This window comes from Pseudomonas sp. 14A (assembly GCF_018132745.1).
In the GTDB taxonomy this organism is placed as follows: Bacteria; Pseudomonadota; Gammaproteobacteria; order Pseudomonadales; family Pseudomonadaceae; genus Aquipseudomonas; species Aquipseudomonas mercuritolerans.
Window position 1 is genome coordinate 459140 of record NZ_JAGRQJ010000010.1, and the last position, 46916, is coordinate 506055.

Annotated in this window: 43 protein-coding genes; 18 read left to right on the top strand and 25 right to left on the bottom strand. The window is 59.1% G+C overall.

Translation table 11 applies throughout. From position 1 onward, the window contains the following. Positions 1-261: 261 nt before the first annotated feature. Positions 262-450, top strand: a complete 189-nt coding sequence (locus PS14A_RS12105; protein ID WP_016770563.1) for a hypothetical protein — start codon at positions 262-264, stop codon at positions 448-450. Positions 451-468: 18 nt separating this feature from the next. Here the strand turns inward: PS14A_RS12105 and PS14A_RS12110 are convergent, their stop codons facing one another. Continuing rightward, positions 469-846, bottom strand: coding sequence for a fe2+ zn2+ uptake regulation protein (locus PS14A_RS12110; RefSeq protein ID WP_130912919.1), 378 nt, complete (start codon positions 844-846; stop codon positions 469-471). A gap of 243 nt (positions 847-1089) precedes the next feature. Here PS14A_RS12110 and PS14A_RS12115 point away from each other — a divergent pair, with 243 nt between their 5' ends. Then, positions 1090-3429 (top strand): acylase, encoded by a 2340-nt coding sequence (locus PS14A_RS12115; protein WP_212616273.1) that lies wholly within the window; start codon positions 1090-1092, stop codon positions 3427-3429. Between the two features lie 52 nt (positions 3430-3481). Here the strand turns inward: PS14A_RS12115 and PS14A_RS12120 are convergent, their stop codons facing one another. Next, positions 3482-4483: a FecR family protein gene (locus PS14A_RS12120; protein ID WP_130912917.1), complete on the bottom strand. Its 1002-nt coding sequence runs from the start codon at positions 4481-4483 to the stop codon at positions 3482-3484. Positions 4484-4636: 153 nt separating this feature from the next. On the opposite strand from PS14A_RS12120, the gene PS14A_RS12125 reads away from it, so the two are divergent. After that, a complete protein-coding gene (locus PS14A_RS12125; protein ID WP_071172382.1) occupies positions 4637-4906 on the top strand; it encodes a PepSY domain-containing protein in 270 nt (89 codons plus the stop codon). Between the two features lie 60 nt (positions 4907-4966). On the opposite strand, the gene PS14A_RS12130 is transcribed toward PS14A_RS12125, so the two are convergent. Then, entirely contained in the window at positions 4967-8878 is a 3912-nt protein-coding gene (locus PS14A_RS12130; protein WP_249121256.1) for a DUF6543 domain-containing protein, read from the bottom strand. Between the two features lie 357 nt (positions 8879-9235). On the opposite strand from PS14A_RS12130, the gene PS14A_RS26615 reads away from it, so the two are divergent. Together PS14A_RS26615 and PS14A_RS12135 are read left to right on the top strand one after the other, a co-directional pair. Further along, positions 9236-9898, top strand: coding sequence for a hypothetical protein (locus PS14A_RS26615; RefSeq protein WP_249121257.1), 663 nt, complete (start codon positions 9236-9238; stop codon positions 9896-9898). 144 nt (positions 9899-10042) lie between these two features. Further along, positions 10043-11071 carry an Ldh family oxidoreductase gene (locus PS14A_RS12135; RefSeq protein ID WP_137213542.1) on the top strand — a complete coding sequence of 343 codons (1029 nt, stop codon included), beginning with the start codon at positions 10043-10045 and terminating at the stop codon, positions 11069-11071. A 202-nt stretch (positions 11072-11273) separates the two neighbouring features. Here PS14A_RS12135 and PS14A_RS12140 read toward each other — a convergent pair whose 3' ends face one another. After that, entirely contained in the window at positions 11274-11591 is a 318-nt protein-coding gene (locus PS14A_RS12140) for a DUF883 family protein (protein WP_130912447.1), read from the bottom strand. A 154-nt stretch (positions 11592-11745) separates the two neighbouring features. Here PS14A_RS12140 and PS14A_RS12145 point away from each other — a divergent pair, with 154 nt between their 5' ends. Next, entirely contained in the window at positions 11746-12000 is a 255-nt protein-coding gene (locus PS14A_RS12145) for a hypothetical protein (protein ID WP_003224595.1), read from the top strand. Between the two features lie 6 nt (positions 12001-12006). On the opposite strand, the gene PS14A_RS12150 is transcribed toward PS14A_RS12145, so the two are convergent. Next, positions 12007-12921, bottom strand: coding sequence for a LysR family transcriptional regulator (locus tag PS14A_RS12150; protein WP_212616275.1), 915 nt, complete (start codon positions 12919-12921; stop codon positions 12007-12009). An 84-nt stretch (positions 12922-13005) separates the two neighbouring features. Between PS14A_RS12150 and PS14A_RS12155 the strand changes: the two genes are divergently transcribed. Then, positions 13006-13929, top strand: coding sequence for a carbon-nitrogen hydrolase family protein (locus PS14A_RS12155; RefSeq protein WP_212616276.1), 924 nt, complete (start codon positions 13006-13008; stop codon positions 13927-13929). 147 nt (positions 13930-14076) lie between these two features. Here PS14A_RS12155 and PS14A_RS12160 read toward each other — a convergent pair whose 3' ends face one another. Continuing rightward, entirely contained in the window at positions 14077-14550 is a 474-nt protein-coding gene (locus PS14A_RS12160) for an LEA type 2 family protein (protein WP_073474543.1), read from the bottom strand. A gap of 65 nt (positions 14551-14615) precedes the next feature. Continuing rightward, positions 14616-16082 carry a nucleobase:cation symporter-2 family protein gene (locus PS14A_RS12165; RefSeq protein ID WP_110603344.1) on the bottom strand — a complete coding sequence of 489 codons (1467 nt, stop codon included), beginning with the start codon at positions 16080-16082 and terminating at the stop codon, positions 14616-14618. A 263-nt stretch (positions 16083-16345) separates the two neighbouring features. Between PS14A_RS12165 and zapE the strand changes: the two genes are divergently transcribed. The 3 genes from zapE to PS14A_RS12180 all read left to right on the top strand — a co-directional run bounded on the left by zapE (position 16346) and on the right by PS14A_RS12180 (position 18762). Further along, entirely contained in the window at positions 16346-17464 is a 1119-nt protein-coding gene (gene zapE / locus PS14A_RS12170; RefSeq protein WP_212616305.1) for a cell division protein ZapE, read from the top strand. A gap of 17 nt (positions 17465-17481) precedes the next feature. Beyond that, on the top strand, positions 17482-18063 hold the full coding sequence (locus PS14A_RS12175) for a DinB family protein (RefSeq protein ID WP_212616277.1): 582 nt from the start codon (positions 17482-17484) through the stop codon (positions 18061-18063). A 201-nt stretch (positions 18064-18264) separates the two neighbouring features. Further along, a complete protein-coding gene (locus PS14A_RS12180) occupies positions 18265-18762 on the top strand; it encodes a GNAT family N-acetyltransferase (RefSeq protein ID WP_024012903.1) in 498 nt (165 codons plus the stop codon). Between the two features lie 287 nt (positions 18763-19049). Here the strand turns inward: PS14A_RS12180 and PS14A_RS12185 are convergent, their stop codons facing one another. The 3 genes from PS14A_RS12185 to PS14A_RS12195 form a co-directional block, all read right to left on the bottom strand. Beyond that, complete coding sequence (locus PS14A_RS12185; RefSeq protein WP_212616278.1) at positions 19050-19259, bottom strand: hypothetical protein; 210 nt, start codon at positions 19257-19259, stop codon at positions 19050-19052. Between the two features lie 176 nt (positions 19260-19435). Continuing rightward, on the bottom strand, positions 19436-21178 hold the full coding sequence (locus PS14A_RS12190) for a phosphoethanolamine transferase CptA (protein WP_212616279.1): 1743 nt from the start codon (positions 21176-21178) through the stop codon (positions 19436-19438). Positions 21179-21389: 211 nt separating this feature from the next. Continuing rightward, a complete protein-coding gene (locus tag PS14A_RS12195) occupies positions 21390-21572 on the bottom strand; it encodes a DUF6026 family protein (protein ID WP_016774671.1) in 183 nt (60 codons plus the stop codon). A 275-nt stretch (positions 21573-21847) separates the two neighbouring features. Here PS14A_RS12195 and gnd point away from each other — a divergent pair, with 275 nt between their 5' ends. The 3 genes from gnd to PS14A_RS12210 are packed head-to-tail and all read left to right on the top strand — an operon-like array spanning position 21848 to position 25166. Continuing rightward, a complete protein-coding gene (gene gnd / locus PS14A_RS12200; RefSeq protein ID WP_212616280.1) occupies positions 21848-22828 on the top strand; it encodes a phosphogluconate dehydrogenase (NAD(+)-dependent, decarboxylating) in 981 nt (326 codons plus the stop codon). Next, the gene (zwf, locus tag PS14A_RS12205) at positions 22825-24348 is read left to right on the top strand and encodes a glucose-6-phosphate dehydrogenase (RefSeq protein ID WP_212616281.1); all 1524 of its coding nucleotides are present in this window, start codon (positions 22825-22827) and stop codon (positions 24346-24348) included. Before gnd ends, zwf begins: the two co-directional genes overlap by 4 nt. Then, entirely contained in the window at positions 24345-25166 is an 822-nt protein-coding gene (locus PS14A_RS12210) for an HAD family hydrolase (protein ID WP_212616282.1), read from the top strand. Before zwf ends, PS14A_RS12210 begins: the two co-directional genes overlap by 4 nt. Before the next feature lie 124 nt (positions 25167-25290). Here the strand turns inward: PS14A_RS12210 and nhaB are convergent, their stop codons facing one another. The 3 genes from nhaB to PS14A_RS12225 all read right to left on the bottom strand — a co-directional run bounded on the left by nhaB (position 25291) and on the right by PS14A_RS12225 (position 28699). Continuing rightward, positions 25291-26793 carry a sodium/proton antiporter NhaB gene (gene nhaB, locus PS14A_RS12215; RefSeq protein WP_212616283.1) on the bottom strand — a complete coding sequence of 501 codons (1503 nt, stop codon included), beginning with the start codon at positions 26791-26793 and terminating at the stop codon, positions 25291-25293. Positions 26794-26879: 86 nt separating this feature from the next. Continuing rightward, positions 26880-28169, bottom strand: a complete 1290-nt coding sequence (locus PS14A_RS12220) for a hypothetical protein (protein WP_212616284.1) — start codon at positions 28167-28169, stop codon at positions 26880-26882. Positions 28170-28432: 263 nt separating this feature from the next. Continuing rightward, positions 28433-28699 (bottom strand): hypothetical protein, encoded by a 267-nt coding sequence (locus PS14A_RS12225; protein ID WP_137213554.1) that lies wholly within the window; start codon positions 28697-28699, stop codon positions 28433-28435. A gap of 624 nt (positions 28700-29323) precedes the next feature. Here PS14A_RS12225 and PS14A_RS12230 point away from each other — a divergent pair. Further along, a complete protein-coding gene (locus PS14A_RS12230) occupies positions 29324-30649 on the top strand; it encodes a sigma-54 dependent transcriptional regulator (protein WP_137213555.1) in 1326 nt (441 codons plus the stop codon). A gap of 61 nt (positions 30650-30710) precedes the next feature. Here PS14A_RS12230 and PS14A_RS12235 read toward each other — a convergent pair whose 3' ends face one another. The 10 genes from PS14A_RS12235 to PS14A_RS12280 form a co-directional block, all read right to left on the bottom strand. Then, positions 30711-32918: a hypothetical protein gene (locus PS14A_RS12235; protein WP_212616285.1), complete on the bottom strand. Its 2208-nt coding sequence runs from the start codon at positions 32916-32918 to the stop codon at positions 30711-30713. Between the two features lie 230 nt (positions 32919-33148). Continuing rightward, complete coding sequence (locus PS14A_RS12240; protein ID WP_212616286.1) at positions 33149-34465, bottom strand: hypothetical protein; 1317 nt, start codon at positions 34463-34465, stop codon at positions 33149-33151. 45 nt (positions 34466-34510) lie between these two features. Further along, on the bottom strand, positions 34511-35257 hold the full coding sequence (locus tag PS14A_RS12245; RefSeq protein WP_130910541.1) for a hypothetical protein: 747 nt from the start codon (positions 35255-35257) through the stop codon (positions 34511-34513). Between the two features lie 43 nt (positions 35258-35300). Then, positions 35301-35981, bottom strand: a complete 681-nt coding sequence (locus PS14A_RS12250) for a C39 family peptidase (RefSeq protein WP_212616287.1) — start codon at positions 35979-35981, stop codon at positions 35301-35303. Positions 35982-36047: 66 nt separating this feature from the next. Continuing rightward, positions 36048-37049, bottom strand: a complete 1002-nt coding sequence (locus PS14A_RS12255; RefSeq protein ID WP_212616288.1) for a heme utilization protein — start codon at positions 37047-37049, stop codon at positions 36048-36050. 68 nt (positions 37050-37117) lie between these two features. Beyond that, on the bottom strand, positions 37118-37690 hold the full coding sequence (locus PS14A_RS12260) for an adhesin (protein WP_130910538.1): 573 nt from the start codon (positions 37688-37690) through the stop codon (positions 37118-37120). A gap of 1 nt (position 37691) precedes the next feature. Beyond that, the gene (locus PS14A_RS12265; RefSeq protein WP_024012918.1) at positions 37692-38141 is read right to left on the bottom strand and encodes a hypothetical protein; all 450 of its coding nucleotides are present in this window, start codon (positions 38139-38141) and stop codon (positions 37692-37694) included. 332 nt (positions 38142-38473) lie between these two features. Further along, positions 38474-38998, bottom strand: a complete 525-nt coding sequence (locus PS14A_RS12270; protein ID WP_212616289.1) for an AAA family ATPase — start codon at positions 38996-38998, stop codon at positions 38474-38476. Then, the gene (pnuC, locus tag PS14A_RS12275) at positions 38995-39558 is read right to left on the bottom strand and encodes a nicotinamide riboside transporter PnuC (protein ID WP_130910536.1); all 564 of its coding nucleotides are present in this window, start codon (positions 39556-39558) and stop codon (positions 38995-38997) included. The genes PS14A_RS12270 and pnuC overlap by 4 nt, the downstream gene beginning before the upstream one ends. A 700-nt stretch (positions 39559-40258) precedes the next feature. Continuing rightward, the gene (locus PS14A_RS12280) at positions 40259-41893 is read right to left on the bottom strand and encodes a methyl-accepting chemotaxis protein (protein ID WP_130910535.1); all 1635 of its coding nucleotides are present in this window, start codon (positions 41891-41893) and stop codon (positions 40259-40261) included. A gap of 306 nt (positions 41894-42199) precedes the next feature. On the opposite strand from PS14A_RS12280, the gene PS14A_RS12285 reads away from it, so the two are divergent. After that, positions 42200-43030 (top strand): undecaprenyl-diphosphate phosphatase, encoded by an 831-nt coding sequence (locus tag PS14A_RS12285; RefSeq protein ID WP_016774688.1) that lies wholly within the window; start codon positions 42200-42202, stop codon positions 43028-43030. Next, positions 43027-43455 carry a DUF1294 domain-containing protein gene (locus PS14A_RS12290; RefSeq protein WP_137213559.1) on the top strand — a complete coding sequence of 143 codons (429 nt, stop codon included), beginning with the start codon at positions 43027-43029 and terminating at the stop codon, positions 43453-43455. Before PS14A_RS12285 ends, PS14A_RS12290 begins: the two co-directional genes overlap by 4 nt. 138 nt (positions 43456-43593) lie before the next feature. Here the strand turns inward: PS14A_RS12290 and PS14A_RS12295 are convergent, their stop codons facing one another. Together PS14A_RS12295 and PS14A_RS12300 are read right to left on the bottom strand one after the other, a co-directional pair. Then, entirely contained in the window at positions 43594-43953 is a 360-nt protein-coding gene (locus PS14A_RS12295) for an MmcQ/YjbR family DNA-binding protein (RefSeq protein WP_130910532.1), read from the bottom strand. Then, positions 43950-44858 (bottom strand): LysR substrate-binding domain-containing protein, encoded by a 909-nt coding sequence (locus tag PS14A_RS12300; RefSeq protein ID WP_130910531.1) that lies wholly within the window; start codon positions 44856-44858, stop codon positions 43950-43952. The genes PS14A_RS12295 and PS14A_RS12300 overlap by 4 nt, the downstream gene beginning before the upstream one ends. A 126-nt stretch (positions 44859-44984) precedes the next feature. Between PS14A_RS12300 and PS14A_RS12305 the strand changes: the two genes are divergently transcribed. Together PS14A_RS12305 and PS14A_RS12310 are read left to right on the top strand one after the other, a co-directional pair. After that, the gene (locus tag PS14A_RS12305) at positions 44985-45596 is read left to right on the top strand and encodes an FMN-dependent NADH-azoreductase (protein WP_137213561.1); all 612 of its coding nucleotides are present in this window, start codon (positions 44985-44987) and stop codon (positions 45594-45596) included. Between the two features lie 167 nt (positions 45597-45763). After that, on the top strand, positions 45764-46801 hold the full coding sequence (locus PS14A_RS12310; protein WP_212616290.1) for a dienelactone hydrolase: 1038 nt from the start codon (positions 45764-45766) through the stop codon (positions 46799-46801). Positions 46802-46916 lie beyond the last annotated feature (115 nt).

Genomic DNA, 46916 nt, shown 5'->3' on the forward strand with positions numbered 1-46916 from the left:
CCTAGGTGCAGACACGCGGCTCACCTAGCCGTTTGCTGCGTCAGCAGATTTCAAAAACTCTCGGCATGTTTACAGGGTCGGCGCAGCGCAAGAGGTGTTTGCAGTGGAGCGAGTGGTGGTGCCGTGCCTTGCGGTTGAGCCGCATGCAGCCAAAACGCTTCGGCGGCTGTAACATGACAGCCCGTTTGCAGCGACGCGTCCGCGCATCGGCAAGCGCATGAACATGCGCGCAGATCTATTCCAACGTTTCAGGAAACCGCAATGACCCAGAAGCAACGCTTGATTTATTCGATTCTGATCGCCCTGTCCGTGTTGGCGATCATGCTGGGCCTGTCCTGGCTGCAAAATGCCGGGATGATCACCGAGAAGACCTTCCAGTACGTCGCCATCGGTGTCGCCGTGGTTGTGGTGGTGATCAATGGTGTGATGCGCCGCAAGGTCAAGCCGTAACGGCGGGCACCCAGGGCCTCATTCGTTGTTGAGGACTGCTGCAGCCTGTGGGTGCAGGCTGTAACTCTTGTCGGCGTTGAAGGTGATCACGCCTTCGGCGCACAAGCGTTTAAGCACTTCGCGCACGCTCAGAAAGGACAGCGGCACATCGAGATCGAGCAATTGACCATGCACACCGCGCACGCCCAGGCGACGATTGCTCTGTGCCGCCACCAGCAGGGCATCGATGACTTTCAGCCGAATCAGGCTGGTGCGCAGGCCGAAACTCTTCAATAACACGCGAATACGCTCATTGCCCGGACGCTCGCCGCGCTGAGGGAAACTGCCGGTGTGCGAACTCATGGATACGCCCTGTGGCGTCTGGCTACCGTCCGATGGTAGTTGCGAGTTGTACATGCGATTACTCCTTTTCAGAGCCAGATCGGGAAAGGTTTTGTTGCGCTCTCTAAACAAGACGTTTCAGCACGACAAATCATGAAAGAAAAGATGTAGAAATTTCGTCGCTAATTCGTCTCGGCCGTGTGATGACGGCTTTGCCTGGATGGAATGCTCGCTAAATTTTTTTCATCAGTTTCGTTTCTTCGACAGGCTCATTGCGCGTGGACGCGTGGGCAATTGACCTTTCGAGCAGGAGCGAGCGTGATCATTTCCAGGCAACTCACCGGGCTGGCCCTCGCCGGCACCCTATTCGGACTGAGCCTGTCGGCCCATGCACTGAGTCCGGCTGCACAAACGAGCGCGGACATTCGCCGCACCAGCTTCGGCGTGCCGCACATTCGCGCCGAAAACGAACGCGGGCTGGGTTTCGGCATCGGTTACGCCTACGCCCAGGACAACCTGTGTTTGCTGGCCAACGAAATTGTGACGGTCAACGGCGAGCGCTCACGCTACTTCGGCCCGGAGCAGTTCACTGTCGAACAGCGGGAAAACCGCGTCAGTGATGTCTTCTTCACCTGGCTCAATACCCCTGAAGCGGTCGAGACCTTCTGGCAGGCGCAACCGGTGCAGGTCCGCGACCTGGTCGAAGGTTATGCCGCCGGGTACAACCGCTATCTGGGCGAACGTCGTCAGAAGGGGCTGCCGCAGCAATGTCAGGGTGAGTGGGTGCGTGATATCAGTGCCCGCGATCTGGTCAAACTGACGCGGCGCCTGTTGGTAGAAGGTGGGGTGGGACAGTTCGCTGAGGCTCTGGCCGGCGCCACGCCGCCGCGAGCCACCGCGCAAGTCGAGCGCAACGCCCAGGCGTTTCAACTGGCCGACGCACGTCAGCAACGTTTCGCCCTGGATCGCGGCAGTAATGCCGTGGCGGTCGGCAGCGAGCGTTCATTCAATGGCCGTGGCATGTTGCTGGCCAACCCGCATTTCCCATGGGTCGGCGGCATGCGTTTCTATCAGATGCACCTGACCATCCCCGGCAAGCTCGATGTGATGGGCGCTGCGTTGCCGGGCCTGCCGATGATCAACATCGGTTTCAACCAGCACCTGGCCTGGACCCATACCGTCGATTCGTCGAAACACTTCACGCTGTATCGCCTGCAACTCGATCCGCAGGATCCGACCCGGTATCTGCTTGACGGCAAGTCGCTGCCGCTGAACAAACAGACGGTCACCGTGCAGGTCAAGCAGGCTGACGGCCAGATCGTACCGGTGGCGCGCGACATTTATAGCTCGCAGTTCGGTCCGATCGTGCGATGGCCGGGCAAACTCGACTGGGACAAGCAGTACGCCTACAGCTTGCGCGATGCCAACCTAGACAACGATCGCGTACTCAAACAGTGGTATGCGATGAACCAGGCCCGCAATCTCAACGACTTGCAAGACGCGGTGCAGAAGATTCAGGGCATCCCATGGGTCAACACCCTGGCAGCGGATGACAAGGGCCAGACGCTGTACATGAACCTGTCGGTGGTGCCGAACGTCAGCGCGGAAAAACTGGCCAAGTGCAGCGACCCGCGTCTTGGTCTGCGCATGATTGTGCTGGACGGCTCCAACAGCGGCTGTGCCTGGGATATCGATCCGCAAGCGGCGCAGAAGGGCATTTTCGCCTCCAGCGAGTTGCCGCAACTGTTGCGCAAGGATTTCGTTCAGCATTCCAACGACTCGGCGTGGCTGGCCAACCCGGCGCAACCGCTCACCGGCTATTCGCCGCTGATCAGCCAGGAAGGACAGCCGCTGGGCCTGCGCTCGCGATTCGCGCTTGATCGTTTGGCTGAGCTGAGCAAAAAAGGCCCGTTGGCGGTCGGGGATCTGCAGCACATGGTGATGGACGATCAGGTGTACCTGGCGGCGCAGATCATGCCGGACCTGTTGAAGTTCTGCGCCTCCGATCTGGGCAGCGATGCGGCGACACTGAAACCTGCCTGTGCCAGCCTCAAAGCCTGGGATGGTCGCGCCAACCTGGATTCCGGACTCGGTCTGGTGCATTTCCAGAACATCATGCAGGCGCTGCTCGAGTCGCCGGACATCTGGCGCGTCGCGTTCAACCCGGCTGATGCGCAACACACTCCGCGCGGCCTTGCGGTCGAACAACCGGCCGTGGCCAAGGCGCTGCGTGAAGCGATGCTGGCTTCAGTCGCGCTGGCCGGCAAAATGGGCCTGGAGCCGGACATGCGCTGGGGTGACATCCAGGTGGTCAGCAGCGGCGGGCAACAAACGCCGATTCACGGTGGGCCGGGTACGCTGGGCATTTACAACGCGATGCAGAGCATTCCCCGCGAGGACGGCAAGCTCGAGGTGGTCAGCGGCACCAGCTACCTGCAAGTGGTGAGCTTCGACGAAAAAGGCCCTTACGCCCAAGGGCTGTTGGCATTTTCGTTATCCAGTGATCCGGCGTCGCAATATTCGCGTGACCAGACCGAGGCGTTTTCGAAGAAACAGTGGAGTGTCCTGCCATTCACTGAGCAGCAGATCAAGGCGGATCCGCAATATCAGGTGCAGACGATCAAGCTGGATCAGGCAGGGAAGGTGGCAGCGCAGTAAACAGTCGTCGCCTGAAACAAACGAAGGCCGCCTCCCGCAAGGGACGCGGCCTTCAGCTTTTCGGCGGACGCTGCGGCATCGAGTTGATCACCGGATTGCCTTCCTTGTTGCGGGTCAGGTAGACCGGCAGCACTTTCGGCAGGGTGTTGGCGAGGTTGTTCATCTCTTTGATGTTGTAGACGCCGCCCACGCGGATCGCGCCGGTGCTGGTGTCGGCGAGCATCAACGGCTTGTCGAGGTAACGATTGATCAGCGGCAGGGCGTCGTGAAGCGCAAGGTTGTCGAGCACCAGTCTGCCGCTGCGCCACGCCAGTGAAGTGTCGCCTGGGTAGGTCTGGCTGATCTGCGGGGCGTAATCGCCATGTCGGTAGCGTGCCTGCATCGAGGGGCTCAGGCGCAGGCCGTCGCCCGGCAGATCGCGATTGCTGCTGACCAGCACCGAACCTTCGACCAGATTGACCCGCACCTGATCCTCATACATCCATACGTTGAACCGGGTGCCGGTCACGCGGATCTTGCCGTCGCCGGCACGCACTACGAATGGATGCCCGGTGTCGTGACTGACGTTGAAAAACGCTTCACCCTTGTTCAGGGTAACGCGACGTTCATGTTTGTAATTGCTGAAGGTCAGGTCGGTGTTGAGGTTGAGTTCCAGCTGGCTGCCGTCACCCAGCGTGACCCGACGCACACTGTCGGTGGCGGCGTAATGCTGATAACTGTTGGGCAGCCAGCCCAGACTCCAGCCGCTGTAAGCCGCCAGCGGCAGGGCGAGGGCGCATGCTGCGGCAATGACCGCGAACTTGCGCCACGGTCGCGAAGGCTTGCGTTGTGCGGCCAGCTCACCCGGCTCGGTTCGAGGCAGATCCCCGGCCACTTCCCAGATTTCCTGCATCGCTTCGTATTCAAAGGCATGCAACGGATGGGCTTCGTGCCAGGCTTCAAATGCGCGACGCTCCTCGTCCGTGCAGTCAGCGGCGTGCAGACGCATGCACCAATGCGCGGCGGCATCGGTGATCGCATCGTATTCGGCTTCCGAGAGAGTGTCTTGGGTCATTGACTCGTCCTGATTTCGCTCATTCTAACCTCGCCGGCAGGCTGCCGAGAACATCCGTCATGGCATTTACCCATCAACGTGGAACTTATTTTTCCCTGTGGCGCCCAAAAAAACAGGAAGCAACTGCCTACTATCCATAAATGGAGTGAAAAAATGATCAAAAAGACATTCGCAGCCCTGATTGCCACCGCCGGTTTGCTCAGCGCCGGTGCCGCCCTGGCCGACAAACCGGGCGCGGGCTGGATAACCATCGAGAAAGCCATCGAGGTCGCCAAGACCAAGGCCGGCTATGTCGAGGTCTATGAGATCGGCGCTGACAATGACGGTTACTGGGAAGGCGAAGGGCGCAAGGCCGATGGCAGCGTCTATGAGTTCCGTATCGATGGCGCTTCCGGCAATGTGCTGCGTGACCAGAAGGATTAAGCCTCCCATACAGGTTGTTGGAAAAGGTGCGCCGGCGTTGAGCCGGCGCACCTTTTTTGTTTACGGCTCAGGTTGCGAGGATGCCGGTTGGCTTGGGACCGGTGCAGGGAGCGGGATGGGTGTCGGAAGGGGATCCAGATCCTTGCCCATTTCGCTGATGAGCAACGCGATCGAGTCGGCGTTGGCCAGATGGACGTCGATGCGTGCCTCGCCCGAGAGAGGATTGCGAAACGCTTTGCGCGCGTCTGCGAGATTGGTGGTTTTGGTAAGGCTGAGTATTTTTTTGTATTCATCGGCGCGCGACGGAATCTGGTCCAGGTCAGTCCACACCGTGTCGCTGGTTTTCTCTGCGAAAAGGTGCGGGGCAGAACGCGACAATGAATTTCGCTGACGCTCAAGACTTTCCAAGGCAAGTTGACCCATGTCGGTTGTGGTGTCGATAAGGCTGGGAAATGGCCCGATTGCCTGTACCCAGACAAGATCTTCGCTGGCGCAGACCAGATGCGAAAGTTCGTGGATGAGCGTCACCGCGCGGGCGTGAGAATCGACGCCGAATCTGAAAGGTAAATGGGCGGTGTAACCATCCATCCCGGGATTAAAAAAAACTTCAGTAAGATGGATGATTCGCTTTTTGTCGTTTTTGAAAACAAAGGCGAGGATATTGCTGTCAACGTAGCCATTGAGTCCCGCGTAGAAACGTTCGGTAGAGAGCAAATCATCTCTGGGATCCATCAATTCGCGGCAAATAGGGATGGCTACGTCCTCGAATTTCCTCAGCAGTTCAGGCGTAACCTGAGTCACCTCAAAAAAGCTTTTCAGCAGCGTTTCCACCCTTGTGCCGCCCAGATTGTCGCGACTTATGACGAAGTTATGCAGGCACTTCAATGCGTACTCTCTCGCCCGAACCACCGCTTGTTGTATCACGTAGGCCCTCGCGGGGTAACGACGATTGATCTGAGCCATTCCTCTCGCCTGGATAAGCAATTCTATGCGTCGGTTTTTCTCGACATCCTGCTGCACGGGGTCACGGTGCGTGGACCTGGAGCAATGGGCCGGGTGGTCCGCGCTGGCGACTACCAGTCGCGAGTTTTTTACCTCGAGTGCTGGCCCCTGGCTGCCGTCTTTTTTGCGCAAATGCCAGGTTTTCTCGGCCTGGGCCACCGCATAGACCTTGCCGGCAATAGCCGCATACTTGTCAGTTGTCGAAGGGGCACTGTAGACCAGCTTTTGCGCGTCAAGCTTGAGGGTTTCCAGTGCGGTGCTGGTTTCATACGGCTGCAAATTGACGCGAGCGGCCGCAGTCGGCGGCATTTTCGCCCAGCGCGGGGCTGCTTTGACCGTTGTGGCGACACCGGATGAGGGCTGCGCGTGGGCGGCAAATTCAGTGGTCGCCGTTTCTGCTTCGTCTTCCCAGGACAAGCGTCCCAGACTGAACAGAGAGATGGCCCCTGCGATGAAACTCTTCACACCATTGGCCCAATGGTGGTCCTGAAGGTCTTCAGCGGATTGCTTGAAGTCCTCAAAGCTTTTCCAAAGGAACAGCAACGAGGCGAGTTTGCCTGGCAGCACGTGCGGAACCAGACGAACACCGTGACTGAAGAGAAACTTTGCCGCTTCCCAATCCGCCTGGGCATTGATCTGCGGCTGACTGCCGAGCATTTTCGGCAGAAGTCCGAGGGTGTCCTTGTGCAGCCGTTCAAGCACGTTGCCGCTGATAGCTTGACTTCCAACAGTGATCTCGCTGGATTTGCCAATCGTCGTTTTCAGCAGGTTTCTGAATACGGCCTGCTGCCCCTCCGGCAGACGCCGAATGATCAGATCCTGGAAATGCCCCGGAGTGTTCAGCGCATCAATCAATTGCGCTTGGTTTTCAAACTCGCGAAACACGAATCTGGAGTAGGGTGCATAGAGCACCCGTGGGCCGGTGTGCCCCGATCCTGGCCCGAAGACATACAGCCCGAGTGTGTCGACGGGATCAGCGCCACCGGTCTTGATCAATGACAGCGGGCAGACAATTGCCTGGGCGCCCTCGACCATGGCCCGAGCCATCCCGTCAGGCATGTCGAGCACTTGGCAAATGTAGTCGTAACCGTTCTCGGAGAGTTGCTGTTGCAGCTTCAACGCGTGTGCGTGTTGCATCAGTTGCCAAGGCACCTGACGGAGAAACCGCTGTTTGCTGATGCGTGCCGACTCACTGTCGCCGGACAGTGCGGCGGTCACTTTCCCTGCATAGGTCGTGGATACTTCCAGAGACTGCAGCAGCTGCTGCACCGCGGATTGACCAAAGTTTTTCGGTAGCGCCGTAGCTGTCTTCGCGGTCACTTTGAAACCGGTACCCTGCACGATGTTGTAGTGATGCAGGGCAAACTCCACAAGGTCGCAGGCTGTACCGGCCAGCGTCAGGTTCGGGGTGATCTGGATGTCCTGCGGTTTGAGGCGGTTGTTGGGGAATCTGGCGTCGAGCAGTGTCTTCAGTGTCTGCTCGACATGAGTGGCGAGTGCCGGAACGCCCTCGAGAAAATCCTTGCCTTCAAAAAATGCGTGGCGCAATTCATCCAGCAGTGCGAGTTGCGTGTGTTGCTCTTTCGCCGGGGCCATGCGCAACCAGTCCGGGTAGTCCAGATGGCCGGCAACGGCGCGAGCGAAATCAATGGCTCGGCGCAGATTGGTATCGATGACGGTGGCTTTCATGTGGCCGAGGAACTTCGCCAGCGTGGCTTCGTCCTTGATGCACGTGCGGAACAGATCACACTCGTCCATGTAGTGCTCGATAGCCGATTGCATGCGATTGCTCGACACACTTTCTTCTATCAATTGGAACGTGCCGAGCGTGTACTGCTGGCCCATGCGCCGTTGCTTGGATGGCAGATTTTCCAGCAGGGCCTGGCTCCGGTTGTTGTTATTCAACCGACCTTGCAGTTGTTTGCGCGCGGTTTCGATATCGTCGAACGATTCCAGGCCATCGGCTGGCGTCCACATAAGGGCGCGTCCGGAATGCGCGACGTCCATGCCACCGCGCTCGGTCAACAGCACGCAATGAGCAAGCGGCAACGCGTCATTCTGGCCATCGCATCTCACCGTCATTGACCAGGCATCCGGACGAAAACCATTGAGCGATTTGCGCTCGGCGCGCGTCGCGTTGCCTGTGTCGAACACGGTATCGACGATCTGTCGTTCGGCTTCCAGCCACGTACCACCGAGGTTTCTCAGCTGGGCTTCGCCGCGTATGGCCGCTTCGAAAGCCTGGGCCAGTTTCCAGCCAAGGCTCTCGACAAAGCCGCGCTGCTCACGACTGCTGGCAGTCGGCTGGTTCTTGAACTCAGCGCTGAGGTTGTCCAGCGTTCGTTGCAGTTTTGTCAGCAATTGCGCAGCCTTGTCCGCCTGCACCACTGACGATGGCGGAGCGCTGGCAAACAACGGTCGGGTGCTCCAGCGCTGATTGACGTCAAGCTTGAGCAGGCGCTGATGGAGCATTGAACGGATATCCAGCGCCTTGTCGAACAGCGCGTGAATATCGCTGGTGCGTTCGCTCTGGCGAAACCGCTGCAGGACAAATTCGATGTTTTGCCGCTGCTTGGTGAGGATTGCCTCAAACAGGGTCGTCATGATATCGCCGCCGATGTTTTCGCCTGACACCTGAGCATTGGCAAAACCCAGGTAGCGATTGCGCTCTTCGAGGTTCATCAGCCCGTACAGCTCGTCTTCGTGCCCCGCAGCACCGAGCTTGGCGGTCAGCGTTTGTTTGAGGTCGGCGTAGTTTGTGAGCACTTGCACGCCCTCGCTCGGAGTGTAGAGATAAGCCTTGTCGTGGTTGATCATCAGCGAGCCGGCCAACTCGACTTGAGCAGTGCCCTCGCGCAGGCACACGGTTTCGTACGCAGGCCGCCGCACGGCCACGTTTGGCTCGCGGATCAGGCTGTGCAGGGCGTCGAACTCACTGGCTGAAAGAATCTCCGTTTCGCGCTTGATCATCAGGTCCGCGCGCGCCTGATCCTTCAGCGTCTGGGCGAAGAAGGTGCGTCGCGGCGAACCCTCGAATGAAGCGGCATTCCAGTAGCCCTCGAGCTGCCGAAACAACAGCATGGTGAGTTTGCCAGAGGCCAGGATGATTGCAGCTGCCCACGCTGATTGATCGCCAGCGCTGGATAGACGGGCCGGATGTGAAAATTCGACAGTCTGACCGTGTGCCCAGCCCTGACGGCGAAAATGCAGCAACAGCGCCTCAGGCAGTGAGCGCGAGTCGACCCACTGCTTGCCTGCGCCGGAAGAGGCAGGCGGCGCAGCGGCGTAAAAACCGACCTGGGTGAGCGACTGCTGCAAATCGCCAAAGTGAGGCTGGAGCTGTTCGTCGAGGATTTTCTCCAGCAGGGTGGTGAGCGACGGCAGGCGTTTCAGTTCGTCCAGCAAGTCACCGGCGCAACGCTCCTGAGAGCGTGTAATCGCGGTTTGTTGATCGTCGAATACATCTCCCTCGATGGTCTCGCGGGTGATGGTGATACCGCGTTTTTCCACCAGCTCCTTGCGCTGCGAAACGCGGAGAAACGCCAACAGGTCATCCTCTTCAGTGGCGTTGTCGAGCCGCGTTTGCAGGGCCAGCGTCAGCGCTTTGTCATCGCTGTATTTCTTCAGCCCATCGTAGGGGGTATAGAGAAAAACACCGTTGTCATCCGGCCCGGCACCGAGGATGAAACTGCCGGCCAGAGCAACGGCCGGTTGTTTGTCGGCGTTGAGCAGAATTCGCTCGGCGCGCATTGGCGGGGTTTGCGCGTTGCGCAGTTCGTGGCTCGCCAGCTGTACGTGCGCGAGCCAGGCGAAATCTTTGCTGTTGAAACCGTGAGCTGTCGCCAGCGCACGATGCAAACCGGGGAAATTCAGAATGTCGGGGAACAGGAGTGGTGCGGTCGAACTGGACATCATCAAAGCTCTGATCGGGGCGCCCTTGGGCCGGGACTCAACAGTAGAGGCGCGGCCCGCAGCACTTGCGGTAGATAGTTACCGCATGTGCCGATGCGAAATGTGCGGCAGGACGGCCGCGATCAATCGAAGGGTTGACAGCCGACAGCTTCGACGGGGTTAATCGGTGGGCAAACCGACCGTACGCTGTTGTTCCCTCCAATAATCATTCTGGAGCTTCAGATGTCTGCGCCACACGATCATGGCTCGTCCACAGTGCCCCTCGAAGCACTGACGCAACTGCTTGAAACGATTTTTCTGCGCCACGGCACCTCCACGGAAGTCGCCCGGGTGCTGGCCGCCAACTGCGCCAACGCCGAACGCGATGGCGCCCATAGCCACGGCGTCTTTCGCATTCCCGGCTATGTCTCGACGTTGAAAAGCGGCTGGGTCAATGGTCACGCCGTGCCTCAGGTCGAAGACGTCGCGCCCGGTTTTGTCCGTGTCGACGCTGGCAACGGTTTCGCTCAACCGGCGCTGGCCGCTGCACGATCACTGTTGGTGGAAAAGGCGCGCAATGCCGGGATCGCGGTGTTGGCGATTCGCAACTCGCATCATTTCGCCGCGTTGTGGCCGGATGTCGAGCCGTTTGCCGATGAAGGTCTGGTAGCCCTGAGCGTGGTCAACAGCATGACCTGCGTGGTGCCCCATGGCGCGGATCGGCCGTTGTTCGGCACCAATCCGATTGCCTTCGCCGCGCCAAGGGCCAACGCCGCGCCGATCGTTTTCGACCTCGCCACCAGCGCCATTGCCCATGGCGATGTGCAAATTGCCGCGCGCAAAGGTGAAAAACTCCCGGCCGGCATGGGCGTCGACAGCCTCGGCCAACCGACACAGGATCCCAAGGCGATTCTTGAAGGTGGCGCCTTGTTGCCGTTTGGCGGGCACAAAGGCTCAGCGTTGTCGATGATGGTCGAGTTGCTCGCGGCGGCGTTGACCGGCGGCAATTTCTCTTTCGAGTTCGACTGGTCCAACCATCCTGGCGCGAAGACTCCATGGACTGGCCAGCTATTGATCGTGATCGACCCGAGCAAAGCGGCGGGGCAGAGTTTCGCCCAGCGCAGTGAGGAACTGGTGCGGCAGATGCACGGGGTCGGTCTCAAGCGCTTGCCGGGGGATCGACGGCATTTGCAGCGCAGTCGGTCGATGGCGCAAGGGATTGCGCTGGATGAACAGACGTTGGGGCAGTTGCGGGAGTTGGCGGGGGAGTGAGTCTTTTGTTGTTCTGACGATTGCAGTGACAAGGTCAAAAGCCCCTCACCCTGGCCCTCTCCCAGGGGGAGAGGGGACTGACCGCGTGGTTTGGGCGAGATACGCGGACTTGGGATACCGAGGTGAATTCAGTAATGGAAAAGCAAAGCGGTGGGCATAAAAAAGGCGAACCCTGAGGTTCGCCTTTTTTTATGCGCCTGACTCAGCGACGGCCGAGCAGCAGGCCCACCACCAGGCCGAAACCGGCGGAGATCGCTACGGTTTGCCATGGGTGGCCACCGATATAGTTCTCCGTGGCTTCAACGGCGGGTTTGGTGCGCTCGCGCACGCTCGACACTGAATCCAGTGCCTGCTGCAGTTTGAGGGCGATTTGTGCGCGCAGGGTTTCCGCTTCTTCGCCTACCAGTGAAGCGCTGCTCTTGAGCAGTTTGTCCGATTCCTCGATCAGCGACTGAAGCTCGCTGAAGGCCTGATCCTTGATTTGCTCTTCGGCGGCTTGCACCGCGGTTTTACGGGCCATTGGGTGACTCCTTGCAGGTGAATGGACAGTGACCAATGGAGTGTAGCGGCAGACGAAAAGTTGCATGTCATTCGCGGACAAGGGAAAAACCTGCACCGGAGATTTGTACCGAGCGTGTAAGATGTCGCCATTTTACGCAGCAGGATAAATCCCCATGAGTTTCAATCTGGCCGACAAATCCCTCGCAGAGCGCGCAGCGCTGGAAGACGAGAAATCCCGTCTGTTCGAACTCTGGCAGAACAATCTGGGCAAAGCCAAAGGCGAAGCCGCGCGTCTGTTTGGCGAACGCTCCAAGCGCAAGGGCAAATGGGCCGAGTGGGTCCGCGCCGAACTGGACGGCATGTCGCCGCCGGAGTTCGCCAACATGGTGCGCAGTGAAGTCAATCGCCTGATGGCGGCGAACAAATAATCTGTTTCACACCTGGCTGAACGTGGCGGCAATCGCCTCGCGAACCTTGACCAGCACCGGATCGATCTGTGTGCTGGTGCGCCAGCCCAGTTCCACCGGATAGCGCGGTAAAGCCAGAGGGCAGGGCAGCAGCGCCAGCCCGCTTAGCGCCGCGATACTTTCAGCGGCGTGGGCCGGAATGGTCGCCACTGCCTGACTGCCCTTGAGCAAAAAGGGCAGCGCGGCAAAATGCGTAGTCGACGCGCAGACCCGGCGGCTCAATCCCAGTGCCGCCAATCCCTCATCGGTAATGCCGATAAAGCCTCCCGACGACACCAGAATGTGCTCGCGTTCAACGAACTCTCGCAATTCGATCTGCTGTTGGCCTGGCGCAAGACTGGCCAGGTCGACCAGACACGCATACCCGCCTTCTCCCAACACCTGACGGCTGAGCAAGCGCTCGGCAAATCCGCCGGCGGTGATCGCCAGGTCGATGCTGCGCTCCATCAACGCGCGGGCGACGATCTGGCTGTGGGTCTGGCGGAATATCAGCCGCAGCTTCGGCGCACGGCGGGCGATTTCCTCGATCAAGCGGCGACCGTAGGCAATTTCAAAATCATCTGACAGACCAATCGCTACCGAGCGACCCTCGTACTGATTGGCCGCAGGATCAAGCATGGCCAGACTTTGCCGGCATTTGTTCAGGGCATCGCTGATCACCGGTTTCAGCTGATTGGCTTGCAGCGTCGGTGCCAGACCGCGCCCGGTGCGCACGAACAACTGATCGCCATACACCTCGCGCAAACGACGCAACGCCGCGCTGACCGCCGACTGCGTTACGCCGAGGCGCAGGGCTGCGCGGCTGGCACTGGATTCCTCGTGCAGTGCTTCGAAGACTTTCAGCAGGTTCAGGTCGATGTCGGCGATATTCATTTGACTCATATCATTCAGCAGTGGGCAGGGCTTTATTCATGATCGCGTGACGCTGGAGAATCAGCAACACCTGAACCTGATGGAGTAAACACGATGGCCAAATCAATAGTTGCGGCGTTGCAAATCGGTGCCTTGCCCGGTGGCAAGGGCGAAACCCTTGAGCAGATTCTTGGCTGGGAAGACGCAATCCGCGAATCCGGCGCTGCGTTGGTGGTGATGCCGGAAGCCTTGCTCGGTGGTTATCCGAAAGGCGAGGGTTTCGGCACCCAATTGGGCTATCGACTGCCCGAGGGTCGAGAAGCTTTCGCCCGGTATTTCGCCAATGCCATCGATGTGCCGGGAGCGGAAACCGAAGCGCTGGCGGGACTGTCCGCGCGCACCGGGGCCAATCTGGTGATCGGCGTGATCGAACGCGCCGGCAGCACCTTGTATTGCACGGTGCTGTATTTCGACCCGCAGGCCGGGTTGATCGGCAAGCACCGTAAGCTCATGCCCACCGGCACCGAGCGCCTGATCTGGGGCAAGGGTGACGGCTCGACGCTGCCGGTGTTCGACACCCAGGTTGGCAAGCTTGGCGCGGTGGTCTGCTGGGAAAACATGATGCCGCTGCTGCGCACGGCGATGTATGCCAAGGGCGTTGAGGTCTGGTGCGCGCCGACCGTTGACGAGCGCGAAATGTGGCAGGTCAGCATGCGCCACATCGCCCATGAAGGCCGCTGCTTTGTGGTCAGCGCCTGTCAGGTACAGGCCTCGCCGAATGCGTTGGGGGTGGAGATTGCCAATTGGCCGAGTGATCGACCGTTGATTGCCGGTGGCAGCGTGATCGTCGGGCCGATGGGCGATGTGCTGGCGGGGCCGTTGCGCGGGGAAGCGGGGTTGCTCACGGCGCAAATCGACACTGATGAACTGATCCGCGCGCGGTACGACTACGATGTGGTCGGCCACTATGCGCGGCCGGATGTGTTCGAGTTGACCGTTGATGAGCGCGCGAAGCCGGGAGTGCGGTTCAATACCTGACATTGAAACATGTAGAGAACCTGTGGGAGCGAGCCTGCTCGCGAAGACGTAGGCACCTGCAATATTGGAATTGCCTGAACTACCGCTTTCGCGAGCAGGCTCGCTCCCACAGGGGTTGTGTGTTGTTCTGCCGATTGCGACCGCTGACTACCAGGTCGCCGCGCTCGCCTTGGGCAGGCTCAACTTGCCGCTGTCGGTGAAGCGCATCGTGCCAAACAACCCGCCCGCCAGTTTGCCGCGCAGCACGTAGGGCAGGTTGTCGAGGCTTTGCGTCTGGCTCAGGCCCAAGGTCTGGCGCAGGAACGAGAACGCCGAGACGCTGACCGGTACCGTGACAATGGCTTCAGAGAAACGCGGGATCGAGCCGCTCTGATCGCTCACGCCCGACGCCAGCGAATGACCATTGACCTCCAGATCCAGGGCGATGCCGTTGTAATCGATCGCCGTTTCGTTGGGATTCTGCACGCGCAGCTTGATCGCGAAGCGCACTTCCAGTTCCTGACTCGGCAACGGTTCGAGGCCGACCACGTTGATATTCACCGGGTCGCGGTTGGGAAACAGCGCGCAGGCGCTGAGCGACAACAGCAGAAGCGACAGGATGACGGCATGGACGCGGCGCATAAAAATCTCTCGACAAAAAAGGGCTGAACCGTCGCCGGTGCAGCCCTTTTTGCCAAGGCGCGACGTCAGCGATTCAACTGTGCGACAGCCGCCGCTTGGCCGGGTTCACCTTTGCCGGTGACGTCGGGGTTTTCCATGACCTGCAGAATCGAAGCTTCCGGGTCGAAATCGTCTTCTTCCAGCTCGATGAATTCCTCGGGCAGGAAGATGTTCAGCACGATAGCGCACAACGCGCCAACGGTGATCGGCGATTCGAAGATGTTGCGCAGCGCCTGCGGCAGTTCGCGCAACACTTCCGGCACCGCCGCGATGCCCAGGCCCATGCCCAGGGAAATCGCCACGATCAGCATGTTGCGCCGATGCAGGCCGGCTTCGGCGAGGATCTTGATTCCGGCCACGGCGACGGTGCCGAACATCACCAGCTCGGCGCCGCCCAGCACCGGTTTCGGCATCAGTTGCAGCACCGCGCCGATCATCGGGAACAAACCGAGCAACACCAGCAGGCCGGCAATGAAAAACGCCACGTAGCGGCTGGCCACGCCGGTCAGCTGGATCACGCCGTTGTTCTGCGCGAAGGTCACCATCGGCATGCTGTTGAACACCGCCGCCATGGCCGAGTTGAGACCATCGGCGAGCAGGCCGGATTTGATTCGGCGGATGTACAGCGGGCCTTTCACCGGTTGCCGCGAGATCATCGAGTTGGCGGTCAGGTCACCGGCCGCTTCCAGCGGCGAAACCAGGAAAATCACCGCCACCGGCACGAACGCCACCCAATCGAAGTTGAAACCGTACTTGAACGGCACCGGCACGCTGACCAGCGGCACCTCGGGCATCGACGCGAAATCCACTGTGCCCATCAGCCAGGCCACCACATAACCAAGAGTCAGGCCAATGACGATCGCGCCCAGGCGCAGGAACGGCACGTCGACGCGATTCAGCACGACGATAGTGCCGATCACCAGTGCCGCCAGAAATACATGGCTGGCGGCGCCGAGATCAGGCGCACCGAAGCCGCCAGCAATGTCGGTCATCGCCACTTTGATCAGCGACAGGCCCATCAGCGTAATGATGGTGCCGGTCACCACCGGGGTGATCAGCATGCGCAGTTTGCCGATGAACTGGCTGAGCACCACTTCGATGAACGCCGCGAAGAAGCACACGCCGAAGATCGTCGAGAGTATTTCATCAGTGCCGCCGCCACGCGCCTTGACCATGAACCCGGCGCTGAGAATCACGCTGATAAAGGAAAAACTGGTGCCTTGCAGACACAGCAGGCCGGAACCCACCGGGCCGAATCGCTTGGCCTGGACAAACGTGCCGAGGCCGGAGACGAACAGCGCCATGCTGATCAGGTAAGGAATTTCGCTGTGCAGACCGAGGGCGCCGCCCATGATCAGGGTCGGGGTGATGATGCCGACGAAACTCGCCAGCACGTGTTGCAGCGCGGCGAACACCGTGGCGGTCAGGTGCGGACGGTCGTTGAGGCCGTAGATCAGGTCGTTGTTGCGCGGGGTTTTGTCAGAGGCGGTCATGGTGAGGTGCGCGCCGCAAGGCGGGGCCGGGTCAGAAAATGGGTGCGCAGAATGCCGGAAGAGGGCGGCGAGGGCAACGAGCAATAACTGCCTGAAAGGTCAGGTTTTACTGCCTATGTGGGAGCGAGCCTGCTCGCGAAAGCGGTGGCTCAGTCTGCATCTTGGTGACTGACGAGCCGCCTTCGCGAGCAGGCTCGCTCCCACAATGATCGTCCATGCCCGTTAATCAGCAATGGCCAATCGCCCGTGGCATACTCCCGCGCATGACTTTCGACTCCCCCCTCAGTGCATGGCAATACGCAGTCGACCACAAGGGTTTCATCCAGGATGAAGCCCAGGAGCACGCGGTCTGGGCCTTGCAAAAATGCCATGAAGCCTTGCACGCCGGCGCCCGCTCGGTCGGCGGCGTGTACCTGTGGGGGCCGGTCGGGCGCGGCAAGACCTGGCTGATGGATCAGTTCTATCAGAGCCTGCGGGTGCCAGCGCGGCGTCAACACTTTCATCACTTCATGGGCTGGGTGCATCAGCGTTCGTTCCAACTCAGTGGCATCGCCGATCCCTTGCGCGCCTTGGCCAAAGAGCTGGCCGGCGAAGTGCGGGTGCTGTGTTTCGATGAGCTGTTCGTCAATGACATCGGCGACGCGATCATTCTCGGCCGGCTGTTTCAGGTGATGTTCGAGGAAGGTGTGGTGATCGTCTGCACCTCCAATCTGCCGCCCGATAATCTGTACGCCGACGGCTTCAACCGCGACCGTTTCACGCCGGCGATTGCGGCGATCAAGGCGCACATGACCGTGGTCGCGGTGAATGGCGCCGAGGATCATCGCTTGCATCCGGGGACGATCGAGCAGCGTTATTTTGTTCGCGCGGATGATTTACCGAGCGCACTGGAGGCCGTGTTCAAGTCGCTGGCTGCAGATGAGACTGTCAGCGAAGAGCCAGTCGCCGTGGGCCATCGAATGCTCAACGTGGTGCAGGCCAGTGAATCCGTGCTGTGGTGCCGCTACAGCGATCTGTGCGAACAACCTTTCGCCGCCATGGACTTCATCGCCCTGTGTGATCGCTACCGGGCTATTCTGTTGAGCGAAGTGCCGAACCTCAGCGCACAGAAACGCGAAGGGCGCATCGCACGCGGCACCGAAGACGGCGCCGAGCGCGTAGTGGCCGGTGATCGCGAGTTGCCGCAGTTGTCGGTGCATGACGACGGCGTTCGCCGCTTTATCGCGCTGGTCGACGAATGCTACGACCGCAAGGTGCCGCTGTACGTCGAGGCGGCTGTACCGATGGAGGCCTTGTACACCGAGGGCTATCTGGAATTCCCGTTCCGCCGCACCCTCAGCCGTTTGCAGGAGATGCAGTTGCAGCGTTTCGCCGAAGCTTGAAAGAAGAGGGCGCCGACATGACTCAACCGCTGTCCCATCATTTGCTGACCATGGCCTACCAGAATGCCTGGGCCAATCATCGTCTGGCCAAGGCCTGGAGCCAGCTCGACGCCGCCGAATTGGCCGCACCGAGAGTGAGCTTTTTCCCGAGCATCCGCCTCACGCTTAATCACATCCTCACCTGCGACTGGTTCTACGTCGACGCGCTGGAGCGCGAATTGCGCGGTGACGAGCCGCACCCGGATTGTTACCTGTTCTTCAATCAGGACGAGCCGTTTACCGATGCCGCAACGCTGCGTGCAGAACAGGCACGCGTCGATCGCCGGCTGATCGCTTATTGCGAGCAACTGCGCGACGCCGATCTGGCGAGAATCGTCACCATCGCCCGCGACACACCGCAACATGAAAGTCGACTGCGCATGCTCTCGCACCTGTTCGAGCACCAGCTCCATCATCGTGGCCAGGTGCACGCCATGCTCAGCGGCACGGCGGTAAAGCCACCGCAACTGGATGAATTCTTCTGTGTCGGCGAAAGCGCATTGCGTGCCGAAGACTTCGCGGAATTGGGCTGGACGGAAGAACTTGTATGGGGCCACTGACGCGAAAGATCGCAGCCTCGTTGCACTCGTCAACTCCTACACGTTTTGGGCTGTAGGAGCTGACGAGTGCAACGACGCTGCGATCTTTTGATCTTGCTCTTCTGTTTTCCAGTTGCCCACCCATTCAAACCCAAGCTAATGTCCCCCTCAGCCTTCCAGCAAGCACCTTGCGCGCCGGGGCTTATGTATTTGGGGATGGAAATGGATTCCGCAGAAATACTCGTACTTCAGGCCAGTTACAGCAACCCGGTGCACGCCGAAGCCATCGGCATCGTGCTCAACCATTATGCCGAGGACCCCATGGGCGGCGGTCATCCGATCGCGCCCGAACTGCTGCAACGCCTGCCCGAAGAACTCGCCCGCCGCCCGCATGCTTTCAGCGTGCTGGCTTTCGTCGGCGGCGAACCGGCCGGGCTGGTCAACTGTTTCGAAGGCTTCTCGACTTTCGCCTGCAAACCGCTGGTCAACGTTCACGACGTCGCCGTGGTCGGCAAATTTCGTGGCCTTGGGCTTAGTCAGAAAATGCTGCAGAAAGTTGAAGAAATCGCCCGTCAGCGTGGCTGCTGCAAGATCACCCTGGAAGTGCTGGAAGGCAATGCTGTGGCGCAGGGTTCATATCGCAAATTCGGTTTTGCACCGGGGATGTTCAATCCGGATCACGGGCGGATGCTGTTCTGGATAAAGGATTTACAAGCCTGAAAAGCCCCTCACCCTAACCCTCTCCCGGAGGGAGAGGGGACTGACCGCAGTGACTGATCCAGATACGCCGACCTGAAATATCGAGCCGAACTCAGGTTCTGAGAAGCCCACAAATCGGCTCCCTCTCCTCGGGGAGAGGGCTGGGGTGAGGGGGGAATTCACCGCTAATGAAAAGCCGGTCCTAATTAGCCCGGCCATAAAAAAAGGCGCCCCAATCAGGGCGCCTCAACTGTCATCTCCCGGGCCAGAGCGGAGCCACGGAAGGTCCATCGGTTGCTCGGTAAAACTCAGTCGCGATAAGACTCGGTGACCTGCGCCGTTTGGTCAGCAGGGACGCGGATTTCTTTCGCGCCGGCGTCGGCCTTCTGCTCGCCTTGGGCGTGCTGGACCGGGAAATTGTCGTAGTAATAACGCATGCGTTCGGCGCCGCCTTCGGCGAAGGCGCTGGCGGAGCCAAGGGTGAGCAGGGTGGTGAGGATGAGAGTGGTGGTTTTCATGGTGCCTCCTACTGAACAAGTGGGAGTCGGTTCGTCCGTGAAGCAGACCGCGAAAGAAGTCTGCGTCGCGGCCATTAACAATGGGTTAACGCTGGTTCAGCGCAAATATTGCGGCGTATTACAGAAACAACGCGGTCGATAGGCACAAAAAAGGGCCTTCTCGGCCCTTTGTCGTTTTACTTCTGCGCTACTTCCGCAGGATCGGGATGCTTGGGTTTCATCAAACTGAAGTCAATCAACGCCCGCCGCGGTGCCTGATACGGATCGCCAATCAGCAGCTTGCGCGGTACGAAGTTGTCGCTGACCAGGCTTTTGCTGCGATCCAGTTCATCGGAGCTCAACCCGGCCAGGTCCGCCCAGGTGTGAATGAGCTGCGAGCTGCTGTATGGACGGCTGAGGTCGCCGGCGAAGTTCCAGTCGTGATTTTCCTTCCACTTCGGTGAAGCCCAGGCCATGAACGGGATGGTGTACATCGGCGCGGTCGGTTTGTTTTCGTTGCGGCCCAGGGTGCTGTGGCCGGCGGAGTCGAAGACGTCTTCGCCGTGGTCGGAGAGGTACAGCAGGAAACCGTTCGGGTCGGTTTTGGCGTAGTCCTTGATCAGGCTCGACACCACGAAGTCGTTGTACAGCACGGCATTGTCATAGCTGTTGTAGGTCGGTACCTGATCGTCACGCACACCGGCCGGTACGCCTTGGCGATCCTTGAACTTGTCGAACGTTGGCGGATAACGGTACTGGTAGCTCATGTGCGTGCCGAGCAGGTGCACGACGATAAGTTTGCGTTCAGCCGGATCAGTCAGAGCCTTGTTGAACGGCTCGATGACGTCGCCATCGTATTGCGCCGAGTTCTGGTTGCGGTTGTTGTTCAGGTACACCTGCTCGTCAGCCTGTTCGGAGAAGGTCGTGAGCATGGTGTTGCGCTTGGTCATGGTCTGCTGGTTGGTGATCCAGAAGGTCTTGTAACCGGCCTGTTTCATCACGCTGACCAGCGATGGCGTCGACAGGTACAGATCCGGGTTCTGCTCATCGGCGAAGGTCAGCACTTGCTGCAGCGCTTCGATGGTGTAAGGGCGCGGGGTGATGACGTTGTCGAAAACCGCCAGTTGATCCTTGAGCTTGTCCAGTTCCGGCGTGGTGTTGCGCGGATAACCGTAGAGGCTCATGCGCTGACGGTTGGTCGACTCGCCAATCACCAGCACCAAAGTCGCCGGTTGCCCGGCCGAGGCGTCCTTGAGGTTTTTCAGCGGCGCGATCTTGCTGGCACTGTCGAGCATGCCTTGCATGTCCCCCAACGTTTCCAGATAGCGGTGATAGGCCACAGCCATCTGCCACGGCACGGCAGGCTCGATGCGGGTTTCGAATTTCTCGAAGCCTTCGGCGAAATTGCCCATGCGCATGGTTTGTTTGATCAGCGGATAACCGGCCACGGCGATGACGATCGCGGTCGCGGCAACCATTGCGCGTCCACGGGGCATGTACACCGGGCGCAGGCGCGTCCACAGAAAGTAGGCGAACGCGGTATGGGCGAGGAACGCCGGGATCATCCACCAGGCGAAATACTGGGTCATGTACTCGCCGGCTTCCGACACGTTCGACTCGAACATGATGAAGATGACGCTCTGCGAGAATTCCTGCTGATAGATAAAGAAGTAACCCAGGCTGGCCATCGAGCAGGCCCACAGCACCACACCGATGATCGCCGCAAGCAGGCGCGTCTGTTTGGGGAACAGCAGCATCGGCGCCAGCCACAGCGCGCTCATCACGAATGCCTGACGAAATCCGGTGAAGCCGGACGTGCCAGTCAGCTGGATCAGCAGTTGGGTAATACCCGAGAAGTACCAGAAGAAGACGAACAGCCAGATGAATCCGGCCCAGTCGAACCCGGTCGCAGTCGTTTTGCTGCGTTTGAACAATGCCATTCAGCGCTCCAGCTCAATCATCAGACCCACGCCGGAAACGCTTCCATGACACCGACGAACAGAGGCCGTACGCGCAGGCACGGCCAGAATGGGGCGGAGTATCCCCAAGGGCTTGTGAAAGATTTGTTAAGCGCCGCGTTTGTTGAGTATCAAGCGGTCAGAGGTGCAACGTGTCGGGAACGACGGGGGCCGTTCCCGATGCAGGCGGGGATCAGGCGTGGGGTGCGCGCTGGACAACCGGACGCGGTTGCGGCTGCGAGCCCTGGGTCAATGCGCGCAATTGCGCCAATTCGTGCTTCAACTGGTCGCGCTCGTCTTTCAACTGGCGCAATTCATCGCGACGGATCGTAACGTAGAGGGTTTGTGGCGGCATTGCTGTGTGTACTGTGCCCATTGCTCACCTCGCAAATGGCGTGCATCAACTGTAAGTCACTCCTCGTTTTGAGGCGCTTGACTTACTATCGGCGCCAATTTTGATTTCTTTTGCCCTGGAAGGGAACTTTTTTATTTTTCATGGTCGGTGTGTCTTCGGCAGGATTCGGGGCGTTATCACTCTGGATCGGGCACAATGCCCGGAAACTTCATCGCAACGCTCTGGACTAACCTCCATCAGTCGCGTTGGGCTATAACCAATGACACACATTTATTTGTAGTAAGGAGCATCAGCACATGCAACTCGGGATTATTGGACTGGGCCGCATGGGCGGCAATATTGCGCGACGTCTGATGCTCAACGGGCACACCACCGTTGTTTACGACCGCAATACCGCTTTCATCGATAACCTGGTCGCCGAGGGCTCCACTGGCGTCGCTGACTTGCCAGCGCTGATCGCCGGCCTCGACAAGCCGCGCGCGGTCTGGGTCATGCTGCCGGCCGGCGCACCGACCGAAGACACCATCAACACCCTGAGCGAACTGCTCGAACCCGGCGATACCATCATCGACGGCGGCAACACCAACTACAAGGACGACATTCGTCGCGCCAAGACGCTGAACGAGAAGGGCCTGCACTACATCGACGTCGGTACCTCCGGCGGCGTCTGGGGCCTGGAACGCGGTTATTGCATGATGATTGGCGGCGACGCCGAGACGGTCAAACGTCTGGATCCGCTGTTCGCCGCACTGGCGCCGGGCATGGGCGACATTCCGCGCACCAAGGATCGCAAGTCCGATGACCACCGCGCCGAGCATGGCTACATCCACGCCGGTCCCGCAGGCGCCGGGCACTTCGTGAAGATGATCCACAACGGCATCGAGTACGGCATGATGGCCGCGTTCGCCGAGGGCTTCGACATCCTCAAGACCAAATCCAGCGAACGCCTGCCGGAAGATCAGCGTTTTGATCTCAACGTGGCGGACATCGCGGAAGTCTGGCGTCGTGGCAGCGTGGTTTCGTCGTGGCTGCTCGACCTGACTGCCGATGCGCTGGCCAGCGATCCGAAGCTCGACGGTTTCTCCGGCTCGGTAGCCGACAGCGGCGAAGGTCAATGGACCATCGAGGCGGCCATGGAGCAAGCCGTGCCGGTGCCAGTGCTGTCAAACTCGCTGTTCTCCCGTTACCGCTCGCGCGGGCAGGGCACCTTCGGTGACAAGATCCTGTCGGCACAACGCTTCGGCTTCGGCGGCCACGTGGAGACCGCGAAAAAATGACCCATACGATCCGCAGAAAATCCAAGGCAGAACCCGCACCACCGACGACGCTTTTTTTGTTCGGTGCCCACGGCGACCTGGTCAAGCGCTTGCTCATGCCGGCGCTGTACAACCTCAGTCGCGACGGCCTGCTCGATGAGAATCTGCGGATCGTCGGCGTTGATCACAACGCCATTACCGATGAAGCCTTCGCGCAAAAGCTTGAAGACTTCATCCGTACCGAAGTGGCGGCGAAGGTCGGCAAGGGCGATCAGATGCTTGATCCGGCCTTGTGGGCCAAGCTCGCCAAAGGTATCAGCTACGTCCAGGGCGATTTCCTCGACGACAGCACTTATTCAGCCCTGGCGGCGAAAATCGCCGACAGCGGCACTGGCAATGCGGTGTTCTACCTGGCCACCGCGCCGCGTTTCTTCAGTGAAGTGGTGCGCCGCCTCGGCAGCGCCGGTTTGCTCGAAGAAACTCCCGAAGCGTTCAGAAGGGTGGTGATCGAGAAGCCGTTCGGCTCCGACCTGCACACCGCCGAAGCCTTGAACGCCTGCCTGCTCAAGGTCATGAGCGAAAAGCAGATCTACCGGATCGACCACTATCTGGGCAAGGAAACCGTGCAGAACATCCTGGTCAGCCGGTTCTCCAACAGCCTGTTCGAAGCGTTCTGGAACAACCATTACATCGACCACGTGCAAATCACCGCGGCGGAAACCGTCGGTGTGGAAACCCGTGGCAGTTTTTACGAACACACCGGCGCACTGCGCGACATGGTGCCCAATCACCTGTTCCAGCTGCTGGCCATGGTCGCGATGGAGCCGCCGGCTGCTTTCGGCGCTGACGCGGTGCGCGGCGAAAAGGCCAAAGTGGTCGGGGCGATTCGTCCCTGGTCCACCGAAGAAGCCCGGGCCAACTCGGTGCGCGGGCAGTACAGCGCTGGCGAGCGCGATGGCCAGCCATTGAAGGGTTATCGCGAAGAAGCCAACGTGTCTCCCGACAGCACCACGGAAACCTATGTGGCGCTGAAGGTGATGATCGATAACTGGCGCTGGGTCGGCGTGCCGTTCTATCTGCGCACCGGCAAGCGCATGAGCGTGCGCGACACCGAGATCGTCATCTGCTTCAAACCGGCGCCGTATGCGCAATTCCGCGACACCGAAGTCGACGAGTTGCAGCCGACTTACCTGCGTATCCAGATCCAGCCAAACGAAGGCATGTGGTTCGACCTGCTGGCCAAGCGGCCCGGGCCGGCGCTGAACATGGCCAATATCGAGCTGGGTTTTGCATATAAGGATTTCTTCGAGATGCAGCCTTCGACTGGCTACGAAACCTTGATCTACGACTGCCTGACCGGTGATCAGACGCTGTTCCAGCGTGCCGACAACATCGAGAACGGTTGGAGAGCGGTGCAGCCTTTCCTTGATGCGTGGCAGCAGGATGCCAGCGTCGAGTTGTATGCCGCTGGCGACGATGGCCCGCAGGCCGCCGAAGATCTGCTGACTCGCGATGGTCGCGTCTGGCACGGCCTGGGATGAGTGATTTGTCGAAACAACCGATACGTTTTCTGCTCAGCGACATGGACGGCACGCTGTTGTTGCCGGATCACACACTGAATCAACGCACCATTGACGCCGTGCGCTCGTTGCGCGAGGCCGGCGTGCTGTTCAGCCTCGCCAGCGGCCGCCCGCCGAAAGCCATGTTGCAGCAGATCGAGGCGCTGGGCGTTGATCTGCCGACAGCGGCGTTCAATGGCGGGACCATCGTCAAATCGGACGGCACACTGTTGGCTGCGCATTATTTGCCAGCGACGACCGCGCTGATTGCTTTGGCGCAGTTTGCCGATCAACCGGAGGTGGAAATCTGGGTGTTCAGCGGCGGTGACTGGCTGCTCAAGGACCCGCACGGGCCGATGGTGCCGCGTGAACAGAGCGGCTTGGGCTATCCGCCGGTGGTGGTGGAAAGTTTTGAACCGTATCTGGAGCACATCGACAAGATCGTCGCCACCAGCAACAACACTGAGTTGTTGATCGAACTGGAGGCGCAGCTGTTGCCGAAGGTCAACGGCATGGCGCAAGTGTCGCGTTCACAGCCGGTGTATCTCGACGTCACTGCCCTGGAGGCCAACAAAGGCACGGCATTGACGACCATCGCCGAATACCTCGGCGTGCCGTTGGAACAGACTGCCGTCATCGGCGACGGTGGCAACGACCCGGCAATGTTCAAATGCGCCGGTTTGTCGATAGCCATGGGCCAGGCGGAAGAGGCGGTGAAGCGTCAGGCTGATGTCGTTACAGCGTCAAACACCGAAGACGGCGTGGTCCTGGCGATAGAGAAATACATCCTCCCGCACTGACCCAACACAAAAACCAATGTGGGAGCGAGCCTGCTCGCGAAGGCGTCGGCACATTCAACACCTTCATTGCCTGACCCAACGCGTTCGCGAGCAGGCTCGCTCCCACAGCTTTATTCAGTGTTGCTTAGAGCCAGTAGCTCACCGCATACCAGCCCAGCAGTCCCATTACCACGGTATACGGCACCGCCATCCACACCATGCGCCCGTACGACAAACGTACCAGCGGCGCGATCGCCGAGGTCAGCAGGAACAGAAACGCTGCCTGACCATTCGGTGTCGCCACACTCGGCAGGTTGGTGCCGGTGTTGATCGCAATCGCCAAGGTTTCGAAGTGCTCGCGAGTCATGTGCCCGGCAAGAAAAGCCTGTTTCACCTCAGTGATGTAAATGGTCGCGACAAACACGTTGTCGCTGATCGCCGAGAGCAGACCATTGGCGATGAACAACATGCCCGGCTGCTGATCCATCGGCAATGCCAGAACCCACTGGATCAGCGGGGCGAACAGTTGCTGATCATGGATCACCGCCACGACGGCAAAAAACACCACCAGCAGCGCAGTAAACGGCATGGCGTCCTTGAACGCACTGCCGAGGCGATGCTCGTCGGTGATGCCGGTAAACGCAGTGATCAACACAATCACCATCAAACCGATCAGGCCGACTTCGGCCAGGTGAAACGCCAGGCAACCAATCAGAATCAGCGCCGCCGCACCTTGCACCAGCAGCGCCGCCGTCTGACGAGGCGTGCGTTTGGCGTTGTCCTCGGCGGCGTAGTCAGCCAACACAGCGCGGACGTTGTCCGGCAGCAGCGTGCCGTATCCGAACCAGCGCAACTTCTCCAGCAGCACGCACGTCACCAGACCCGCCACCAGCACCGGCAGCGACACCGGGGCGACCTTCTGGAAGAACTCGCCGAAATGCCAGCCCATCTCATGGCCGATCAACAGGTTCTGCGGCTCACCGACCAAGGTGCAGACCCCGCCCAGCGCCGTACCGACCGCGCCGTGCATCAGCAGGCTGCGCAGGAACGCGCGGAACTGATTCAAGTCCTCATGATGCAGTGACGTCAAATGCTGATCGTCACTGAATTCGCTGTCCTGACGCGGATCGTTGCCCGATGCGACACGGTGATACACCGAGTAAAAGCCGACAGCCGCACTGATGATCACCGCCGTCACGGTCAACGCATCAAGAAATGCCGAAAGAAATGCCGACAAGAAGCAGAACATCAGCGCGAGAATGGCTTTCGAACGCACGCCCAACAGCAGCCGCGAGAAGAGAAACAGCAACAGATCCTTCATGAAGTAAATGCCGGCCACCATGAACATCAGCAGCAGGATCACCGGAAAGTTGTGCAGCAACTCATCGTAAAGCGCTTGCGGCGTGGTCATCTTCAACAGCAACGCTTCAATCAACAACAAGCCGCCCGGCATCAACGGATAACACTTGAGCGCCATGGCCAGGGTGAAGATGAACTCGATCACCAGTAACCAGCCTGCGGCGACCGGGCCGATAGTGAACAGCACCACGGCATTGAGAATGAGAAAACCGACGATGGTCGCCTTGTACCAGCGCGGCGATTGCCCGAGGAAGTTGTGCGCGAACGCCTGGGCCATTGAACCGGACATCGGCTGCTCCTTTTATTTAGAAGCGCGAAAGTTGCCGGATGTTTCAGGGAAGATCAAGTCGCTTAACCTCGATCCTGTTCAATGCTCTATGGATTCAGATAACGCGCAACCATCGCCCGGTAGTTGCCATCCAGTGAATAGCCCCCCACCACGATAGCCCCGTCAGTTTGTACGGCCAGAGAACTGGCTGTATCGAGACTTCGCCCCAGTCGCGTGCGCAACCAACCTTGGCCCTGGCCGAACGCTGGATCGAGACTGCCGTCAGCTTGATAACGGGCGACCATGAAGTCGGCTTCAACCCCGCCGATGGTGGCGCCTACGGCGACGATGCGGCCGTCGCTCATTGGCTGGGCGGCATTCCATTGGCAACCGCTGGGGCCGATGTCCAACACCTGTGGCTGGCCACGATGACAGTGCAGGTCCGGTCGACCGTTGGCGTGCAGGACAAATGTCAGGCAGCGGATCGGATCGCGGCTGCTGCCGAAGCAATAGAGCCTGTCGTCGGACTCGATGATCTGGCTGACCTGAGTGCTGTTGCCATGGGCCTTGAAGGCCATGAAACCGTCCACGGCGAAGCGCTCATCCAGGCTGCCATCGGGGCGATAGACTGCCAACAGGCCTTGCTGCGGAAAGTCGATCGAGCCTGCGACGACGATGCGCCCGTCCTGCTTCAACAGCAGGGTGCTCAGCCAGGTATTGAGCAGCAGGTGGCGGACCATCACGAATCCGCGTCCGTTGAAGGATTCGTCCAGTTGGCCGTCGGGCAGCAGACGAATCAGCATCCCGGCGTGGTCGGCGAGGCTGAAATGATGATTGGCGATCAGCAGAATGCGGCCGTCTTGCTGCACCGCAAAATCACAGGCTTCGACACCCGGCACGCCCGGCGGCAACCAGTTGTCGCGGGTTCCCATGGACAACTCGCCGGGCAGTTGCACGACCTGGAAGCCGTCATCCCCGAAGGTGCGGTCTGGCTGGCCGTTGGTATCGAACAGGGCGAGGGCGGGGAGGGTGCGATGGGTGCCCTCATAATGCAGGCCACCCAGCAGAATCCTCCCGTCAGGCAGCACCTGGACCTTGCCGGCCCTGGCTTCGCAACCTTCGATGAAGCTGCCGATCACGCTGCCCTGAATGGCAAAGGACAAATCCGCCGAACCATCCGCCAGCAGTCGCGCCAGGCCAAATCGGCTTCCCTTTGGCGTACCGACTTTCGCGGCAACCAGAATCCGCCCCTGTGCATCGAGCGCTACATGCTGAGTCTGGCTCGATAGACTGCCGGCAAAGTAAACCTGCGCAACACCGCCAATGGCGAATGCCGAGTCGAGCGAACCGGGGTTGTTCCATGCAGTAGGCAGCGCAAAAGTGTTCAGGGTGGACATGCACGCATCTCCTTGCGAGTGAACCGATACCCAGTGATTGGGCGGCTGACTGCACGAGCGAAACATTCAATCCCTGAACCGCGTGAAGCACAACTGGACGGATTAACAGAACGACGGTCGCACTGTGCCAGAACAGTGTCTTGTTGAACCAGTCGCAAGCGAGCCAAGTACTTTGGGTAAAACTGCGCTGAAAGTACCTGCTTGTTCGACTACGCATACAACAAGGGCGGATGACTTCAACGTCATCCGCCCTTGTGCGGTTATCAGTGTGGCATCGACCAGGATTGCAACTTGTGGCCGTCTTCGCTCAGTTCGGCGCGGGCCTGCTGCAGCAGTTGTTCAAGTTGCGCCGGGTCAGAGTAGGCGCTGCTCGGGATCTGTTTGCGACCGATGTGCGAGTTGGTGCGGTCGATGACGGTCAGGCTAAGTTCACCGTTACCGTCTTGTGGCGCCCAGGCCACGCATTGGAAAGGCTTGAACGCGTGGTTGGCAATCAAAAGTGCTTCGTTGATACGCAGCGGGGCAGTCATGGGGTCTTCTCTCTATTGGCGCCCAATCAAATGATGTGCCGTCGGTTGGGCTTACCGTGCGGCGGGTTACTTGTACTGATGCACGCAACCGGGGGGTGGGTCACACTTGAAACAAAGAAATTTCAAGTTCTTTACATAACGGCCGTTCGCTTCGGTAGTCCTGCACATGTCAGGACACCGCGCTGAATTCACCCCTCACCCCAGCCCTCTCCCCGAGGAGAGGGAGCCGACTTGTGGGCTTTTCAAACTTGGGTTTGGCTTGATAATTCAGGTCGGTGCAACTCGAACAAACACCACGGTCAGTTCCCTCTCCCCGAGGAGAGGGAGCCGACTTGTGGGCTTTTCAAACTTGGGTTCGGCTCGATAATTCAGGTCGGTGTAACTCGAACAAACACCACGGTCAGTTCCCTCTCCCTGGGGAGAGGGCTAGGGTGAGGGGCCGCTCTCTGACACAACACAAATAGTCGATAGCTAACTAACAACCAGTTTTCTTATAACTCTTTCATCAAGCTTGATATAAGCAATCGATACAAGCCCCCGTCAAAATCTTGCTAGTGTTACAACCGGGTCTGCCAAATGACTGTTTTTACAATCATTTATAAAATTTGGCGCCAAGGAGCAGTCATGAGCGAAGCGCCCGCGTCGAGACGTTTACTGGTGGTCGATCCCTGTGACGACTGCCATCGCCTGTTGCCCGGATTGCGCGCCGTGGGTTGGGATGTCGACAGTTGTAATCTTGAAAACGCCGCCTCCCGCGCCTGTGACGTCGGCCTGCTGCGTTTGCAGCCGTTCCATCTGGAACGTCCCGAAGCCGTCAAAGAGCTGATCAGCCGCAGCGGCACCGAGTGGATTGCGGTGCTCAATCAGGAAGTCCTGCGCTTGCAGAACGTCGGCGACTTCGTCTGTGAATGGTTTTTCGATTTCCACACCTTGCCCTTCGACGTCTCCCGCGTGCAGGTCACCCTGGGCCGCGCCTTCGGTATGGCACGCCTGCGCGGGCAGGGCACGATTCATGTCGATCAGCCGGAGCACGAACTGCTCGGCGACAGCAAACCGATCCGCGAACTGCGCAAACTGCTGAGCAAACTCGCACCGACCGAATCGCCGGTACTGATTCGCGGCGAAAGCGGCACCGGCAAGGAACTGGTCGCCCGCACTTTGCACCGTCAATCGCAGCGGCACAGCAAACCGTTTGTGGCGATCAACTGCGGGGCGATACCCGAGCATTTGATTCAGTCCGAATTGTTTGGTCACGAGAAGGGTGCGTTCACTGGGGCACATCAGCGCAAGGTCGGCCGTATCGAAGCGGCTAATGGCGGCACCCTGTTCCTTGATGAAATCGGCGACCTGCCGCTGGAATTGCAGGCCAATCTGCTGCGCTTTCTTCAGGAAAAGCACATTGAGCGGGTAGGGGGTAGTCAGCCGATCCCCGTAGACGTGCGCGTGCTCGCGGCAACTCACGTTGACCTAGAAGCCGCGATCGAGAAGAAGCGCTTTCGTGAAGACCTGTATTACCGGCTCAACGTTCTGCAAGTGGTAACCGCACCACTGCGTGAACGCCATGGCGATCTATCGATGCTGGCCAACCACTTTTCCCACTTCTATAGCCATGAAACCGGCCGCCGGCCACGCAGCTTCAGCGAAGATGCGTTGATCGCCATGGGCAAGCATGACTGGCCGGGGAATGTGCGCGAGCTGGCCAACCGGGTGCGGCGCGGGTTGGTGCTGGCGGAGGGCCGGCAGATCGAGGCGCGGGATCTCGGCTTGATAAGCCAGCACTCCATTGCCACGCCGATGGGTACCCTGGAGGATTACAAGACTCGCGCGGAACGGCAGGCGTTGTGTGATGTGTTGAATCGGCATAGCGATAATTTGAGCGTGGCCGCGAAAGTCCTTGGGGTTTCGCGGCCTACTTTTTATCGGTTGTTGCATAAGCATCAGATTAGATAATCTCCTAACCTTTAATTTAAACTGATCCCAAACCAAACAGTTTAAATGCAGTTGCGAGGTCTTAACGATGTATTTTTACGGAGATATTTTTTACAAAGGCCGGTTGGAATTGCCCTAGGATAAAGAAGGTTAGTTTTATTGACGTAGGTGTTGCTAAGGTATCTATGTAAAAGCTTGCGCCCCCCTCTTTCCACGTATCTGAAGCGGGCAGTTTTGTATTGATATGCAAAACTTCATCGTGAGCGATCTGAAAGAAATTACCCTCCCCTGCTATATACTCGAATTTAATGGAAATGCTGGTTCCTTTTGAAATTCCTTGAAATGTTTTTGCTATCACGATTCCGTGCTGCCCTGAGGTTATCACTGTTTCGAGAAAATACTCTTCGTTGAGTTTGGCGATTATTGCTCTATAGCTTAATGTCACCCAGTGGTTCCAGTCGTATTCTATGAATGTAGTTAAATCTTCATTATCTGTCTTCAGGCAATATAACCTTTTTTCACATTCTACTGTATCGTCGACGACTGCTTCTCTGAATAGACCAACCATAAGTGAGATTACAATGTTCGAACCTCCCTCACACCCCCGCAACCACTCCACCTCCGCCAAATAACTAAGCCCCACCCCCTGATCATGCACCGCCCCCACAAACTGCTCCTTAACCCGCTCCCCACCACCCGCAAACGTCTCCACATACTTCAACCAAATCGGACATCCTTTCGCGCACTGCAACGGCCAAGCCTCACACAACACCTTCGTATCATCCTTGATCAACCCAACATCCAGCACATCCCCATCAAACCCCTCAAGTTTCGGCATCGGCATGCTCGACTGCAGCAACTCGCCAATCTTCAATTCCACACTCTGAACCGGTGTTCCCTGTCCGCTGCTGATAACCGAGTATTTCAAAACCACTGGAAGTTGCAGGTTCGCTCCGGTAATCGAGTAAGGGATCTTGAATTCAGTTTTCGTTTGCCCAGCCACTATGACCTTCTTCTGGGGCGGCACCGAACCATCTCCAGGTCGCCCGACCACCTCCAGTTCAATTTCGTCATTGGCATTCAACTTCAAGTTATCGAACACCACTGTGAAGCCGTTTTGATGCACATTCGGATCAAGCACCAGATTCGGCGCTTCGGTGACAGTCGGTGGCTCCAACTGGCTGACTTCACCGGTCACCTTGATGTCGACTTCACGGGATTGACGGGCAGGCAAGTCGCCTCGGATCAAGTCATAGCTGACCTTGGCCGAACCATTGCGGATGAGCAGGATCGCAGCGTTCGGGATCGTAAGATCGAGGATATTGGGCAGGCTAAGAAGCTTCTTTTTCGCCGGTCCCACAATTACGGGCTGCCCCTGCGGCGGAATACCCGTCCAGGTCAGGCTCAGCTCGTCATTGATCTGGAAATGCTGGTCTGTGAAGAATGCGCGGGCAACGGCATCGTGCCTGCCCAATTGCTTTAGATCGATCGCCGAGACGATTTGTTCATCGACCATAACTAATGGCGCTGGCAAACGGTCGGTAAGGTCCACCGACACATTAGTGATTTTCGACCAAGGCGCCTCTGGATCCGGAAAATTGCCAACGCGGTCGACCACTTGAAAGGACACTTCGACAAGGGGTTTGCTGCCTTCTTTTTTGATGACTTCTTCAGTGAAGGTGACGATGATCGGATTGTTTGCCGGATCAGCGACTTGTGCTTCAGTCACCGGGTAGTACGAAACCAGTTCGTCACCCCAGCGACAAAACATCCGATCATGAGTGGCGATATTCTTGTAAGGCTTCACCAGCATTTTGATCCCACCCCTGGCCATATCGGCATCCACACCCTTCGAAGGGTCGGGATCAAGGGTGTAGAGAAGGCCGGAATGTCCCGGTTCGCTGTCGGTGTCAACGTCGCCAGGGCGGGTGAGTTTGACCCATAACAGCAAGCTATCCGACTCGACCGGACCCTGATTCAATCGGGTAACTATGTAGAAGGCGTTGGCGCTGCCATTGGTGATCTGGCCTGCCGGGATATCGAACGTGAGCTGTTTATTAATGTTGTTTTCATCGATCTCTATGGTACGAACCGGGAAAACCGGGTTATCAAAGTAAAAAGCACACTTGTCCTTCAGAGCCATGTTGAGCCAAGGATCAACGACCCCGGTCAGGTAGCCACTTTTCACTGCTTCCAACGATATGCCACCATGATATTCCTCCGGCGTTTCCAGCTCGGTAGCCAAGGGAATTCGAGGACGAAACAAGTCTGCGGCGCTAAGTACAGTCACGGCTAAATGCTCCTGAACATGCTGATCACGGCGACCAGACACTGCAAGTATCAGAAGTTAATTACGTGAAAAGCACACCTGTCATACCTGACAGGTGCGGGCATGTTTCCGATGAATGGTCGATGAGCAAAAAACCTGAGAATCAAAAGATCGCAGCCTTCGGCGGTTCCTACGTTTGGATTGCGTAATCCCTGTAGGAGCTGCCGGAGGCTGCGATCTTTTGCTTTTGCTTAGAAGTAATACGGGAATTTCAGGCTGAACGAAAAGTCCGGCGCGTCATCGGTCATGCCGATCGACAAGTTCGGCACGATCGTCAGGTTGTCGGTTGCCGCAATCGTCATGCCGACGTTGAAGTAACCGGCGTTGGCATCACTGGAAACCACCGATTCCCAATCGCCGCCGTCCTGTTTCAGCTTGCTCTTGCGTTGCACCAGGTCGGAGACCGAGAACGACATACTCATCTTCTCGTTCAGCGCGAAGGCGATACCGGCGCCGATCTGGAAGCTGTCGCCAATCTTCACCTTGCCCGGGGTTTTCTGGTTGACCGTGGAACTGATGTCGTCGAATGACTCCTCGAGGTTGTGGGTGTAGGAGAGGCTGCCGAACAGCACGGCCGGGTCAAACGTCTTGACCAGCGAGATGCCCGGGGTGACCGACCAGACGCCGTTGCCGGTGGGCAGGGTGTCGGGGACGAACAGGTTGGAGTTGGCGTCGGTCTGGCGCAGTTTGATGCCGAACGGGTCTTTGCCGGTCGGCGCCTTGACGCGCAGGGTGACCACGGCGTCCGGGGTGTTGACCGACTCGTCGAGGAACTTGTAGGCGATCCCGAAGTTGACATCGCCAATGGTTGGATCCTTGGTCACGGTTTCTTCAGTCGTCACACCGGCCGCGCCCTGATTGCCGCCGCCGGACTGATATGTCGACTCGCGATACACCACCGGCACGTTCAGGTCGAACTGCCAGCGGTTGTCGAAGTTGTAGCGCCCGGTGAGGTCGAGGGTCCAGGTGTCGGCCTTGATCCGGTCGAGGTTGATGTTGCCGAGAAAGATCGAATCCAGCGCAAGGAAACCGTTGAGGATCAACTGGCGGGTGTCGTAGCGCGAATAGGTCAGGCCGGTTTCGACGCTGAACTTGCCGCCGCCAAAGAAACCGCTGGCTTCGTCATACAGATTGGAAACGCTCTGCGCCGGTTGCGAATCATCGGCCAGCGATTGACCGTAGGAAGCGCCACTGCCCCCGGCGGCGCCTCCCGATGCAGCGGCCGCACCGGTGCCCGTGGCGGCTCCGGTAGCGACGCGATTGCCTTTCATGTCGGACGGCGATTTGGCCAGCCGTTTTGGCGCTGGGGCGGCGGGTGTTTCTTCTACCTGGCGGACCCGTTGTTCAAGTACCGCCAGCGCTTGTTGTTGTTGTTCGTATCGTTGTTTCAGTTCCAGAAGTTCCCGTTTCAGGGCTTCTACATCGGCGTCGGGTGCTGCTTGCAGCATTGCCGCCGGGAGAAGGGTACTCAAACACACTGCGGCGCGCAGTGATACTGATCGATACATGAATAAGCCGTCCCTTTAAGCCCAATGATCGAGACTCAGCGTAGTTCAATATCCGATATTGCGTAGGGCGCCGAGTTGGGTCAGGTTGCAATCCAGTGCACCGGCGCTTCTGCCGTTATTGTTAAGTACGACGTTGAGTTGCGTAAGGTTGTTGACCACGTTGGCGCTGCCCAGCAAACGGGTGTTCTGCAGCAGCCCGCCCTGGGCGACCTGTTGCAGCGCGGTGCCCTGATTGCCGCTGGCCTGAATCGCCATTTGCACGCCACCACCATTGGCCGAAACCGCGACGCTGCCGGCGCCGTTGCTGCCGGTGATGGTCTGCCCGGCGACAAGGGCCTGGCCTTGCGAAGGCACCAGAGCCGGGGCCTGACTGGCCTCGCTGACGTTGATCGCGACGTTGTTGTTGGCGGTGTTGCCATCGCCGGCGGCGCGCACGCTTTGCGTCACGCCCTGGCTGCTGTTGAGGCCGGCGCCACCGATGACAGTGCCGGTACCCAATGTGGGAGCACTGCCATTGCCCGACTCCTTGATGGTCGAGACATAGAATTCCGGTTTGACCGTTGCGGCCTGGACCTGCATCGAGGTCGCAGCCCCGATCAAATCGCCGCTGGCGTTGCGCCAGGTGCTGCTCATGACAATGCCGAAGCTGATGATCCGCCCCGGCATGACGTAACGACCGCGCAGCTCGGCGAGCTCCTGGTCCTTGATTTCGATGGGTTTGAATCCGGCATGGGCTAAACCTGACGCACTCGCTGCCAGGCAGGCGGCGGCCAGCCAGTATGAGCTTTTCATCTGCTGCTCCCGGGACATCCAGTCCCATTTTCTAACTCGGCGATTAAAAGAAGTCGCTCTGAATGAACCCGAAATCCATCAGTTCCGCATCTTTGACCGGGTTGAAACTGTCCAGCGAGTTCTTCGCCGTCAGCGGCACGGGAGGGCTGCGCAAGGCGTTGGCCTTGTCGTAACCGGGGCCGACGATGGCAAAGACAATGCCGTTCCAACCTTTGACAAAGTCGTCGTGCTTGTAGCGCTTGTGGCCGAGAACCGGGTCACCGATGTAGACCCAATTCTTGTCCGAGCGCTGCAGGACGACGAAATGCTTGTAGCGACGAATGTCCATCAGGACCACCACCGGAATGGTCACCGCTTCGAGTTTCTCGGGCGGGATCCGGTAGCCACGGGCACGCATGCCGATGCTTTCTACGTAGCGCTTCATGTCGAGCATGGAGAAACCCTGGGTTCGCACCAGGTCCTGGTCAGCGTTGACCAGCATGCCTTTGATGATGTGCTCCTCATCGACGTCGAGCCAATAGGCCTGGCGCAGGACCGTTGCCAGTGCGGCAGCGCCGCAGCTGAAATCGGTTTTCTGTTCGACGATGTCGGCAAACTTGCGCTCACGAATGCTTTGCACGTCCTTGTAGACCAGCACGCCACCCGGCAGGGCAGCCACGGGCATCTGCGCTGCCTGGGTCAGGCCGCACAGGCAAAGCAGAGCGAGGAGGGCAGGAGTCCGCATGATCGAATACGCCTTGTGGAACCTGGGAAAAAAGCCCCGTTGCCGGGGCTTTCGTTTCGATCGCGATTACATGCAGGCTTTGCAACCTGCGGCGATGGACAGCGAGTTGCTTTGTTGGTTGCCCACACCCGCCGAGACGTTGGCTCCGCCGTTGCCGGAGAAGTTGTTCATCGAGTTGGTCATGTTGGCGTTGTTGACGACTGGGGTTTTCCAGCCATCTTTGGTCAACACTTGTTGGGTGGTGACGCCAGCGAGGCCAAAAGTACCCACGGCTTCGAACTTGGCTTTCTGATCATCGTTGCCGCCATGGCCGCCGCCACGGTTGCCCCAACCGCCGTGGTTGTCGTCTTCGATGGTCGCGGTGCCTTTGGCTTTGAATGTGCCGGCAGCTGCATAAGTACCGGTGAGGGTGTCGGTTTTGTAAGCCTGCACGCCTTTGTTTTCCACGACCAGGCCAGTCGAGGACTGGTTGGCAGAGGCAGCAGCCTGCGCTACACGACCACCGGAAACGGCGATGGCGAGGTTGTTTTTCTGTTGGTTGAAGTTGCCGGCGGTCACGTTGATGCCGATGTTGCCGGAACCGTTGTTGCCAGCATTGTTGAGCGTGGCGTTGTTGAAGGTGGACGAGTTTTTCACGTAGTTGTTGTTGTTCACCTGAGTCGCGCTCGAGGCGGCAACAGCATTGCCGAAGATGAAGCTTTCGTCAGCGGTGGCCAGTGCAGCAGCGTTGTCCTGCTGGTTGCCGTCGCCAGCGGCGACGTTGGCGCCCATGTTGCCGTTGGAGCCGTTGAGCGAGTCGCTGGCATTGGCGTTGTTCAGGGTGCCCTGGTTTTTCACCACGTTGCCGTCGCTGTTTTGCGCGTCGAGTACAGCGGCGCCGGCGCCTGCGGTGATCTGCAGCAGTTGTTCAAGATTTGGACCTTGTGGCTGGCCGTGACCGTTGCCGTGTCCATTGCCATGCCCGTTACCATGACCGTTGTTGTCATCACGGCCGCCTGCCTGTGCTGCGATTGCCATCACTGCTGCGAGTGCGAAAACCAGTGGTTTGAGAGCCATTGTAGGTTTCATGGTGTTTCTCCGTCGTGCTTATTAGTTGGGTTAAGTGTTGTTACTTTTCCAATTGCACTTTGTATGGGTCAGTCTGCGACCCGGATGCTCAGGGTGTTAGCCATTCGGTTCCCCACCCCGGCACTCTGGTTCACCTGGATTACCCCGCGGCTGCCGGTGAAGGCCTGATCACTTGTCGTGACCTGGCGACTGCCGATTGAGGTACCAGTTGCTCCTGAGCTCGGTAAAAACGCCACGTTCTGTTGCGAAAGGGCGCTGTCGTCAACGCTCTGCGGGCCGGCACTGATGCTGACGCGCGTCACGTTGGCCATTTGATTGTTGGCACCGGCGCCCTGGTTCACACCGAGGATGCCGTTGCCATTGCTGAAGGAGTTGCCGCCGATGTTGGCGCTCGCGTCGATGGCGCGGCTGGCGGGCGTGTCGATGGTCTGCCTGACGCTGGTGGTGGCATGGGCTTCGGTGCCGATGGCAATCGCCTTGGTGTTGGCTTGTTGCATCTGGTCACCGGCGGCCTGGTTGACGTTGAAGTTGCCGCGATACTGAGCGCCTGAATCCTGAATATCTGCCTTGTTGACTGAAGAAGAATCGGCCATGGCGCTGGTGCAGCCGAGCAGGGCGAGAAGCAGCAGGGTGCGATTCATGTCATTGGCCTCCGGCCATGCGAGTCAGCGGCGCCAGGCCGGTGCTCATCGCCCGGTTGACGGTGTTTGAGATGGAGGCGCCAGAACCCCCGCCGCTGCCAGTGCGCATACCGGGCAGGCCATTCTGGTTGGTCAGGGTGTTCATGCCGGGCAGGTTGGAGCTGGGCGTGGTCATGTTGCCGCGAATCGACGAGCCGCTGGCGACACTGGCGAAATCACCGTCAGTCAGTTCGGTACTGCTAAGGGTCTGGTTGATCCGCGCCGAAGGGTTGGCGTTGACCGTGGTCGGATACGGGTCTTTGCCGCCATTGCGGCCGATCGGGATGGGCTGAACGTCGCGGTTGAGGACGATCACCCCGTTGCCTTCGGCCTGGGCGCTGACGCTGATCAATGCGCTGGCAGCTGATCCGATCAGCAGGAGGCAGGTCAGGCTTTTATTGAAATTCCCCACGGCTGCAATTCCTTCTTCAGTGGGCTGGGTTATTCAGCGTTGTGAAGGAGAGAGCGAAAGCTGTGCCGGTTTTGGATTGTCTTGTTATTTCAATGGTTTGGCGGATATGAGCGGATGGCTCTGGTCGTTACTGTTTCACCGTTGATACACGCGGGGAGCCGGTTGAGTGCCAACTGACGTTACAAAGCTCTGGAACAAGGGTTTGCGCCAATGTGTTTCATCGGCGTAACAGGTCGCGTGACGGAGAGATGAACAGCGTTTGGACGGGGGCTTTGCGCGGTCAGGAGTGTTTCAAAAACGGACAGTTTTGCCCGAAATGCCGCCGTCGCGGCTCAAGTGGACAGCAAACGCTCGACCGCCGCAAAGGCTTGCGTCTGGCGTTCGGCCCAATTGCCTTCGATGATTTGCACAGGCTGTTGATGCTGGATCAACCAGTCACGGGTGGCTCCGTAGAAGGCCATGCGATCCGCGAGATCCGGTTGGCAGCGCTGACCGTCTTCGGCCCAGTCGACCTGTTGCGGCGATAGCAGCAGGTGCAGGTCGTAATGGCGCGTGAGCAATTCCTTTTCCAGCCAGGCTGGGCAGTCGCCGAACAGGGTTTGGCTCCAGAGCATGTTGCTCAGCAGATGGGTGTCGAGGATCAGCAGCGCGGGCTGTTTCGCCCGTGCCTGATCTTCCCATTGCAACTGGCCCCGGGCGATATCGGGAATATCCGCGAGGCAAGTGTCGCGTGGGTTTTCTTCGATGAAGCGGCGAACATATTCATCAACGCGCACGCCGCCGAAACGCTGCTCCAAGCCTGCCGCCAGCCAGCTTTTGCCGGTGGATTCCGGGCCGGTGAGGACAACGACTTTCATGTGCGCAACGCCGGATCGGCGCGCCATTCCCGCCAGCCTTGCATGGCGATCAGGGTAAACAGCGCGTAAAGGGCGGCGGTCAGGTACAGGCCTTTATAGATGAACAGGCCGACAAAAATGACGTCGAGGACAGACCACAGCGCCCAGCATTGCAGGCGTTTCTGCGCCATCCATAGTTGCGCGACCAAACTGAAACCGGTGAGCGCCGCATCGAGCCACGGCTGTGCGGCATCGGTCCAGTGCGCCATCGCGGCGCCCAGCAAGATGCTGCCGATTGCGCCGATACCGAGGCCGAGCAGAATCGAGCGTGTATCGAGGCGGGTGACTTCGCGACCGTCATGCATGGTTCCGGCGCGAGTCCACTGCCACCAGCCGTAGATCTGCAGCGCGGCGTAGATCACTTGCAGCAACATGTCCGAATACAGCTTCACCTCAAAGAAGATCCAGCTGTAGAGCAACACCATGACCAGCCCGATCGGCCAGCACCATGGATTCTGCTTGACCGTCAGCCACACGGCGATGACCCCGAGGGCAGCGGCAAACAGTTCAAGCCCGGACATGAGGGATCCTTGGGGGAGTTGAGAAGGGGGCGGATTGTACTGCATTAGTAAGATCAAAAGCCCCCTCACCCTAACCCTCTCCCGGAGGGAGAGGGGACTGACCGAGGTGTTTGGTCGAGGTACGCCGACTTGGGGACAGCGAGTCGAATGTACAGACGGCAACATCAAAAGCCCCTCACCCTAACCCTCTCCCGGAGGGAGAGGGGACTGACCGAGGTGTTTGGTCGAGGTACGCCGACTTGGGGACAGCGAGTCGAATGTACAGACGGCAACATCAAAAGCCCCTCACCCTAACCCTCTCCCGGAGGGAGAGGGGACTGACCGAGGTGTTTGGTCGAGGTACGCCGACTTGGGGACAGCGAGTCGAATGTACAGACGGCAACATCAAAAGCCCCTCACCCTAACCCTCTCCCGGAGGGAGAGGGGACTGACCGAGGTGTTTGGTCGAGGTACGCCGACTTGGGGACAGCGAGTCGAATGTACAGACGGCAAACATCAAAAGCCCCTCACCCTAACCCTCTCCCGGAGGGAGAGGGGACTGATTGGGGGACGCTTTGGAGCAGCGTCGGTTTGAACGATTTTCGTTGAATCCATAATCGACTCGATTGCTCAGGTCGATGTATGACGCCAGACCCCTCGGTCGGCTCCCTCTCCTCGGGGAGAGGGCTGGGGTGAGGGGTGGGCTCACCTCGGTGACCGGTCAGACCCGGAACTGGCGCAGCAACCCGTTGAGCTGTTCGCTCAGTTGTCCAAGTCGCAGACTGGCTGCACTGGATTGTTCAGCCGCCAAAGCAGTGCTGTGCGAAAGCCCGGCCGCCTGGGTCACGTTCTGGTTGATGTCCTCGACCACATGCGCCTGTTGCAACGTGGCGCTGGCGATCGACGCATTCAGCCCATTCAGATTACGCAACGCCTGGCCAATCGCATTGAGACTCGCCCCGGCCAGTCCCGCCTGTTCAATGGTCAGTTGCGAGGCTTTGCTGCTGTCGCCAATCACCTTCACCGCAGCCTCCGAATGATTCTGCAGGCGCTCGATCATCGACTGAATCTCCGCCGTCGATTTCTGCGTACGTTGCGCCAGCAAGCGCACCTCATCGGCTACCACAGCGAACCCACGACCTTGCTCACCCGCACGTGCTGCTTCAATCGCCGCATTGAGCGCCAGCAGATTGGTCTGCTCGGCGATCGAGCGAATCACCTCCAGCACGCTGCCAATCTGCGTGCTCTCGGCCGCCAGGGTGCGGATCACTTCCACCGCCTGATCGATCGTGCCCGAGAGTTTGTCGATCTGCTGCAAGCTGCCGTCAATGTTGATCTGGCCCTGTTGCGCCTGCGCTTCGGCATCACGCATTTCAGCGGCGGCGTGTTCGGCGTTTTTCGCCACGTCCTGCACGCCGTAGGTGACTTCGTTGATTGCCGTGGCTACCAGTTCCATCTGCTGCGATTGCTGCTGACTGCGCTGCTGGGCCTGCGATGCGTCGTTGCCCAGCTCGCTGGACGACTGACCCAAGGCACTGGCCGACACCTGCAACTCACCAATCACCCGACGCAACTTGGCGGTGAAGGCATTGAAGTGATGGGCCAGTTCGGTGACTTCATCCTTGCCATAAGTATCGAGGCTGCGGGTCAGGTCGCTTTCGCCGCTGGCGATGTTGGCCATCGCATTCACGGTTTCCTGCAACGGACGGACGATGCTGCGTGCGATCAGGATCACCAGCAGCGCCATGATCAGCGCAATCGCCAGGCCGATTGCCGACGCCTTGATCATTTGTCCCTGAAATTCCGCCTGCACGTCGTCGACATACACGCCGGAACCGATCACCCAGCCCCACGGCTCGAACAGCTTCACATAGGAAGTCTTCGCCACCGGATCCGTCGCCCCCGGTTTCGGCCAGCGATAATTGACCATGCCAGCGCCCTTGGCCTTGGCAATGGCGACCATTTCGTTGAACACCGCAAAGCCGTCCGGGTCGCGGATCGCCGAGAGGTTCTGGCCTTCGAGTTTGGGGTTGGTCGGGTGCATGACCATCACGGGGGTGAGGTCGTTGATCCAGAAGTAGTCGCTCTGGTCGTAGCGCAGGCCACGGATTGCGGTCAGCGCCTGTTTCTGCGCGGCATCCCTGGTCAAGGTGCCTGCGGTTTCCAGGCCGTGGTAGTAGGTGAGCAGGCCGCTGGCGGTCTGCACCACATGCTGGGTTTTCTGCGCCTTGGCGCTGTAGAGGTCGTCGTGGATCTGCTTGAGCATCAGCACGCCCAAGGTCAGCAACATGACCACCGCCACCACCAGGATGAGCCACAAGCGTCGGCTGATCGACACACTGCGCAAGCTGTTCATAACGCTGTCACTCCGGATTCTTGTTCTTGTAATAAACGATCGCCAGCATCCAGCCACAGCTGAGTGCTCGGGACTGCGCGATTCAAGCCTTTCAACGCGGGAAGCGCTATTAAGGCTTGTCTGTTAAGATTTCGGCCCCGCGCGTGAAAACCTGAATCCGGTTTTGAAATTTCACGGAATTTTTACCGTTTCGTGTGGATCCTGTGCGCGCGGAATCGGTACAGCTTCAACCAGCTACGCTGAACGCAGTGAACACTAGAAAATACTATCGGGGCATGCCGGTGTGCATCGCTCTCTGGGGGATTGATGGATCTTTGGACTGCCTTGCAGGCACTGATACTAGGCGTTGTAGAAGGGCTGACGGAGTTTTTGCCCATTTCGAGCACCGGACACCAGATCATCGTTGCCGACTTGCTGAACTTCGGCGGCGAACGGGCCATGGCGTTCAATATCATCATTCAGCTCGGCGCGATTCTCGCGGTAGTCTGGGAGTTTCGCCGCAAAATCCTCGACGTGGTGATCGGCCTGCCGACCCAGCCGAGTGCACGGCGTTTCACCGCCAACCTGCTGATCGCCTTCCTGCCAGCCGTAGTGCTCGGGGTGATTTTTGCCGATCTGATCCACGAATACCTGTTCAACCCGATTACCGTGGCCGCAGCGCTGGTCATCGGCGGAATCATCATGTTGTGGGCCGAACAGCGCCAGCATGAAGTGCATGCCGAAACCGTCGACGAGATCCGCTGGACCGACGCCTTGAAAATCGGCTTCGCGCAATGCCTGGCGATGATTCCCGGCACCTCGCGTTCCGGCTCGACAATTATTGGCGGCCTGCTGTTCGGCCTGTCACGCAAGACCGCCACCGAGTTCTCGTTCTTCCTCGCCATGCCAACCATGGTCGGTGCGGCGGTGTATTCGGGCTACAAATACCGCGACCTGTTCGTTCCGGCGGATTTCCCGGTGTTCGCGATTGGTTTCGTCACGGCATTCATTTTCGCCATGATCGCTGTGCGCGGCCTGCTCAAGTTCATCGGCAGCCACAGCTATGCAGCCTTTGCCTGGTACCGGATTGCCTTCGGCCTGTTCATCCTGGCGACCTGGCAGTTCGGCTGGGTGGACTGGTCGGCAGCGAAGGCATGAATGATTCCCGCGCGCGCCGCCCGGAAGGCCGGCCTGCGGGCGGGCGCGTTCAGCATCTGAAGTTGAAACTGCTGGTGCTGTTGTTCGTCTGCGCGCTGCCGTTGTTCGGCTCGCTGTCGATGTGGCTCAGCGGCATCTCGCCGGTGCCGCTGGCGGCGTACGGGATTGTCAGTGTGCTGGCGTTCTTTGTGTACTGGGCCGACAAACGCAAAGCTCGCGCCGACGCCTGGCGCACCCCGGAAAACATCCTGCACGCGTTAGAACTGGCGGGCGGCTGGCCGGGCGCCTTGGTCGCGCAGCAGGTGTTCCGGCACAAGACCCGCAAGGTGTCGTTTCAGATTCTGTTCTGGGCGATCGTGTTGTTGCATCAGGTGTTCTGGATTGACCAGATGTTTCTCGGATCGAACTTGCTGTCGCTGATCTGAGGAAAACACATTCCTCTGTAGCTGCCGAAGGCTGCGATCTTTTGATTGATCGTTCCCACGCTCTGCGTGGGAATGCAGCCAGGGACGCTCTGCGTCCCAAAAGATCGCAGCCTTCGGCAGCTCCTACACGGGATCGGTTTACAGCTTCAGGCCGATTTGGGTTTTCCTAGGCAACCTGCTCACCACCAGTTGATGCGATCGCTGCAACAAACCCCGCAATTCCTCGGCACCCAGCGGGTAGGGCGGATGCATGATGATCCACTGCGCCCGCGCCAGATACGGCGCCGGATGAATCCCGGGGCGGTCGCAATGGCCGAGAAACAGATCCTTGTCGACCTTGAACGCCAGCGAATCCCCACGCAGCCCCTGCAAGGCAAACATCTTGTTGCCGGCAATCGAAAATACCCGCACGCCGCCCCATTTGTAGTCTTCCCGCGCGCCGGGCAGCGCCAGACAAAATTCGGCAACCTCGGCTTCGCTCATTCTTCCTTGTTTCATAGAAACCTGTCCCCGCAGGCATTGAACGATTCGACCAGGTGATCGATCCATGCGCGCACCGCTGGCATCACCCCGCGCCGGTGCGGATACACCGCTTGCAACCAGCCGCCGGGCAATGACCATTCCGGTAGCACTTGCACCAATGTGCCGTTACGCAATTCGGTTTCGCAGAACATCATCGGCAGCACAGTAAAGCCCTGACCGGCCAGGACGCAGGCCTTGCGCACCACGAAATCATCGATGCCCAGTCGCGCTTCCATGCTCAGATCGACGCTCTTGCCTTGCTGATCAAGCAGACGCACATGCACCATGCGATCGGCTTCCAGCGCGCCGAGCACCGGCAGATTCTTCAGGTCCTGCGGATGATTGATGGTTTTGCCTTGCATGAAGGCTGGGCTGGCGATCACCACTGCTTGGGCCTGACGCAAGCGCCGGGTGACCAGCAACGGATCTTCATCGCCGTGATCACGCACGCGCAAAGCGACATCGATGCCTTCAGTGACCAGATCCACCCGGCGATTGAGCAGTACGACCTCCAGCTGCACCTGAGGAAACTTGCCGAGAAAGTCGCTGATTACCGTCGGCAGCATTTCATGGGCAAGCCCGGTCGGGCACGACACCCGCAAGCGCCCGCGCGGCTCGCTGGACATGCTTGCTACCGCTTCATCGGCCATTTCCGCTTCCAGCAACATCGCCTGACAGTGGCGCAAATAGCGTTCACCGACGGCAGTGAGATTGAGTTGGCGAGTGGTGCGTTGCAGCAGACGTGCGCCGAGTCGTTCCTCCAGTTCGGCGATCCTTCTTGAAAGCCGCGATTTGGGAATGCCAAGCAAGCGCCCGGCGGCGGCGAATCCGCCGGCTTCGACCACTTTGGCGAAATAGTAGAGATCGTTGAGGTCCTGCATGTGCGTTTCCAGTCGTTCTATCAATGGGACGAACTATCGCATCGTCGGCGACTAATCAGCTATTGGTTTGTTGCGTAGGATTGTCTCCATTCCGTCGCCGCCGGCGATTCTTTCAGGAGAACCCATATGAAACTGTTGCACATCGATTCGAGCATTCTCGGCGACAACTCGGCTTCCCGTCAGTTGAGCCGTCAGGTCGTCGAGGCCTGGCAAGCCGCCGAGCCGAGCGCTGTGGTCACCTACCGCGACCTGGCGGCCGATGCGATCAGCCACTTCTCGTCGACCACACTGGTTGCCGCCGGCACCACCGCCGAACTGCGCGACGCTGCGCAACAGCACGAAGCCGGGCTGAGTGCTTCGACCCTGGCCGAGTTCATCGCTGCCGACGCTGTGGTGATTGCCGCGCCGATGTACAACTTCACCGTGCCGACCCAGCTCAAAGCGTGGATCGACCGCATCGCCGTGGCCGGCCAGACTTTCCGCTACACCGAAGCCGGCCCGGAAGGCCTGTGCGGTGGCAAGAAAGTGGTGATCGTGTCGACTTCCGGCGGCATCCATGCCGGTCAGGCCAGCGGCATCGCTCACGAAGAGTATCTGAAGCTGGTACTGGGCTTCCTCGGCATCACCGATATCGAGATCGTTCGCGCCGAAGGTCTGGCCTATGGTGAAGAAGTGCGCAACAACGCCATGAGCGCTGCACAAGCGAAGATCAGCGAGCAACTGTTCGCCGCTGCGTAAGGCTTGCGTAAAGAACAGCCGATGTTCAGGTACTCCCCAAAAAACTCTGTATTCTGGTTCCGCAAGGGCCGAATACGGAGTTTTTTGTTTCTGGCTGTTACATAATCTGGCCCGGATTATGCAGTTTCAGCACATCCGACAATGTGGTCCGACAGGGTGGGGCATTCATGAGGCATCTTTGTGCACTGTTGCTGATTTGCCTGCTGGCCGGCTTGAATTCAGTGCAGGCCGCACCGGGGCGCCACCCTGTCTGGAGCGTCGGTTATCACGAGATGACCTTTCTCGACCCGCTCGATCTGCAACCGATGCGCGCCATCGCTTTTTATCCGTCCAGTGACCGTGAGCACATGAGTTTGCTTGAGGGCTATTCCGTGGAGGCTGGTGAGGACACCAAGGTCGCGATCGGCCGCTTTCCCATGTTGATGCTCTCCCACGGCAATACCGGCACGCCGCTGGCCTTGCATGATCTGGCGACGTCGCTCGCTCGCAAAGGCTTTGTCGTGGTGGCGGTGATTCATCCCGGCGACAACTGGCGCGATCACAGCCGACTCGGCACGTTGAGCAATCTTTACGGGCGGCCAATCCAGATTTCCCAAGCGATCACCGCGACGCTCGGTGACAGCATGCTCGCGCCTTTCGTCAATGCTGACCAGGTTGGCGTGATTGGCTATTCGGCCGGTGGCGAGACCGCGCTGATTCTTTCCGGGGCGCAACCGGATCTGGATCGTCTGCGCCGCTATTGTCAGGAACGCCCGGACGATCACGACGCCTGCAACACCCAGGGCGAGCTGATTGTTGATCGCGATGACTTGCAGCCGGTGGCCGATCCACGGGTTCACGCGTTATTGCTGATGGCGCCGCTGAGCCTGAAGTTCGGCCGCCATACCCTCGCCGATGTGCATGTGCCGGTGCTGCTCTACAGCGGCGACGGCGACAAACTGGTGGCCTTCGATAAAAACGCTGCGGCTTTGGCGCGCAAACTGCCCACTGCGCCGGACTTCAAACTGCTGGCCGGGGCAGGGCACTTCGTGTTCATGGCGCCGTGCACCGAAGAGCAGATCCGCGCCATGCCAGCGTTGTGTACCGATGCCGACGGGGTGGATCGCGAGGATATTCACCGCAACCTGATCTCCGAGGCCGGACGGTTTTTTGCCCATGCACTGGGCAAATCGAGCAGGGCGGGGATGCAGACGGCGGATCAATAACTTCATCACCCCCCACCAATTCCTGTAGGAGCTGACGAGTGCAACGAGGCTGCGATCTTTTGACTTTGATTTTTCAAGATCAAGAGATCGCAGCCTCGTTGCACTCGTCAGCTCC

Bases quoted from the DNA above. Each gene is read 5' to 3' on its own strand.
- PS14A_RS12220 (WP_212616284.1), bottom strand. From the start codon at position 28,169: ATGTCCACCCTGAACACTTTTGCGCTGCCTACTGCATGGAACAACCCC.
- PS14A_RS12105 (WP_016770563.1), top strand. From the start codon at position 262: ATGACCCAGAAGCAACGCTTGATTTATTCGATTCTGATCGCCCTGTCC.
- PS14A_RS12180 (WP_024012903.1), top strand. From the start codon at position 18,265: ATGGATTCCGCAGAAATACTCGTACTTCAGGCCAGTTACAGCAACCCG.
- PS14A_RS12125 (WP_071172382.1), top strand. From the start codon at position 4,637: ATGATCAAAAAGACATTCGCAGCCCTGATTGCCACCGCCGGTTTGCTC.
- PS14A_RS12190 (WP_212616279.1), bottom strand. From the start codon at position 21,178: ATGGCATTGTTCAAACGCAGCAAAACGACTGCGACCGGGTTCGACTGG.
- PS14A_RS12285 (WP_016774688.1), top strand. From the start codon at position 42,200: ATGGATCTTTGGACTGCCTTGCAGGCACTGATACTAGGCGTTGTAGAA.
- gnd (WP_212616280.1), top strand. From the start codon at position 21,848: ATGCAACTCGGGATTATTGGACTGGGCCGCATGGGCGGCAATATTGCG.
- PS14A_RS12310 (WP_212616290.1), top strand. From the start codon at position 45,764: ATGAGGCATCTTTGTGCACTGTTGCTGATTTGCCTGCTGGCCGGCTTG.
- PS14A_RS12135 (WP_137213542.1), top strand. From the start codon at position 10,043: ATGTCTGCGCCACACGATCATGGCTCGTCCACAGTGCCCCTCGAAGCA.
- PS14A_RS12270 (WP_212616289.1), bottom strand. From the start codon at position 38,998: ATGAAAGTCGTTGTCCTCACCGGCCCGGAATCCACCGGCAAAAGCTGG.
- PS14A_RS12305 (WP_137213561.1), top strand. From the start codon at position 44,985: ATGAAACTGTTGCACATCGATTCGAGCATTCTCGGCGACAACTCGGCT.
- PS14A_RS12290 (WP_137213559.1), top strand. From the start codon at position 43,027: ATGAATGATTCCCGCGCGCGCCGCCCGGAAGGCCGGCCTGCGGGCGGG.
- PS14A_RS12255 (WP_212616288.1), bottom strand. From the start codon at position 37,049: ATGAAACCTACAATGGCTCTCAAACCACTGGTTTTCGCACTCGCAGCA.
- PS14A_RS12230 (WP_137213555.1), top strand. From the start codon at position 29,324: ATGAGCGAAGCGCCCGCGTCGAGACGTTTACTGGTGGTCGATCCCTGT.
- PS14A_RS12225 (WP_137213554.1), bottom strand. From the start codon at position 28,699: ATGACTGCCCCGCTGCGTATCAACGAAGCACTTTTGATTGCCAACCAC.
- PS14A_RS12250 (WP_212616287.1), bottom strand. From the start codon at position 35,981: ATGCGGACTCCTGCCCTCCTCGCTCTGCTTTGCCTGTGCGGCCTGACC.
- PS14A_RS12130 (WP_249121256.1), bottom strand. From the start codon at position 8,878: ATGATCAAGCGCGAAACGGAGATTCTTTCAGCCAGTGAGTTCGACGCC.
- PS14A_RS12165 (WP_110603344.1), bottom strand. From the start codon at position 16,082: ATGACCGCCTCTGACAAAACCCCGCGCAACAACGACCTGATCTACGGC.
- PS14A_RS12185 (WP_212616278.1), bottom strand. From the start codon at position 19,259: ATGAAAACCACCACTCTCATCCTCACCACCCTGCTCACCCTTGGCTCC.
- PS14A_RS12110 (WP_130912919.1), bottom strand. From the start codon at position 846: ATGTACAACTCGCAACTACCATCGGACGGTAGCCAGACGCCACAGGGC.
- zwf (WP_212616281.1), top strand. From the start codon at position 22,825: ATGACCCATACGATCCGCAGAAAATCCAAGGCAGAACCCGCACCACCG.
- zapE (WP_212616305.1), top strand. From the start codon at position 16,346: ATGACTTTCGACTCCCCCCTCAGTGCATGGCAATACGCAGTCGACCAC.
- pnuC (WP_130910536.1), bottom strand. From the start codon at position 39,558: ATGTCCGGGCTTGAACTGTTTGCCGCTGCCCTCGGGGTCATCGCCGTG.
- PS14A_RS12120 (WP_130912917.1), bottom strand. From the start codon at position 4,483: ATGACCCAAGACACTCTCTCGGAAGCCGAATACGATGCGATCACCGAT.
- PS14A_RS12145 (WP_003224595.1), top strand. From the start codon at position 11,746: ATGAGTTTCAATCTGGCCGACAAATCCCTCGCAGAGCGCGCAGCGCTG.
- PS14A_RS12260 (WP_130910538.1), bottom strand. From the start codon at position 37,690: ATGAATCGCACCCTGCTGCTTCTCGCCCTGCTCGGCTGCACCAGCGCC.
- PS14A_RS12245 (WP_130910541.1), bottom strand. From the start codon at position 35,257: ATGAAAAGCTCATACTGGCTGGCCGCCGCCTGCCTGGCAGCGAGTGCG.
- PS14A_RS12210 (WP_212616282.1), top strand. From the start codon at position 24,345: ATGAGTGATTTGTCGAAACAACCGATACGTTTTCTGCTCAGCGACATG.
- PS14A_RS12300 (WP_130910531.1), bottom strand. From the start codon at position 44,858: ATGCAGGACCTCAACGATCTCTACTATTTCGCCAAAGTGGTCGAAGCC.
- PS14A_RS12240 (WP_212616286.1), bottom strand. From the start codon at position 34,465: ATGTATCGATCAGTATCACTGCGCGCCGCAGTGTGTTTGAGTACCCTT.
- PS14A_RS12175 (WP_212616277.1), top strand. From the start codon at position 17,482: ATGACTCAACCGCTGTCCCATCATTTGCTGACCATGGCCTACCAGAAT.
- PS14A_RS12295 (WP_130910532.1), bottom strand. From the start codon at position 43,953: ATGAAACAAGGAAGAATGAGCGAAGCCGAGGTTGCCGAATTTTGTCTG.
- nhaB (WP_212616283.1), bottom strand. From the start codon at position 26,793: ATGTCCGGTTCAATGGCCCAGGCGTTCGCGCACAACTTCCTCGGGCAA.
- PS14A_RS12160 (WP_073474543.1), bottom strand. From the start codon at position 14,550: ATGCGCCGCGTCCATGCCGTCATCCTGTCGCTTCTGCTGTTGTCGCTC.
- PS14A_RS12155 (WP_212616276.1), top strand. From the start codon at position 13,006: ATGGCCAAATCAATAGTTGCGGCGTTGCAAATCGGTGCCTTGCCCGGT.
- PS14A_RS12140 (WP_130912447.1), bottom strand. From the start codon at position 11,591: ATGGCCCGTAAAACCGCGGTGCAAGCCGCCGAAGAGCAAATCAAGGAT.
- PS14A_RS12150 (WP_212616275.1), bottom strand. From the start codon at position 12,921: ATGAGTCAAATGAATATCGCCGACATCGACCTGAACCTGCTGAAAGTC.
- PS14A_RS12280 (WP_130910535.1), bottom strand. From the start codon at position 41,893: ATGAACAGCTTGCGCAGTGTGTCGATCAGCCGACGCTTGTGGCTCATC.
- PS14A_RS12195 (WP_016774671.1), bottom strand. From the start codon at position 21,572: ATGGGCACAGTACACACAGCAATGCCGCCACAAACCCTCTACGTTACG.